At 51.0% G+C, this 56,958-nt stretch carries 62 protein-coding genes, 3 pseudogenes and 1 riboswitch (2 of these 66 cut by a window edge); of the genes and pseudogenes, 6 read left to right on the top strand and 59 right to left on the bottom strand.

The window, feature by feature from the left end:
• Positions 1-482: the 5' portion of a methylated-DNA--[protein]-cysteine S-methyltransferase gene (locus tag BN2684_RS19405; protein ID WP_058303764.1), read on the bottom strand. 22 nt of this gene lie to the left of the window's left edge; only the first 482 of its 504 coding nucleotides appear in the window; the start codon lies at positions 480-482; its stop codon lies beyond the left edge, outside the window.
• Positions 483-617: 135 nt separating this feature from the next.
• Between BN2684_RS19405 and BN2684_RS19400 the strand changes: the two genes are divergently transcribed.
• A complete protein-coding gene (locus tag BN2684_RS19400; protein WP_058304635.1) occupies positions 618-1,199 on the top strand; it encodes a bifunctional transcriptional activator/DNA repair enzyme AdaA in 582 nt (193 codons plus the stop codon).
• A 146-nt stretch (positions 1,200-1,345) separates the two neighbouring features.
• On the opposite strand, the gene BN2684_RS19395 is transcribed toward BN2684_RS19400, so the two are convergent.
• Positions 1,346-2,488 (bottom strand): M20/M25/M40 family metallo-hydrolase, encoded by a 1,143-nt coding sequence (locus tag BN2684_RS19395; protein WP_058303763.1) that lies wholly within the window; start codon positions 2,486-2,488, stop codon positions 1,346-1,348.
• 119 nt (positions 2,489-2,607) lie between these two features.
• Here BN2684_RS19395 and prli42 point away from each other — a divergent pair, with 119 nt between their 5' ends.
• On the top strand, positions 2,608-2,715 hold the full coding sequence (gene prli42, locus BN2684_RS24600; RefSeq protein ID WP_159065822.1) for a stressosome-associated protein Prli42: 108 nt from the start codon (positions 2,608-2,610) through the stop codon (positions 2,713-2,715).
• Positions 2,716-2,932: 217 nt separating this feature from the next.
• Here prli42 and BN2684_RS19390 read toward each other — a convergent pair whose 3' ends face one another.
• From BN2684_RS19390 to BN2684_RS19370, 5 genes are all read right to left on the bottom strand, one after another.
• Positions 2,933-4,366, bottom strand: a complete 1,434-nt coding sequence (locus BN2684_RS19390; protein WP_058303762.1) for a dihydrolipoamide acetyltransferase family protein — start codon at positions 4,364-4,366, stop codon at positions 2,933-2,935.
• Positions 4,367-4,457: 91 nt separating this feature from the next.
• Positions 4,458-5,438, bottom strand: a complete 981-nt coding sequence (locus BN2684_RS19385) for an alpha-ketoacid dehydrogenase subunit beta (RefSeq protein ID WP_058303761.1) — start codon at positions 5,436-5,438, stop codon at positions 4,458-4,460.
• Between the two features lie 2 nt (positions 5,439-5,440).
• Positions 5,441-6,451, bottom strand: coding sequence for a thiamine pyrophosphate-dependent dehydrogenase E1 component subunit alpha (locus BN2684_RS19380; protein WP_058303760.1), 1,011 nt, complete (start codon positions 6,449-6,451; stop codon positions 5,441-5,443).
• A 220-nt stretch (positions 6,452-6,671) separates the two neighbouring features.
• Positions 6,672-8,093, bottom strand: coding sequence for a dihydrolipoyl dehydrogenase (gene lpdA / locus BN2684_RS19375; RefSeq protein ID WP_058303759.1), 1,422 nt, complete (start codon positions 8,091-8,093; stop codon positions 6,672-6,674).
• A 145-nt stretch (positions 8,094-8,238) separates the two neighbouring features.
• Positions 8,239-9,066 carry a C40 family peptidase gene (locus tag BN2684_RS19370; RefSeq protein ID WP_058303758.1) on the bottom strand — a complete coding sequence of 276 codons (828 nt, stop codon included), beginning with the start codon at positions 9,064-9,066 and terminating at the stop codon, positions 8,239-8,241.
• A 25-nt stretch (positions 9,067-9,091) separates the two neighbouring features.
• Positions 9,092-9,345: riboswitch (cyclic di-AMP (ydaO/yuaA leader) on the bottom strand.
• Between the two features lie 326 nt (positions 9,346-9,671).
• Between BN2684_RS19370 and BN2684_RS19365 the strand changes: the two genes are divergently transcribed.
• Positions 9,672-9,878 carry a hypothetical protein gene (locus tag BN2684_RS19365; RefSeq protein WP_058303757.1) on the top strand — a complete coding sequence of 69 codons (207 nt, stop codon included), beginning with the start codon at positions 9,672-9,674 and terminating at the stop codon, positions 9,876-9,878.
• Between the two features lie 107 nt (positions 9,879-9,985).
• Here the strand turns inward: BN2684_RS19365 and BN2684_RS19360 are convergent, their stop codons facing one another.
• From BN2684_RS19360 to BN2684_RS19315, 12 genes and pseudogenes are all read right to left on the bottom strand, one after another.
• Positions 9,986-10,933, bottom strand: a complete 948-nt coding sequence (locus BN2684_RS19360) for a copper amine oxidase N-terminal domain-containing protein (protein WP_159065821.1) — start codon at positions 10,931-10,933, stop codon at positions 9,986-9,988.
• A gap of 120 nt (positions 10,934-11,053) precedes the next feature.
• A complete protein-coding gene (locus tag BN2684_RS19355; protein WP_058303755.1) occupies positions 11,054-11,869 on the bottom strand; it encodes a DUF2785 domain-containing protein in 816 nt (271 codons plus the stop codon).
• An 81-nt stretch (positions 11,870-11,950) separates the two neighbouring features.
• Positions 11,951-12,238 carry a MazG nucleotide pyrophosphohydrolase domain-containing protein gene (locus BN2684_RS19350; RefSeq protein WP_058303754.1) on the bottom strand — a complete coding sequence of 96 codons (288 nt, stop codon included), beginning with the start codon at positions 12,236-12,238 and terminating at the stop codon, positions 11,951-11,953.
• Between the two features lie 162 nt (positions 12,239-12,400).
• On the bottom strand, positions 12,401-12,772 hold the full coding sequence (locus BN2684_RS19345; protein WP_058303753.1) for a hypothetical protein: 372 nt from the start codon (positions 12,770-12,772) through the stop codon (positions 12,401-12,403).
• A 250-nt stretch (positions 12,773-13,022) separates the two neighbouring features.
• Positions 13,023-13,259 (bottom strand): annotated as a pseudogene (locus BN2684_RS24030) (sporulation initiation factor Spo0A C-terminal domain-containing protein); the annotation flags it as partial.
• Between the two features lie 294 nt (positions 13,260-13,553).
• On the bottom strand, positions 13,554-15,491 hold the full coding sequence (locus BN2684_RS24765) for a hypothetical protein (protein ID WP_199825329.1): 1,938 nt from the start codon (positions 15,489-15,491) through the stop codon (positions 13,554-13,556).
• Positions 15,492-16,312: 821 nt separating this feature from the next.
• Positions 16,313-16,402, bottom strand: a pseudogene (locus tag BN2684_RS25100) (hypothetical protein); the annotation flags it as partial.
• Between the two features lie 73 nt (positions 16,403-16,475).
• On the bottom strand, positions 16,476-16,721 hold the full coding sequence (locus BN2684_RS25095; RefSeq protein WP_234340278.1) for a recombinase family protein: 246 nt from the start codon (positions 16,719-16,721) through the stop codon (positions 16,476-16,478).
• Positions 16,657-17,268 (bottom strand): annotated as a pseudogene (locus BN2684_RS25090) (recombinase family protein). Before BN2684_RS25090 ends, BN2684_RS25095 begins: the two are co-directional and overlap by 65 nt.
• A gap of 79 nt (positions 17,269-17,347) precedes the next feature.
• Entirely contained in the window at positions 17,348-17,983 is a 636-nt protein-coding gene (locus tag BN2684_RS19320; protein ID WP_058303749.1) for a hypothetical protein, read from the bottom strand.
• A gap of 81 nt (positions 17,984-18,064) precedes the next feature.
• Positions 18,065-18,217: a recombinase family protein gene (locus BN2684_RS25425; RefSeq protein ID WP_392389021.1), complete on the bottom strand. Its 153-nt coding sequence runs from the start codon at positions 18,215-18,217 to the stop codon at positions 18,065-18,067.
• Between the two features lies 1 nt (position 18,218).
• On the bottom strand, positions 18,219-18,938 hold the full coding sequence (locus tag BN2684_RS19315; RefSeq protein WP_058303748.1) for a recombinase family protein: 720 nt from the start codon (positions 18,936-18,938) through the stop codon (positions 18,219-18,221).
• A gap of 386 nt (positions 18,939-19,324) precedes the next feature.
• On the opposite strand from BN2684_RS19315, the gene BN2684_RS19310 reads away from it, so the two are divergent.
• Positions 19,325-20,383 (top strand): phage/plasmid replication domain-containing protein, encoded by a 1,059-nt coding sequence (locus tag BN2684_RS19310; RefSeq protein WP_058303747.1) that lies wholly within the window; start codon positions 19,325-19,327, stop codon positions 20,381-20,383.
• Between the two features lie 54 nt (positions 20,384-20,437).
• On the opposite strand, the gene BN2684_RS19305 is transcribed toward BN2684_RS19310, so the two are convergent.
• The 8 genes from BN2684_RS19305 to BN2684_RS19270 all read right to left on the bottom strand — a co-directional run bounded on the left by BN2684_RS19305 (position 20,438) and on the right by BN2684_RS19270 (position 29,235).
• The gene (locus tag BN2684_RS19305) at positions 20,438-23,134 is read right to left on the bottom strand and encodes a hypothetical protein (RefSeq protein WP_058303746.1); all 2,697 of its coding nucleotides are present in this window, start codon (positions 23,132-23,134) and stop codon (positions 20,438-20,440) included.
• Between the two features lie 154 nt (positions 23,135-23,288).
• Positions 23,289-25,997 carry a hypothetical protein gene (locus BN2684_RS19300; RefSeq protein ID WP_148450026.1) on the bottom strand — a complete coding sequence of 903 codons (2,709 nt, stop codon included), beginning with the start codon at positions 25,995-25,997 and terminating at the stop codon, positions 23,289-23,291.
• A 133-nt stretch (positions 25,998-26,130) separates the two neighbouring features.
• Positions 26,131-26,970, bottom strand: coding sequence for a copper amine oxidase N-terminal domain-containing protein (locus tag BN2684_RS19295; protein WP_234340325.1), 840 nt, complete (start codon positions 26,968-26,970; stop codon positions 26,131-26,133).
• 166 nt (positions 26,971-27,136) lie between these two features.
• The gene (locus BN2684_RS19290; protein ID WP_148450024.1) at positions 27,137-27,550 is read right to left on the bottom strand and encodes a hypothetical protein; all 414 of its coding nucleotides are present in this window, start codon (positions 27,548-27,550) and stop codon (positions 27,137-27,139) included.
• A 25-nt stretch (positions 27,551-27,575) separates the two neighbouring features.
• Positions 27,576-27,908 (bottom strand): hypothetical protein, encoded by a 333-nt coding sequence (locus tag BN2684_RS19285; protein WP_058303742.1) that lies wholly within the window; start codon positions 27,906-27,908, stop codon positions 27,576-27,578.
• Positions 27,909-27,947: 39 nt separating this feature from the next.
• Complete coding sequence (locus BN2684_RS19280) at positions 27,948-28,457, bottom strand: hypothetical protein (protein WP_058303741.1); 510 nt, start codon at positions 28,455-28,457, stop codon at positions 27,948-27,950.
• Between the two features lie 25 nt (positions 28,458-28,482).
• Entirely contained in the window at positions 28,483-28,917 is a 435-nt protein-coding gene (locus BN2684_RS19275; RefSeq protein WP_058303740.1) for a tetratricopeptide repeat protein, read from the bottom strand.
• Positions 28,918-28,941: 24 nt separating this feature from the next.
• Positions 28,942-29,235 (bottom strand): toxin-antitoxin system YwqK family antitoxin, encoded by a 294-nt coding sequence (locus BN2684_RS19270; protein WP_058303739.1) that lies wholly within the window; start codon positions 29,233-29,235, stop codon positions 28,942-28,944.
• Between the two features lie 166 nt (positions 29,236-29,401).
• On the opposite strand from BN2684_RS19270, the gene BN2684_RS19265 reads away from it, so the two are divergent.
• Positions 29,402-29,728 carry a helix-turn-helix domain-containing protein gene (locus BN2684_RS19265; protein WP_058303738.1) on the top strand — a complete coding sequence of 109 codons (327 nt, stop codon included), beginning with the start codon at positions 29,402-29,404 and terminating at the stop codon, positions 29,726-29,728.
• 156 nt (positions 29,729-29,884) lie between these two features.
• On the opposite strand, the gene radC is transcribed toward BN2684_RS19265, so the two are convergent.
• The 14 genes from radC to BN2684_RS19195 form a co-directional block, all read right to left on the bottom strand.
• On the bottom strand, positions 29,885-30,493 hold the full coding sequence (gene radC / locus BN2684_RS19260) for a RadC family protein (RefSeq protein WP_058303737.1): 609 nt from the start codon (positions 30,491-30,493) through the stop codon (positions 29,885-29,887).
• A 108-nt stretch (positions 30,494-30,601) separates the two neighbouring features.
• Complete coding sequence (locus BN2684_RS24595) at positions 30,602-30,772, bottom strand: hypothetical protein (RefSeq protein WP_159065819.1); 171 nt, start codon at positions 30,770-30,772, stop codon at positions 30,602-30,604.
• 36 nt (positions 30,773-30,808) lie between these two features.
• Positions 30,809-31,027, bottom strand: a complete 219-nt coding sequence (locus BN2684_RS19255; RefSeq protein ID WP_058303736.1) for a hypothetical protein — start codon at positions 31,025-31,027, stop codon at positions 30,809-30,811.
• Positions 31,028-31,149: 122 nt separating this feature from the next.
• Entirely contained in the window at positions 31,150-31,359 is a 210-nt protein-coding gene (locus tag BN2684_RS24590; RefSeq protein WP_148450021.1) for a hypothetical protein, read from the bottom strand.
• A 182-nt stretch (positions 31,360-31,541) separates the two neighbouring features.
• Positions 31,542-32,039 carry an antirestriction protein ArdA gene (locus tag BN2684_RS19245; RefSeq protein ID WP_058303734.1) on the bottom strand — a complete coding sequence of 166 codons (498 nt, stop codon included), beginning with the start codon at positions 32,037-32,039 and terminating at the stop codon, positions 31,542-31,544.
• 947 nt (positions 32,040-32,986) lie between these two features.
• The gene (locus BN2684_RS19235; protein WP_058303732.1) at positions 32,987-33,961 is read right to left on the bottom strand and encodes a tyrosine-type recombinase/integrase; all 975 of its coding nucleotides are present in this window, start codon (positions 33,959-33,961) and stop codon (positions 32,987-32,989) included.
• 182 nt (positions 33,962-34,143) lie between these two features.
• Positions 34,144-34,941, bottom strand: coding sequence for a sporulation transcription factor Spo0A (gene spo0A / locus BN2684_RS19230; protein WP_058304633.1), 798 nt, complete (start codon positions 34,939-34,941; stop codon positions 34,144-34,146).
• Positions 34,942-35,186: 245 nt separating this feature from the next.
• Entirely contained in the window at positions 35,187-36,521 is a 1,335-nt protein-coding gene (gene spoIVB, locus BN2684_RS19225; RefSeq protein WP_058303731.1) for a SpoIVB peptidase, read from the bottom strand.
• Positions 36,522-36,667: 146 nt separating this feature from the next.
• Positions 36,668-38,389, bottom strand: a complete 1,722-nt coding sequence (gene recN / locus BN2684_RS19220; protein ID WP_058303730.1) for a DNA repair protein RecN — start codon at positions 38,387-38,389, stop codon at positions 36,668-36,670.
• Positions 38,390-38,393: 4 nt separating this feature from the next.
• Entirely contained in the window at positions 38,394-38,843 is a 450-nt protein-coding gene (gene ahrC, locus BN2684_RS19215) for a transcriptional regulator AhrC/ArgR (RefSeq protein WP_058303729.1), read from the bottom strand.
• Positions 38,844-38,867: 24 nt separating this feature from the next.
• Complete coding sequence (locus BN2684_RS19210; protein ID WP_058303728.1) at positions 38,868-39,335, bottom strand: hypothetical protein; 468 nt, start codon at positions 39,333-39,335, stop codon at positions 38,868-38,870.
• 121 nt (positions 39,336-39,456) lie between these two features.
• Positions 39,457-40,308: a TlyA family RNA methyltransferase gene (locus tag BN2684_RS19205; protein WP_234340277.1), complete on the bottom strand. Its 852-nt coding sequence runs from the start codon at positions 40,306-40,308 to the stop codon at positions 39,457-39,459.
• Positions 40,309-40,312: 4 nt separating this feature from the next.
• Positions 40,313-42,199 carry a 1-deoxy-D-xylulose-5-phosphate synthase gene (gene dxs / locus BN2684_RS19200; protein WP_058303727.1) on the bottom strand — a complete coding sequence of 629 codons (1,887 nt, stop codon included), beginning with the start codon at positions 42,197-42,199 and terminating at the stop codon, positions 40,313-40,315.
• A gap of 174 nt (positions 42,200-42,373) precedes the next feature.
• Positions 42,374-42,997, bottom strand: a complete 624-nt coding sequence (locus BN2684_RS19195) for an HD-GYP domain-containing protein (RefSeq protein WP_234340276.1) — start codon at positions 42,995-42,997, stop codon at positions 42,374-42,376.
• Between the two features lie 106 nt (positions 42,998-43,103).
• Between BN2684_RS19195 and BN2684_RS19190 the strand changes: the two genes are divergently transcribed.
• Positions 43,104-44,066, top strand: a complete 963-nt coding sequence (locus BN2684_RS19190) for a tyrosine-type recombinase/integrase (RefSeq protein WP_108722233.1) — start codon at positions 43,104-43,106, stop codon at positions 44,064-44,066.
• Between the two features lie 153 nt (positions 44,067-44,219).
• Here BN2684_RS19190 and BN2684_RS19185 read toward each other — a convergent pair whose 3' ends face one another.
• The 18 genes from BN2684_RS19185 to spoIIIAA form a co-directional block, all read right to left on the bottom strand.
• Entirely contained in the window at positions 44,220-45,131 is a 912-nt protein-coding gene (locus BN2684_RS19185) for a polyprenyl synthetase family protein (protein ID WP_058303725.1), read from the bottom strand.
• Positions 45,132-45,217: 86 nt separating this feature from the next.
• On the bottom strand, positions 45,218-45,505 hold the full coding sequence (gene xseB, locus BN2684_RS19180) for an exodeoxyribonuclease VII small subunit (protein ID WP_058303724.1): 288 nt from the start codon (positions 45,503-45,505) through the stop codon (positions 45,218-45,220).
• A gap of 42 nt (positions 45,506-45,547) precedes the next feature.
• Positions 45,548-46,942 (bottom strand): exodeoxyribonuclease VII large subunit, encoded by a 1,395-nt coding sequence (xseA, locus tag BN2684_RS19175; RefSeq protein WP_058303723.1) that lies wholly within the window; start codon positions 46,940-46,942, stop codon positions 45,548-45,550.
• Positions 46,926-47,792 carry a bifunctional methylenetetrahydrofolate dehydrogenase/methenyltetrahydrofolate cyclohydrolase FolD gene (folD, locus tag BN2684_RS19170; RefSeq protein WP_058303722.1) on the bottom strand — a complete coding sequence of 289 codons (867 nt, stop codon included), beginning with the start codon at positions 47,790-47,792 and terminating at the stop codon, positions 46,926-46,928. The genes xseA and folD overlap by 17 nt, the downstream gene beginning before the upstream one ends.
• Before the next feature lie 55 nt (positions 47,793-47,847).
• Positions 47,848-48,318 (bottom strand): transcription antitermination factor NusB, encoded by a 471-nt coding sequence (nusB, locus tag BN2684_RS19165; RefSeq protein WP_058303721.1) that lies wholly within the window; start codon positions 48,316-48,318, stop codon positions 47,848-47,850.
• A 52-nt stretch (positions 48,319-48,370) separates the two neighbouring features.
• Positions 48,371-48,598: a DUF2273 domain-containing protein gene (locus tag BN2684_RS19160; protein WP_058303720.1), complete on the bottom strand. Its 228-nt coding sequence runs from the start codon at positions 48,596-48,598 to the stop codon at positions 48,371-48,373.
• A gap of 15 nt (positions 48,599-48,613) precedes the next feature.
• Entirely contained in the window at positions 48,614-49,174 is a 561-nt protein-coding gene (amaP, locus tag BN2684_RS19155; protein ID WP_058303719.1) for an alkaline shock response membrane anchor protein AmaP, read from the bottom strand.
• Between the two features lie 99 nt (positions 49,175-49,273).
• Positions 49,274-49,684, bottom strand: a complete 411-nt coding sequence (locus BN2684_RS19150; RefSeq protein ID WP_058303718.1) for an Asp23/Gls24 family envelope stress response protein — start codon at positions 49,682-49,684, stop codon at positions 49,274-49,276.
• A 192-nt stretch (positions 49,685-49,876) separates the two neighbouring features.
• Positions 49,877-51,235 carry an acetyl-CoA carboxylase biotin carboxylase subunit gene (gene accC, locus BN2684_RS19145; protein ID WP_058303717.1) on the bottom strand — a complete coding sequence of 453 codons (1,359 nt, stop codon included), beginning with the start codon at positions 51,233-51,235 and terminating at the stop codon, positions 49,877-49,879.
• Between the two features lie 16 nt (positions 51,236-51,251).
• A complete protein-coding gene (accB, locus tag BN2684_RS19140) occupies positions 51,252-51,749 on the bottom strand; it encodes an acetyl-CoA carboxylase biotin carboxyl carrier protein (RefSeq protein ID WP_058303716.1) in 498 nt (165 codons plus the stop codon).
• Positions 51,750-52,008: 259 nt separating this feature from the next.
• Entirely contained in the window at positions 52,009-52,773 is a 765-nt protein-coding gene (locus BN2684_RS19135; RefSeq protein ID WP_058303715.1) for a SpoIIIAH-like family protein, read from the bottom strand.
• Between the two features lie 69 nt (positions 52,774-52,842).
• Positions 52,843-53,481 carry a stage III sporulation protein AG gene (gene spoIIIAG / locus BN2684_RS19130; RefSeq protein WP_058303714.1) on the bottom strand — a complete coding sequence of 213 codons (639 nt, stop codon included), beginning with the start codon at positions 53,479-53,481 and terminating at the stop codon, positions 52,843-52,845.
• Positions 53,482-53,490: 9 nt separating this feature from the next.
• Positions 53,491-54,219 carry a stage III sporulation protein AF gene (gene spoIIIAF, locus BN2684_RS19125; protein ID WP_058303713.1) on the bottom strand — a complete coding sequence of 243 codons (729 nt, stop codon included), beginning with the start codon at positions 54,217-54,219 and terminating at the stop codon, positions 53,491-53,493.
• Between the two features lie 15 nt (positions 54,220-54,234).
• Complete coding sequence (spoIIIAE, locus tag BN2684_RS19120) at positions 54,235-55,443, bottom strand: stage III sporulation protein AE (RefSeq protein WP_234340275.1); 1,209 nt, start codon at positions 55,441-55,443, stop codon at positions 54,235-54,237.
• A gap of 34 nt (positions 55,444-55,477) precedes the next feature.
• On the bottom strand, positions 55,478-55,867 hold the full coding sequence (spoIIIAD, locus tag BN2684_RS19115; RefSeq protein ID WP_058303711.1) for a stage III sporulation protein AD: 390 nt from the start codon (positions 55,865-55,867) through the stop codon (positions 55,478-55,480).
• A gap of 9 nt (positions 55,868-55,876) precedes the next feature.
• A complete protein-coding gene (gene spoIIIAC, locus BN2684_RS19110) occupies positions 55,877-56,080 on the bottom strand; it encodes a stage III sporulation protein AC (protein ID WP_058303710.1) in 204 nt (67 codons plus the stop codon).
• Between the two features lie 16 nt (positions 56,081-56,096).
• Positions 56,097-56,618: a stage III sporulation protein SpoIIIAB gene (gene spoIIIAB / locus BN2684_RS19105; RefSeq protein WP_058303709.1), complete on the bottom strand. Its 522-nt coding sequence runs from the start codon at positions 56,616-56,618 to the stop codon at positions 56,097-56,099.
• Positions 56,612-56,958, bottom strand: the 3' end of a protein-coding gene (gene spoIIIAA / locus BN2684_RS19100) for a stage III sporulation protein AA (protein ID WP_058303708.1). Its footprint extends 640 nt past the window's final position; 347 of the gene's 987 nt are visible here — the last part of the coding sequence; its start codon lies beyond the right edge, outside the window — the gene reads right to left on this strand; its stop codon occupies positions 56,612-56,614. The genes spoIIIAB and spoIIIAA overlap by 7 nt, the downstream gene beginning before the upstream one ends.

The following is a 56,958-nucleotide window of genomic DNA, read 5'->3' as shown; positions in this document are numbered from 1 at the left end:
AAACGCGTCTTCATGTCAAGTCCTCCGCGAAACCCCGTCAATGCACCATTCTTGCCGATCACCCGATGGCAAGGAACCGTGATCAGGATCGGATTCGCTCCAATCGCTGCTCCAACGGCTCTAACGGAGGATGGTTTACCAATCGCCGCAGCGATATCGGAGTAAGAGCGGGTCTCTCCATATGGGATTCGGCACAGAGCATCCCAGACGCGTTGTTGAAACAGCGTCCCCTTGAATACCCGTGAACCGGAAAAGCTCCGGCGTGTTCCATGCAAATACTCGTCCAGCTCGTTGGCGTACGGCTCCAACATCCGGTCGTCCTGCACCAACTCCGAACCGGGGAAACGGGATCTAGCCCACTCAGCCAACTCCTCAAACGGCCGATTGGCCGGGCTGACATAACAGAGCCCCTCTGCGGTCGCCGCAAGATGAAGGCTCCAATCCTTGTTCACAAGCAGCGACCAATAAAGCTTCGAATCCATATTTATCACAAGATCACCTCTTTTCTGAGTATATCCTTTTCTCACCGTCCTGTAAGGCTTGCGGAATAGAAGAGCAAGATAATGAAATCCATTACCCGCGATTGCGGTTATACTGAGGATGGAGGTGAATCGGATATGACAGAGCGTCACACCACGCCTACGGTTGAACAGTTGAATGCGATTCTAGCAAACGATGCGGCTTATGACGGAACATTCTTTTACGCGGTTAAAACAACGGGGATCTTTTGCCGACCGTCCTGCAAATCCAAGCCCCCGAAGCAGGAAAACATCGAGATTTACCCATCCTCCGAAGAAGCGCTTGCCGCTCGATATCGGCCCTGCAAACGCTGTAAGCCAACCGGAAAACGTCTTCCCGATGAGGAATGGATCACGGTGGTGACCGACTATATCGACACTCATTATGCGGAACCGCTATCGCTGGAACAACTCGCGGTCCTCTGCCACGGCACACCTTATCATTTGCACCGAACGTTTAAGAGGGTCATGGGTATAACGCCGCTCGCTTATATTCAACAGACGCGCTTGCACAATGCCAAGCGACTTCTAATCTCCACGAGCAACTCGATTGCCGGGATCGGCGAAGCGGTGGGCTTTCGCAACATCCCCTACTTCATCACGCTGTTCAAGAAGAGAACCGACTTCACACCGGAAGAGTATCGCCGAAGGCAACACCGTGATGAAACAGCCGAAAGATAAAGGAGAAGCTAGGGTACCCCCAGCCATGATCGCTTGTTATTGAACGGATGCAGCCCCCAATAAAGAAAGCCACGAATACCTATCCCGTTAAGGGAAAGGTCCTCGTGGCTCTTCATTTGCATGAGGCTGATTATGTTTCGTTAGCCTTAGCGGGTTTCTTTTCCGACTTCTTCAACGAGAGCGACGAAAACCGTAGCCAGCTTGACGATATCTTCGGCTTTGATCTGTTCCTTCTTGGTGTGGATATACTCGTAGCCGACAGCCAGGTTGACGGTGGGAACGCCGTGACCGTTGAAGACGTTGGCGTCGCTGCCGCCGCCGGAGTGAAAGGTCAGAGGATCCAACCCAACACGCGTAATGGCACGCTTGGCCAATTGAACAACCGGTGCTTCATCCGTGAACTTGAAGGAAGGGTACAGCAGATGGCTGCGGAATTCACAGGTCGCGCCCATTTCAGCCGCCGCATCCTCACAAGCCTTTTGCATCGAAGCGACCTGCTTGTTCAGCTTCTCTGTATCCAGACTGCGAGCTTCCGCTTCCAGCATCACCTTGTCGCAAACGATGTTGGTCGCTCCGACGATGCCGCCGGAGAAGCTGCCGATGTTGGCGGTCGTCTCTTTGTCGATGCGGCCGAGCGTCATCTTCGATACGGCTCTGCTGGCCACGGTGATCGCGCTGACGCCATCTTCCGGATTGACACCGGCATGTGCCGATTTGCCATAGAAGGTGATAAAGATCTTCTGCTGCGACGGCGCCGCAACTGCGATTCCACCGATCTCTCCGCTGGAATCAAGCGCATAACCAAAGTCGGCATCCAGCCACTTCGGGTCCATCGCCCGCGAGCCGTTCAAGCCGGATTCCTCACCAGCCGTGATGACGAATTGCAGCTGCGGATGCTCGGTCCCCTGCTCTTGAAGAACGCGGATGCCTTCCAGCAGCACGGCTAGCCCTGCTTTGTCGTCGCTGCCGAGAATCGTCGTACCGTCGCTGCGTATGTATCCATCGACTCCAAGCTCCGGCTTGATGCCTTTGCCCGGCGTTACCGTATCCATGTGGCAGGTAAACAGCAATTTGGGCGCGTCGACGCCTTTTCCTTTGGCCGGAAGGGTGCAGATCAGATTTCCTGCTCCGTGTCCAGTTTTCTCCTTGCTGTCATCCTCCTGCACGTGAAGACCGAGATCCGCGAATTTCTTCTTCAGAACTTCGGCGATCGCTTCCTCATGTTTCGTCTCGCTGTCAACTTGAACGAGCTCCATAAATTCACCGATAATCCGGTCATGCTGCACCATGGGTCTTCCCTCCATCGCTTCTATTAGGTAAACTAAGGTCATAGGACAAACGTTCCTGCGCGCTAGGCGCTTTCTTTATCTTACTCGTTTCCAAATCACCTGAAAAGGGGAGTCGCTTTTTGAAGTCTTCAAAGTTCTGGTTCCGTGTCGTTCTCTGGCTCATGATCGGCAGCATGCTGATCTCCACGCTCATGTATGTTCTCGAAGCCTTCGTTCAACCGTTCTGAGGCGAGCCTAGAACAGAAAGCCGTCATTCCCACAAGATATCCGGGAATGACGGCTTATTTGTTTGCCGGAGCCAATGCCTAAGCAAGAGATGGATCGCCGTCCGGTCCAGCCGGTCTCAGGATTGTCGGGAGGCTGGCAATCGGTCGGCTTCCCTCATCCTCCACGAGCAAGAGCGTATCTGATTCATTTCTTGAAGGATGGCCGATCTCTCCGTATTTAATACAACTGAGTGTCCGGTCCGTAGCTTTCGAGGTTCTCCTTGACTCGCTGCAAGAAGCGACCGCAGATTACCCCGTCCAGAATCCGATGGTCGAGCGACAAGCAGAGATTCACCATCGAGCGCACGGCGATCATATCGTTAATGACAACCGGCTTCTTCACGATGGATTCGAAGGTTAAAATCGCCGCCTGCGGATAGTTGATGATCGGGTAGGACAGCAGCGATCCGAACGAGCCCGTATTGTTCAAGGTAAACGTACCGCCCTGAAGATCATTCAAGGACAGCTTGCCGGAGCGCGCCTTGCGAGTGAGCTCATCCACTTCCCGGGCAAGGCCTGCGATGTTCTTCTGATCCGCTTTCTTGATAACGGGCGTAATGACGGAATCCTCGGTCCCTACGGCGAGGGAAATGTTGATATCCCGTTTGACGATGATCTTATCGACCGCCCAGACGGAATTCAAGATCGGATAGTCCTTAATGGCCCCGACGACCGCCTTCAGTACGAACGCCAAGTACGTCAGGTTGATGCCTTCCTTACGCATGAACTCGTCCTTCAGCTTCGTACGCAGCTGAACGAGATTGGTGACGTCCACCTCCACGATCGTCCAGGCGTGAGGGATTTCTGTCGCGCTCTGCCGCATGCGGCTGGCGATGGTGTCCCGCACCGGAGTCACATCGATGAAATATTCGCCGCGGCTCTCGACCCGATCGGCTTCGCTGAACGGCGTCGGCGGGTTGGAGGTCAGGTGCAGGCCGGTTGAACGTACCGGGCCTGCTGGCGCTTGCTGCGGCATCATCGGCGAGCGGTATTCGCTCTCAGCAGGCGCAGGCGGAGCAGACGGCGCGGCGTAAGAAGCATGCGCCGGAGCGCTCGGCTGCACGGCTGCCTGCGCGGGAGCGACCGGACGGCTTGCCGGACCGCGTTCCGCGTAGGCGAGCACGTCCTTGCGCGTGATCCGTCCGCCGAGACCGGTTCCCGGCACATCGGCGAGCTGAATGCCGCGCTCGGCGGCGAGCTTCAGCACGGCCGGCGAGAACCGCGCGCTGTGCTCGCCGCCTTGGGCCGCCACCGGAGCCGCCGCTTCGGCTGCGGATGAGGGAATCCCTCCTCCGCTGACGCCATGTCCAGCCGCCGAGTCGGACGGCGGAGCAGTGATTGCCGCTTCCGCATCTCCCTGCTCGCGAATGTAGCAGATCGGGTCACCGACCTGGGCAGTTTCCCCTTCGGCGACCACAAATTCGGTTAACGTTCCTTCTATCGGAGACGGCATTTCCACGACGACCTTCTCCGTAATGAGCTCGCAGAGCACTTCATATTGCACGACGTAATCCCCCGGCTGCTTCAGCCATTTGCCGACCGTTGCGGCGACCAGGCTCTCCGCCAGATGGGGAACAGGCACGGCTGTGCCTCGGCTGTCCTTGCCACTCATGGCTCAATCCCTCGTTTCCTTCAAAATTCCTTCGCTTTCACGTTCGAAAGCGGAGAAGATGGGTTGATCGCGATCCTCTCCGCCTGAGCAGTTAAATTTCGGCCAGCTTGCGCATGGCTGCGGCGATCTTTTCTGGGGTGAGCAGGAAAGCCTTCTCCTGCACCGGACTCATGCTGACTGCAGGAACGTCCGGCCCGCAAAGCCGCATGATCGGAGCGTCCAAATCATAGAACAGCTCCTCCGAGATGATGGCCGACACCTCGGCTCCTACACCGCCGGTCTTGTTGTCCTCGTGGACCACCAGTACCTTGCCCGTCTTGGCAGCAGCTTCAAGGATGGCTTCGTTATCGAGCGGCGCCAACGAACGGAGATCCAGCACATGGACGCTGATGCCCTCCTTCGCCAGCTCCTCCGCTGCTTTCAGCGTCAGGTTCACAGCCATCCCATAAGAAATGACCGTGATGTCCTCTCCTTCTCGCGCCACCCGCGCTTTGCCGATCGGCACGATATAATCGTCATCCGGTACTTCCCCGGTAATCGACAGGTAGCACTTCTTGTGCTCAAAGTAGAGCACCGGGTCTTCGCTGCGGATAGCTGCCTTCATCAACCCTTTGGCATCGTAGGGATTGGAAGGTGCCACCATTTGAAGTCCAGGCGTTCCGAAGAAGATGGACTCGGTGCATTGCGAATGGTAGAGGGCGCTGCCGCCTGTAGCGCCGAACGGAGCCCGGATGACGACCGGACAGTTCCAGTCGTTATTGGAACGATAGCGGATTTTGGCCGCTTCGCTGATGATCTGGTTGGTTGCCGGGAGGATGAAATCGGCAAACTGCATCTCTGCAATCGGCTTCATCCCGTACATGGCCGCCCCGATGGCGACGCCTGCGATGGCCGACTCGGCAAGCGGGGTATCGAGGCAGCGATCCTCGCCGAACCGATCTCGGAAGCCCTTGGTCGCATTGAACACGCCGCCCTTGCCGACGTCTTCTCCTAATACGAATACATTCTCATCCCGCTCCATCTCTTCCAGCATGGCGCTGCGGATTGCTTCCAGGTATGTGATAACCGCCATAGTCAGATCTCCTCCGTTTCGGCATACAGGTGGCGGTGCAGGTCTTCGGCCTTTGCATGAGGAGCGTCCTCGGCGAATTTCGCCGCTTCCCGTACCTCCCGGTCAACCGCCGCGAGCAGTTCCCGGTCCTGTTCTTCGCTCCATAGCCCGCATTCGATCAAGTAATCGCGATAACGCGGCACTCCGTCTTGCTTGCGGTTGGTCTCGACTTCTTCCTTGGTGCGATACAGAAGATCATTGTCCGAGGTGGAGTGCGGCGAAAGCCGATACATCATCGCTTCGATCAGCGTCGGACCTTCTCCGTGAATGGCGCGCGCGCGAGCTTCCTTCACCACTCGGTATACTTCTAACGGATCGTTGCCGTCCACGCGAATGCCCGGGAAACCGTAGCCCAGCGCTCGATCGCTCACCTGCCCACCTAATTGCCGGTGAGCCGGGATGGAGATGGCGTATTGATTGTTTTCGCAGAGAAAGATGACCGGAAGCTTATTCACTCCGGCAAAATTACAACCCTCGTGGAAATCCCCCTGATTGCTGGAGCCTTCCCCGAAGGTGACGTACGATACGAAATCCTGCTTCTTCATCTTCGCGGCAAGAGCAAAGCCGACTGCATGCGGCACTTGGGTCGTCACCGGACTCGATCCCGTGACGATGTGATGCTCTCTGTGGCTGAAATGACCGACCATCTGCCGGCCTCCGCTGGTGGGATCGTCACCCTTGCTGAATGCGGAGAGCATGAGCTCCTTCAAGGTCATACCCACGGACAGGACAAACCCGTAATCACGATAATACGGTAAAAAATAATCCTTATGCGGCTCTAAAGCCAAAGCAGCGGCAACCTGACAGGCCTCCTGCCCGATTCCCGATACGAAAAATGCCACTTTCCCCGTTCTCTGAAGCAGCATGACCATCTCATCGAATTTGCGCGCCTTTACCATCAGCTCATACATCTGTACGGCTTTTTCGTCCGATATCCCTAGGCTGCGATGCTTTGTCATTTGACCGATCGTCAAGGGAGCTTGCCTCCTTATTCCCCCGGTCTACCTTCTCTTGGGATCATCCGGAAGGAATGTGTTTTTTATTACCTGGTCCTAATACTTGACCCTATAAGATACTATAGCACAGTCCGACCTTTGGATGCACATTTTTTCGGAATATCCGCATGAAACCATCGTTTACGTACGGTTCTCATCACACCCGATGGAAAAAGCCCTGCGCACAGGGCTTCTCTTCTTACAAATTTAATGCTTTGCCGTCCACCGCCAGCATCGCTTCCGCCAGCGCCTCCGACAGAGTCGGGTGAGGATGGATGGCTTGTCCCGCTTCCCAGGCAGACGCATTCAGGAAGCCGGCGAGAGAGGCTTCGCCGATCAGCTCGGTCACATGACCGCCGATCATATGGACGCCGAGAATGTCGTCCGATTCTCTGTCGGCGACCACCTTGACGAAGCCGCCCGTCTCGCCTTGAACGAGCGCCTTGCCGAGCGCTTTGAAAGGAAACTTCCCGATCTTGACGCTCCGGCCGGCATCCTTCGCTTCCTGCTCGGAGATCCCCAGGCTCGCCACCTGCAACCGCGTATACACGCAGCGTGGCACCTCCTGCACGCGGAACGGATGCGCCGCCATTCCGGCAATCCGCTCGACCGCCGCGACAGCCTGGTGAGCGGCGGCGTGCGCCAGCTGCATCTTGCCGTTCACATCGCCGACGGCGTAGATATGATTCTCGGCCGTCTGCAAATAATCGTCGGTTCGAATGAAGCCCCGGTCGAGGACGATATCGGTGTTCTCAAGGCCGATGCCCTCGGTGTTGGCGATCCGGCCCACCGCTACGATGGCAATGTCAGCCGTCAGCTCCACCGTCCCGGAGGACTGCTCTGCATTAAGCCTGACCTCCCGCTCATCTGCGGATACCGTTTCCGGCAGGACGCGAGCTCCGGTCAACACGCGGATGCCATCTTTCTTGAATCGGCGGGCGAGCTCCGCCGAAATGTCCTTGTCTTCCATTGGTAGGAGTCGGTCGGCATATTCGACCATCGTGACCTCCGCTCCCATATCGGAGAGGAGTGAAGCGAATTCGCAGCCAATGACGCCGCCGCCGATGATGATGACCGAGCGGGGAATCTCCGGTAGCTCCAAGGCTTCGTCGCTGGTTAGAATTCGCTTGCCATCCGGAACGAGTCCCGGAAGCGAACGGGGACGCGAGCCCGTCGCCAGAATGAGATGCTCCGGCACCAGCGTCTCCGTCTCGCCGTCGGCCAGCTCGACCGCAACGCTGCCCGCGCGCGGCGAGAAGATCGAAGGCCCGATCAGCCGTCCCATTCCGGCGTAGACATCGATTTTATTTTTCTTCATCAGAAACTGCACACCCTTGTGCAGCTGTTCGACAATCCGGTTTTTCCGCTCTTGAACCTTGCCCATGTTCACGCGGAACGCTTCCGCTTCGATGCCGTAATCCTCGGCCTCGTGAAACTCCGCGTACACCTCGGCGCTGCGAAGCAGGGCCTTCGTCGGGATGCACCCCCGATGCAGGCAGGTGCCTCCGAGCTTCTCCTTCTCCACCAGCGCTACGCTCTTGCCGAGCTGAGCCGCGCGAATCGCGGCGGTATATCCCCCAACTCCACCGCCCAAGACGACGATCTCATAGGATTTGGACAATGCAATCCCCTCCATATCGGCTTACTACGCTCCCCATTGTACCCGTTTGTCCCGAAGAATTACAATCCAAATCGAAAAAGCGCTCCCGGAAGGAGCGCTCATCGAACGGAACCATTCAACCGCTAGCAATGGTTGATAAGTCCGCTCATGAAGAAAAGACGCGTTTGGCGGTGAAATAGCGGTTGCCCCAGTAGCCGGTCGTCAACGGATCGATATGAATGCCGTTCGAGTTGGTGGCGGAGATGAATTTGCCGCTGCCGATATAGATGCCGACATGATTGGCTGGAGCCTTTTGCGTGTTAGAGAAGAAAACCAGGTCTCCCGGCTGTGGCTGGAATACGCTTGTCCCGGTGTTGGCGCGCATTCCGTCCGCCGTGCGGGGAACGGTCACCTTCTGCTGATTGAGGAGATAGGCGACGAATCCGGAGCAGTCGAAGCCGCTTGGTGTCGAACCTCCCCACATGTAAGGAATCCCGAGATATTTCTTGGAGTTCGCAACAAGCAGGGCAGCCGAGCTCTCCGCCTTGATTGCGGGTGCATGGTCCTTTCCGTCTGCGTTAACGATAGCAAGCTGGGTCTTGGAATCCCAGTTCACCTCGGTCCCGAACGATTCGGAGATAAAGCGGAGCGGTACATAAGTACGGTTTTTGGAGATGAGTGCTTTCGTGTCGAGGCTGATCGTCTCTCCGTTGACGGTAGCGGTTTGTTCACCCGTTTTTAAAATGATGGTGCGATTTTTTCCCGAGATTGTAACCTTTACTTGCTTTCCCTCGTCTATAGAAGTAACCGAGTATCCCATTTTCTCCGAAACGACGCGAACCGGAATCTGGGTACGGCTATTGGAATCGACGAACGGCTGGGCATCAGGAAAGGAAACGATCGTGTCGTTGATCTGAACCTTGACGGGGGACGATGCGGCTTCACTCTGCTGGACAAACAGGAGTCCGGACGCAAAGACAGCAGACGACAGCAAAATGCTCTTGGTGACTTTATTCAGTTTCAGTTCCTCCTAGTGCCTCCGAGGTTAGTTGACGGATTCGGGAAGAGGTTCTCTCCCTAGCTCGCCGGGTTACCCCGCAAGCATTCACCCCCCTAACCAAGCTGTCCCATTCATGCGAAAACAATCAGAGCGCTTGGTTACGTCGTATGGCCTGCCAAACCTAGCGGATGTCTTCCGCTCTTCGTTTTGGCACACCCGACAAAAAAATCCCCCGTACCGGCGCGAATGAACCGGATTCGGCAAATGGTTTTCCTTACTTTACTAAGTTATCACGCAAAAAAAACATTAACAATAGCCAAATAGTGGTCATCCCGGTTTATAGGAAGAACCTCCTACCCGGGATTATTTTGTTTTATCCCTCTATGTAAACGTAAAAAAACCGCCGGATCCAACTTCCGGCGGTTAAATCGGAGAAAAAAAGGTTATGAAGCAAGCTATCGCTTGCCTGTTCAGTATATCATTCCGTATATACTTTATATATATGTAATACTTGGCATTTGGGAATAAGCCCGCGCATGTTTCATATTTCGTTCTTTCACCTCATACACTCTTATGGAGGAAGGAGGGGCCGGACAAGCATGGACAAATCGGATCCGATCTATCTGGAGGAAAAAGTAAGGCAGCAGGCTCGTCTGGATGTCCAGGACGACTGGGACGACAAGGAGAAGAAGAAGAAATTGCGAAAAAAACGAAAGTTCGTCGTGCTGACGATCATCGGCTATCTCTTGCTCCTCTTAGTTTTGTATTCCGCGGCCCGCACCTTTGCAGGCTTTCAACTATTCTGATCCCAAAAAAGGTCTCCCGCATCCGATCCATGACCGGAGCTGAAGACCTTTTTCTTTGGCTATTGAGGTTCGAGCAATACTTGCCTCATTTCACACTCGGGTAAGTCCTATTCACCAAACAGCCCTTTATCATCTGCATCCGAGATTGCGGCATAGACCGAGAACGGGATCGCCGTCAAATCGGGCTCTCCGTCTTTACCAACATAGGAGATAAGGACCGTCGATTCACTGACAGAGGAATCATAATCTCCCGTCTCCGGATTATAAACGGTGATGGTGTATTTGCTGTCCCAAAGTCCTTCTTTGATAGCCCCGTCAACCATGACGTCCACCGTGACTGGATCTCCCTCCTCCACATTGACCCGAGTGAGGAGATAAGCATAAAACGTCGTTGTCTTCTCGTCGCCGTATGCGATCGTACGCAGGTATACCTGCTCTTTATCCGTGGGGATCGGGTCCGGATGGGTATACGAATGCAGATCGTACCGTTGAATCAACTCTTCGGTGTTCGAATCCTGTTGGTACCAATATTCTTTCAATTGCGGTTTGTAAATGTTGATGCGGTTATTCTTGCCATCCCACTTTACGTGGCAGTCCAGCGCTTGTCCGACAAAAGCGAGCGGAACCATCGTGCTGCCCTTGATGGTCTGAGCCGGTACATCGAGAATAACATCCTTATCAATAGCATTCTCCGACCATTCCTTCGACGGTACGGCCTTCACATGCGCCTTCGTGGAACCGATCTTCAAGGTGACGGTCTTGTCTCCCATATAGGTATTGTAGGATGTATCCTTTTTGGTCGCGGTCACGGTTCCTGTCTTGGAATCGTATTGGATGCTGGCACCCAAAGCTTCAAAAATGGCCCGCATCGGGACGAGCGTTCTCCCCTTCAGCACCACAGGCTGTTGATTGGAAAAACCAAGCTGGGTTCCGTCGATAAAGACGGTCGGGCTTGCTTGTGCAGGCGCCGAGGCGGCCAACGCAGCCGGGGCGATTCCGGCAAACAGGGTTGTCGCGAGCGCGACGGTGAGGAGGCTTCTTACTCTCTTGTTCATCATTACCCTCTCTTCTTCGTATGTAGTGGATTATGCAGAAAAGTGCTGGACTAAATTCGACAAAGTAGATAGAAGTTCCTGCATATTCCATTGCAAAAGTCTCAAAATGGGTAATTAGAACTACTGCCGAAACCGATTGAAATCTTCTTCCAGCTCCAGCAGTTGCTCTGCTTGTGAACGGTATTCATCTGTTTGTAAACGCATGAACAAGCTTCGAATGAAGTGCTTCCCATTCGTCGTCCTATACCGATCCGAGAGCTCCTTCGAGGGTAATGTATTCAAGGCTTTTGCCCATTCGCATACCTGCGCCAAAGTAACGTTCCCGCTATGGATCATGGTAAAAACCGCCGTAGCAATCCGTTCATCCTCTTCCGCTTGATAGACCTGCGGTGCTCGGTCCAGCAGAGCGCGAAGCCCGGTCCAGATCCGTTCGCATTCTTCCATACCGGCATAACGGCTCGCTGCGCACTCATCAAGCGCATCTGCGCAATGGGCGGCCGCATGCGCCCAGCCCTTGACTTCCACATACCCGCGAAAGTCCCTCTCGCTCAAGCAGTAGCGAACCAAGGCGTCCAAGGTAAAGTCATAAGTTTCTCTCGCAAAGATCGCTTCCCGGTTATCACGTGCGAGCAGCAAAGCGATTAACAGAGAGGAAAACGTCCGTAAAAAGACGCTGTCCGTCCCCTCTTCTCCGATGCCGGAAAACAACATGTCCTCCGAAATCGCAAGCCTAAGCAGCTCTTCCAATTGCGGTCCTTGGAGAAGCTCATCAAGGAGCAGCCAATGGTAAAGTGCACCATAAGCAAGCTCGTCCCGAAGCTCAGGGTCAGGCGACGCCAGCAGGTCGATGACCTCGCGAATGACGGCATACGCCTCGCTTCCGTCGGGGATGGCGAATCCGTTCTTCGCGATCGCTCTCAACTCTTCCTTTTCCATTCCTTAAGACCTCCTCAGTTATCATCTACCAACCTATCATAAAAGTGGTGCGAGTCTTATCGGACAGGGCCTCTCTGTTAATTACCATGTTCTCTGTTCGTTGATCTCCAGCTTCTTCTTGAAGGCTTGATCAAGGTCAATCCCCAGCTTATTGGCGAGATCGAAGATATTCCACACCACATCGTACATTTCAAATCCCAGGTTCTCGCTCTTCTCCTCCTCAGGAGCAAAAGAAACGTTCAAGACCTCCTTCGCCAGCTCCCCCACTTCCGTCATTAAGTACAGCATCCTCTGCTCAATCGTACTCGTATCGAACCCTTTAAGCTTGCTGTATTCCTTCACATATTGCTGAAACTCCGATGTGTTCATGCTTGCGCTCCTTATGTATGTCAGTTCATTTTCTACCTCGTTAGGGAACTGTGTTTCGCTGGCATCGCCAGGCTAGGTTAGCCTATCATGCCTGTCCCTCCGCGTAAAGCTGTTCGGTTTCACAATTAGACATACCCCCGAATTGAAAATGCTGGAATCCCCTTATTCTATTGCAGTTATCCAATAACAGAGCGCTGTTATGAAGGAGAACGGACCCACAATCAACCTTTCTTTTTTACTTTTGGATAGAAGATTCATGATCACGTTTATCGTCAAATAGCCGGCAAAGAAGAAACAAATTCCTCTCGTGATGGGTAAGGAAAAAAGTAGTGGCAGGATTTTACCTGTTTGCAAAATGATCAGAACCGCAAAGAGTTGAATAAAGATCGAAAACCCACATAGCCATCTTAATTTCGTCGGCAACACTCTGTATTGCCCTCCAAAAGCGAACTCACCAAATGGAAAACCGAAAGCCAAGAGCAAATATATAATCACTGCAAAGCCAAACGTTATCGCGCCTAGGATCGCCATCATTTTGCTCACTCCCTTATCTGGTTATCGAAATGAAACCGGACACGTCCAGTATATCAAGGGATATCCCGATATTCTAGATTTTATATCATGACAAAAAAATCGCATAATTGTTTATCCAAATGGCCGAACTTTCAATGGGAGTTAGAATATGGATGAGATTGGGAGCTAAAAATTGAATGAGTGTGAGTTCATTTTACAAAAAATAAAACGCCACTCCTTGAAGGAATGGCGTTACAGAACAGCTAATGATTTACGACACCTTATGCTCGATCCGCAGCTTGTCTGCGACCATCGCGATGAACTCGCTGTTGGTCGGCTTCGACTTGCTGATGTTGATCGTGTAGCCGAAGATGAAGCTGATGCTGTCGATGTTGCCTCGGGTCCAGGCCACTTCAATGGCGTGGCGGATAGCCCGCTCGACGCGGCTCGGGGTCGTTTTGAATTTCTCCGCGATGGCCGGGTAAAGGGATTTGGTGATGGTTGCAAGGTACTTTCAAGAAGCTTAAATACAAGCAAAACCAGATATTTATCGGGTTTCATTGGTATTATTTATTGCTCAAATTGCCTTAGTCTGAGCATAGCTGAGGCTATGACATTTTGTCAATATTTAGGTCTAGTCTTCCATTGTGCAAACCACTATCCAAGAAACGCAACATAGACTTCTACGGGTGTAGTGACAGTTTTGATGTCACCTTAGTAACTCCCCGTCACCGGATTCCCTTCGGGTCAGCCTGATTGTCTTCTTCCGCTCATCCCAGGCGGAGACCAATCCCTTGTTGGTTCACAATATAGATTGTTCCTGATCTGCAATTTCTTCTAATACGTCTCGTAAACCTTGTATCATTTGATCAGTGCTTGGAAGATTAACCCGCTTGCGAGTCCGTACTTCATTCTCGATATGTGGCACTAGTAGATTCTGAGCGAACGTTTGTCTGTCGCTACTGGCAAACATATCTTTCAGTGAAGCCCCGGTCAGGTCTTCTTTTAGGGCATCGATAATACGTTCAGCCTCAGTTTTATTCAGTAAATAATCCTCAGCGAGCTGTATAAACGACTTCTCGATAATCTCAATCATTTGCTTAGCATCATCTTCAATAAACACACCAAGCAAAGAGTCCGAGGCTTTCCCTGCAAGACTTCCTCCAGCGAAAGCTCCTGCTAATCCGCCGACGAATCCGCCAATGGCTGTACCGATAATTGGAACAGCTGAGCCGATTGCAGCCCCAGCAGCTGCACCACCAACCCATCCGGCTGCCCCCCCCCCTACAGATGCTGCTGTATTTGTAATATTTTTAAAAAGCTGCGTTCCTGAGATTCTTCCTCTGAAAATATTGACCACATCAACAGACGACAACACGACAATAGACACACCCGCTGTAATCGCATTCGACCGTAAAAGCTTTGCAGCACTCTTCATCGCAGCAGCTCCGTATATATTCGTTCCGCTTCGTAAAGCGTTAACAAGCATAGCTGAAGCTTTCGGCCCCATCACATTAACAATGGCTTCGGAACTACCTACGAGCAAACTGTTCAAACCAGCTTTTGATAATTGGCTAGAGAGCACGGCGGTGACAAATGTCGTACCTCCTACCTTTAAACCTGAATACGAAGCCTTTTTAAGCGACTCGGTTAAGTCCTCATCATTCAATACTGAAACTGCAAAAGAAAGAACAGTGCTAATTCCAAATGCGTATGTAGATATGACAGCCCCGTTAACAGCATCATAAGTTATGGATTCAACTGTGCCAAACTTTGCAATATTTCTTGCTTGCTCGTATGTAAAATGACCTTTCCGAACAATGTTTTTAGCTTCAGCCGGATCGGTTACACCAGATACTTCTCCTTTAGTAATGCGGTTCTCCATTGCGGATATAGCAGCCTCATATTTATCTGATGGCACCTCAATTTGCATCGGTGATCCATCTGCATTGATATACTTCAGTCTGCCGTTCTCAAAACACTCCTGAATACACTTTGAACCGCTGTTGCAATATTTCGATTGGATATTAATACCTTTTACGACACGGTCTGCCCCATATTTGGCATTGTCGTCTCCAATAATTTTGGCATCCTTACCTGTCATCATATCAAAAAGATGATTTGCCCGTTCTGCCGCAAAACCGTGGCCTCTTGGTGTTCCAAACTTATCCTGGCCATAGAGCGTACTTGCGTTGCTGACATTGCCGTAGACAGTTCCAGCAGCAATATCCGCAAAAGATTCATGCACTTGCTTCGGCAATTCAATTTGTTTTAGACGCCTCCGGTCTTCATCATCAAATTCCATAATTCCAGACGCAACCTCCAGAAATATCTTGATGTTTCTTTTACTCCACATCGGAGTATCGATATAAAATACACTGTTGCTTCTTGTTGAAATTTTCAACTCTACGGAGGCAGAATCATAATTTATTTTTGCAATTTCGCTATAACAAACCCTGAAATTCTTACTTCTGTTCTTGGGAGATTTAACGTATAGAGCTTTGTCTGTAAATATGATTCCTTCCGCAACATTTTCCCAATCGCCCAGAATGCAGATTACATCAGAGCGTTTCTCTTTAACCAAGCCTGCTTTCATTAATGCGTCCATGTACTTAATACTTCTCGATTGATCATAGGAAAAGCCATGAGTTGGAGATGACCAAGCCTTAGAGGTTAAGAAAAAGGAACTGGCCTGATGAATCTCATAAATCACTTTCTCCAAGTACGCTTTGGAATGCATTTTATTTCCCCTTCTTTAATAGTATATATGTTATTAGTATAGGTACAACAAGAATAACATTATCGCCAGCTTTCACCTCCCAGGCCATGTTAATGAACACAATCGCGAGAGGTACCGAGCATGGCAATTTGATGATTGAGTTCAACAGGAAGATTATTATCTGTTATTACTGTTCTAATCACCCGTGACCCGTGAAGGTAGATCCCCACCTAATTACTGATACGAAATTTAGTCAACAAGACCTTCAAGATATTGGAATATGATAAACCAATACTCCCATACCGTGAACTCACTGTCAAAAGAATTATTAGCCGTTTCGTATGCAGTATAAAAACTACATTCCCGTTACAATAAGTTTCTCATACAATACCTCATCTGCATTCGCAAACCGTAATGTGATGTACATTTGCTTTTTCTTCCTCACCACTTGTATAAGCGATACAAACTTGCCGATCAATGGATGCAACATCTGAGGATTCTGCACCTCAGCATCCAGAAATCCAATCAATGTCTGGATGTCATACTTCACAGACGCAATGTATCAATCAATTCCGTCTGCATCTCATCAAGCATCTCCTGATGGAACGCCTTACTCTTACCCATCTGTATATCGTCTTTAATGGCATCCACACGTTTCTCCAAGAACGCAATCTCCGCCGCCAGCTCGATGCCTGAGCGATGACATGCTTGTTCTTCTCGTTGTGGTACATGCGGATTTCTTCTTCCAGATGATTATCCAGCGACAGCCGCAACAACGTTGTACGTAACTTGTTGGTGACAACTTCTTCAACCCTCTCCTTCCGCCAGCCCACATACGGGCAATATTCTTTACCCTTCCGCATGTATCCCCCGCATACATAGTATTTCTGACCACCATACTTCTTCGTGGAAGCTGTTGAGTTACCAACCATCTTAGGCCCACACTTGTCACAAGTGAAGATTTCACGCAGCCAGAATGGAGATGCGGGCTTGATCTGATAAGAATTATGAGTTACACCGCCGCCTGTATGCCTGCCTTCCGACCGTTTTTTGCAAAGGTAAATAACTCTTCATTAGTAATGGCGGATGAGCATTCTCCGTGATGACCCATTCCGACCGATCCCGCCACTTGACCCCTGTAGTCTGATAATCCTGCTTGTTCCATATTTTGCGGCCAATATATGATTCATTGTGAATGATGACCCGAAAAGTACTGGCTGAATATGAAACGGACGGTATCAATCTCTTCACGTGGACCAAGTAACCATACTGCTTTCGTCTTCTGGTTCCCAAGAGCAAGATGCTCCGTCCGATAGCCGTATGGCGGTGTGCCTCCATTGTTGTATCCTTGCTTGGCATTCTGGTTCATCCCCTTACGAACCTCGACAGCAAGGTTGGCAATGAAGAATTCCGAAATAACCTCCAACATTCCTTCCAGCAACATGTCCTGTGGTTTCTCCGCTTCGGTTTGCTCCGTAACAGACATCACCTTTACTCCATACTTTTGCAATAATGCCTTGTAAATCACATGATCATCTCGATTACGGGAGAAGCGGTCAAACTTATGAACTAGGATCGCCTAAAAGTTCTTACTGGTTCGTTTCGCCATCGCAATCATCCGTTGAAACTCAGGACGATTATCGGTCTTTACCGATTTCCCCTTCTCGATGAACTCCTGAGTAATGATCCACCCTTTATTATGACAACACTGCTGAATATCTTTGACCTGTGCTGGAATGGATAACTCCTTCTCAGCTTGACGATCTGACGACACACGGGCATAGATTGCAACTTTCATCTACAGACATCTCCTTCGTATAGTGGTTTTTGGGTAAAAAAACAGACACACCGTTTGGGCGTGCCTGTTAATGCATCTGCTATAGTTTTGAGTACCGTAATACGATATCAGCTGCTTGGAGTGAGACATTTACATCAGGACTATTAAGAGCATCCTCTAGCACTTGAAGAGCTTTGTCGATTAGGTGCCCGATGTTTGTATCAGGCTGGTGCTCAGTCTCAACTAGATTTGCATCACCTATTATCTCAGCAATTAGAGGCAGATGCTTTGAGAGTTCGGCAGTAGCTCCTGGGAAACGAAGAGACTTTAGCAATGCTTCAGGCAATTCATTTCGCATGACAGGCTGCTTATCGAAGAACCATCTTACCTCACGCTGATGCGGGAATCCAGTACCTTCTCGATTTTCGTCTAGATGTGGCTCGAAGATATAATCGCTTATGATTTCTGCAAGGTAGACATCCCGAGCATTTTCATCTGGAACAACAACGATGTCACCAGGTTTCATGAATCTAACTAACCTCACAACGTTACCTATACCGGACTCCCAGTTCTCATTATTGGGAGCGTTTCTAAGTCGTTCTCGGAGTTCATCGTGGCTGAGATTAGCCAAGGAGCCACCTACAGGGTAACCAACGGCTATCCTGTTGTTGTCCAAGAAGTACTGCATTTGGTTTGTACCGTGAGGCAATGGGCGAAGTAGCCATACTTTAATCATACAGGACACGCTCCTTTATGTGATTTAGACGTGTTCAGATCTGCTTCACATTTAAAATATAACACACCACAAATTCCTTTGTCAAATGTGTCTATTATGAGTGCAGAAGTAATTCTCATCCCTTCTTAATCCTAATAGTTCTTGGGCTATTTCCCATACTCTATTCTCAATAATCGCTGGATGGAAATCTATTGTGATAATCCATTCAGACTGTGGGTTCTTGCGGCCATTCACTTCAGAATTTCTTATTCCATATGCGATATCCGAGATAAGCTTCGTTACCAAGTATGGCTAAGATGGTTGAAGGGAGCCATTTGCAACCAGTAGGGATGTTCTGCTCGTTGAGTATACGGGAAATCTTCTTTCCACCCATTCCCTCGGTAGCCATTCTAAATATCTGCTTGATGATCTTCACCTCCTCATCTGGACCGAATTCATAATTCACTTTACTGCCTGACCTAACTAGACGATATCCAAATGGAGCTCTTCCCCCGCAATGAAAACCCTGAGTTACATTTTCTCTCATCACCTTCAATGTCTCGTGTTTCAAATTCACATTGTAGAACTCACTGATCACCTCCAGCATCCCTACTAACAGCATTCCATGTGGCGTGTCCGGCTCCGTTGGTTCCATTGCAGAGAAAACATTTATTCCGTGCTTCTTCAGAAGAGCCTTGTAAACCACATGATCCGCTCGGCTGCGGCTAAACCGGTCGAACTTATGGACGAGAATGCCGGTAAAATCCTTCTCAGCCTGCTGAGCTGCCGCTATCATTTTCTGAAACTCAGGGCGATCGGCAGTCTTGGCCGATTTTGCCTCATCAACATACTCCTTGACGATGTCCCAATTATGCTCGGAAGCGTATTGGTGCAATGCCTCTCTTTGTGCAGGAATGGACAACTCTTTATTCGCTTGCTGCTCACTCGATACTCTCAGGTAAATCACAATGTTCATATTGATCGGCTCCTGTCTGGAATGTTGGTCCTGCGTAAAACGCAAAAAAGCCAGAGGATCGCTCCCCTGGCCGAAACAGCACGTATGTGGTTTCTTCTCTCAACTCTTTGCTTTACTGCGATATCTATGTGAACAGCGATAACCGCTGGAACTTTCGTGATAAACGGGTCTAATCAAAAATGAGCAAATCAAAATTCACATAATGGACACAATCAAGATCATGTAGATGACTTCTTCGCAGCAGTAATAAAAATCTAAACAGCATCTACATGATCACGACATGTTCCCTGTACTCTGACTTTCCCTCAACCCTTGCTACATAAGGCTTCATGGCCTCATCAGCTTTTACCAAAGCCACTACAATGAACGAGAAAGAAGGACGTCCAATGCTCCATACCATGCTCCTGACAACGCCTGTATCCGATCCTCAATGCTTTAGAGCTATTGCAGAGCAACTTGAGTTACCAACCATCGCCGGAAAGCATACATGCACTTACTACAGCAGAATCGGCTTCCGGGAGATCAGTCTGGTCCATCACCACGGCGAGACTGGACGTACGTATAGAGGACTTGAGATTAGGCTGAATCCTCAGGTGCTGCTGAACCCGCACAATATCATTCAGTCCACGTTATGTACGGAAATAAGTCGAATTGCAGAGTCGTTCGATAATGAGATACACATCATCTTTGGCAGGACAGCTTCCCTTTTGCCTGGCTTTGATCACTGGACCTGCAAACGCATCGACTATTGCGTGGATATTAGCTCAGAGCACGTTGACGAATACATTCGGCTCTTTCAACGCTCAGCCGTGCCGAACCGATACTTCGAGGCTAAGAACAAGCTGTCCGGCAGTGCTTATGCCAAGTCAGGTTCCGTTACGATAAACTTCTACAACAAGCAGGATGAACTGGCCAAGCGAATGCAGCACCAGGATACACGCATTACTAAGGAGCACCTTGATACAGCTCAGAACCTGTTACGTTTGGAAATTCAATGTCTGCGGGATAAGACGAATTACATCAAGCAACGGGAGGGCTTTGAATCCAAAAAAGTCCAGCACTTCCTCAATCCTCTTCTGGCCGAGAAGCTGCTTGTGGGCTATTACGACAAAAGCATCGGCTGTGGGGACTTCTACAGTCTGTATGAAGCAAGAAAACGAATTAAAGAAACGGACTTGCAGGACCGAACCAAACAAACCATGTATGACATTCTGAATCTCGTTGCTCAAGCGAGGAACGTGGAAACTGCCCGAAAGCAGTATGAGCAAGGAATAAGCATCGAGGGGCGATTCATTCAAGGAAGTCGAACTTCGTTTCAACGCGGATTACAGAGACTTCGGAGTATTGGGATCAATCCGGTGACAATACCACGTAGCTGGAGAATTCATCATCTGCCAAGCTTGCGGGAGCAACTGGTTCGAGGATTTTGCTGTGAGACGGATTAAATGAGACAAGAAGCTGGAATCCTTCGATTGGACTCCAGCTTCTTGTCAATACGGTTATTTCTTGGATTGGTTATTCAAATAGGTAAGATCGAACACAGACGGAGGATAGTTGGAATAGATTCGAATCGGTGCTTTATTGGTTATGGGCCTTGCTCTTCCTACCGCCTGTACCAACTCACTCTCGACCATCCACATGTGAATCTTCCGAAACTTCTCGTTGTCCTTGTCCGTTCGAAAATGGAACTGGTATCTGCCGTTGTTGACTATCTGCCCTGTATAGGCCGGAATGTTCTGCAACCGGTGTTCAGGAAAAAGAACATTGACATAAAGGGCATAGATAGCCGAGTGTGCATTCGGAGTCCCGAATACCACAATACTCCTTCCTGCATACTCGTCGATCCCGGATACTTTCCCATAGTGCAGGGTAAGATCAAAGTCACGCCGTTTGAAATCATCCTCAAAAGTTTTGAACGTGATAATTAGAGGTTGATTCTTGCTTTGCCTCCGTACAAGCCCCTGTGAACGATCTAATTCATAATCACGAAGCAGTTGGGCATATTGGAGGAAGTCGTCCAGTTCACTGGCTTTCTCCTTAAACCACGTTCTAGAGAACGAATAATCATGCCTCATTGTTATAGCCGCCGCCACTATAGGCAGTTCAAATTCAACAAAGATGACCTTCTCTGGCTGAAATAACCGTTCATAAACCTCCCTATCTGCGGTTGCCGACATAATGAATGTCTTACATTGAAAAGGCAGCTCTCTTCGTACTACAAAACTGACCTTATTTGCCTCCTCCTCATCCTCTTCATTGACCCTTGCATGGGTGACGAACTCCGTAGCATTAAACAACAACTCCACGACTCGGCTTTGGAATAGCTCTTTTCTCTGTTGAGATACGGTGTGCAGTATGGCCGCTTTCAGGCTGTTATCGTTAAGCCTGGTCAAAGTATACAGCCTGTTGGGTACAGCGTTGATGATTTCATTTAGCCGGGTGATGATGGTCTGATGGTTCGCCTTCCGCGTTGAGTCATTCTGCAAAAGCTCCTCCAACTGCTTCAGGGAGGACAGCTCACTTTTCCCAACACTCTCCTGCTTTAGCAGGGACGGCGTAATATCTTCATCGATAATAACGATATCCGGCTGGATATGTACCAGAGAGAATAACCGCTCATGAGTTGTCAGTATGATTTTGCCCAACATTTGATCCTTGTCATGCAGACTGGAGGTTACTTGTAGATATTGCTCCAGTTCGCACTCTTCATCAGTTAGCTCATTGTGGTCCTTGGGAGCAATATTTGCCCTCCAATAGTCTTCGATGTATTTACGGGCTCCAGAACTGTTCCCAATCCGATAATAGCTTTTAACTTCTTCCTCGAAACTCTCGTTTACTTTGGGTAGGTCAGGCACATTCACAATTCTTTCCGAAATGACTTCCTGGTTAACGTGCTCAGCAAGTCTTCTCATTACATCGTTCTTGAGCTGATGAGTTGGTAAAGCAATAATGACCGTCACTTCATCTTGAATGAAGCTATTAATCCTCTCCAGATACATTTGTGTCTTACCGATTCCAACGAAGCACTTATACACGTAGGCCTTGTTCTCATCTGAATTCAAATCTCGGTCAAATTGCTCCCTCATTTCATTCCGAATCGTTTCAGGAGCTTTACGCTGTCTTCCGGATGATTTCATCGTAGCGATATGGTTTTGGCGTTGCTTCAGCAGATCAGAGACACAACAAAACACGATTTCTTGCCTTTGCCTACAATCCTCATGGTAAGGACAAAAGCTTTTGCAGCGAATCGCATTGTGCGGATAGCCAATTCTTCTGTAGCGTGACATTAGACGATCAATCACCGCGATTTGCAATTCTGAGTACATATCGGTTAGCCTCATCCACTGCTTCAACCTTGTTGCTGCCGCTTTAATGTTACATAGTGATTGGCACAGCCCGTTCAACTCACTCATAGTCAACTTCTGTTGTCGATCAAGAGCTTGCAGCAGGCGACATGCTGTTGATTCATTCGCTACTAAGGAATCAATTCGATCAGTATCATCCCAGGCAAGGCGTGAACGGGTACGATCTGTTTCTGGATCGCCATCAACCTGTTGATCCATTTGGCTATTAACAGCAAAATTGATTTTTACGAAATTGTGCCCGGTGTCTAATATATATAATAGGGGCCCACATGATTTCGTAATTTCAGCTTGCGGATTCATCGGTCTCCGAACAACCTCCAAATCAGCATCGTTCTTGTTCAGCCTCAATCCAATATCGTTTAAGAAGTCCTTAATGCTTTTGGCTCCATTGCCGCCGGATGATTCATGATTGATTTTACAACATGCCGTTTCGATCAGATATACCATGTCCAGCCTTCCAACCGGGACTTGATCCGAAATGGAAAGGTGCGTGGAAATCCGGTCGTGCTCGTTCTGGAACATCGCTAAACGTTTCTGGAGCTTCCGTCTATTGTAGCTACCATTGAGAAGCACCTGCAGGCAGGCAACAGCAACTTTCCTGACTCTCTGGTCCGTGACGCAGCCATTGATTCGGAAAACAGCATACTGCCTCTGCTCATCATCAGATATCGACATCAAGAATGTTGTTGCTGGGTGAATGTCCAACTCTTCGCACATCGACCTAAAGATATCTGCCTCATAGATCGCTATGCAAACAAGCTCGTCCAGATGTATTAAAGAATCCATCATTCTGCTCCTTAGTAGGTGATCGACTATTTGATTTTGATTCATACCTACTTACTTCTAACGGGAATGCCCATCATCCTTTCTCTTCACCTTTCATTTTGTTTCAATACAGTGTCGCACATGATGAATAGAGCGGCTTTTTCTATTAACAGCTAGAGAGGTCGCCATCGTATGACAGCGACCTCGTTAGTCAGGAATCTTATTTGGTTACCGCAAAAGCCTGCTCTCCAGAAACTACCTCCCCGTCAACCACTACAGCAAGCACAGCCTTGTACTTGCCCGCTACCAGCTTCGGCAGCTTCACAGCTTTGGGTAAGCCCATATCTCCGTCCAGCTCCGGCTTAACCTTTTGGGTGAATACCGTCTTCCCGTTACTGTTCACGACAGACACGGTATACTCCTGCTCAATGATCTCTGCGGCTCCCTTGCGAGAAACTGCCAATGGCAAGATTGCCCCGGGGTTGTCCATGCCATAAATCAAGCGGCTGGTTCCCTGAATCGGCAACGGCTTCACGAACAAGGTTTCTTTCGGCAGCTCCTGGAATAAAGCCGTACCTTTCAACCAATCCCCGGCTTTCTTCCCGTTAATCTTAGCGGGAACAAGAGCATCTATAAGCTTGTAGAACTCTTCTGCGGAAGCGGGAGTCTTCTTGGCCAAGGCGTTTTGCAGCTCCCGGAAGAACCCATAGTCTCCGTTGCGTTTATAGTAAGCATCCGCCAGCACCAACCAAGGGGTTGGGCCATACTCCAGTGTGAACACGTTCATGCCCATCATAAATTTAGAGCTTTCCTTCCATTGAGCACGCACATCGAGGTTCCCGCCACCGGCGTTGCCGTTTGTACGGCCCAGGTTCACCAGTATGCCCGGTCCCAGGTTCTCCAACACTTTGTTCAAGTTCAGATAATACGGTATAGAAGGCACACTGGTATCGCGGATGCCGTTCTGCTTCAGAACATGGGAGATCACGATCTTCATGGCTTGGCTGATGTTCTCCGTGTACCGTGCGTTTTCGATTGGGATCGTGGTGCCCTTATGGAACATGTGATAATACTCGATGAAGAAGAAAGCATCGAAGTTTGTATCCAGTTTGCTGCCTGCCTTCGGCAAATAGGTCAGATTCAATTGGGTCATGTCGCCGTTCATTCCGGCCAGTCCCTTTGGATCATACTTGATCAAAAGGTTGTTGTTGGCTTGTGGAGCTCCGGCAATCTGTCGAATGACCGGATCGAGCTCTTTGATCAGAAGATCGATATAGCCTTTGCTGGCGGCGGGAATCGATGCATCGTAGGTGACGGCTACTTTCGTGTTCCGACTGTCATCTGATCCGTTCAAGTTGAGCCAATAGCCATCCGTGCCGTCCGTTGAATAGACCACGAACGTCTGCGAGTCTTTCACGGTAGTTCCTTGGTAGGTAGTTTCCGCCGTCGCCGTATAGGTTCCCGGTGTCAATTTGTCTTGGGGAAGCTTAACGCCTATCTTTCCATCGTGGGAGAATCCACTCTTTACCGTTTGGTTCAGAATCACGCCACCCTTACTGCTCTTCACCGTAACCTTTACATCTGTATCGACAATTTCGCCAGGTGTACGGCTGATGACAAAGGGATAGATCATGTCGGGGTTATTGCGACCTGCCACATTGAAGAAATCTCCATCGGCTACAAGCAGGCTGATCGCAAGCTTGTCCTGAATGCTACCACGGAACAAGGCTTGTGTTGTCATCCATTCCGGAGTAGCCTTGCCATCTACCACTGCTACAAGTACCGTGATCATGCTTTCAAACCCTGTTCGATCCAGTGGCTTCTTCTGCACCAATTGCTCTTTCAACTGGTAAAAGAAATCCCAGGAACCGGATTCCAGATAACGAGCGTAGGCCAGCTTCAGCCATACAGACTTGGCATACTCGATGGTAAAAGCATTTAGCTTGTCATAAGCGTTGTTTGTAAGCAGGAAATTGCCGCTATTAAAAGCGGAAGCGGCATCGCTGGTGTTGCCCGTATTCAGCACAAGCTCGGGCTTAAGGCTCTGAAAAGCGGGATACGCCTCCAGGTAGTAGTTGATGCCGCGGAATGCCACGGCTCGGGTCCCCTTGGCGGTGATGGATTCTGCCACTAATTCCTTAATGGAATGTGCCAGGTTCTCCGTATAGCGGACACCGGGAATAGGAATATTGCCTCCGTCCAAATACTTATGAATGTAGTTCACCAGGAAGATTTCATCCCAATCCTTGTCGTTTTCCTTGGCCGTATTGGGCAACTTGCCAAAGGTCATGACGGCTTTGTCCTGACTGAGGGTCGTATGAGAGCCCGCTGCGTATTTCAGCATGAGGTTGCCGCTCTTGATCGGAGCACCGAGATAATTTCGCACGACGGGGTCAAGATCCACCGCCAACTTTTTTATGTAGGTCTGAATCGCCGCAGGAATAGAGTTGTCGAAGGATATGGTAACTGTCGTATCTCGGTTAGCCGCCGGAAGAGAAGGGGTCGTATTGACAACAATCGGCCTAAAACGAGAGCCGGACGAAACAGACGAATCCGATGACACCGAACCGGAATACCAGAGTTCTGTCCGATCCCCTTCTCCTGTTACGTAAAAGCCGTTCGTGGTGCCGCTGGTTGTACCTGCCGGCCGAAGCTCTACATCGTAATGCCCCAGCTTCAGGTTATCGAGGAAAACCGAGCCGTTCTTATCCGTGGTGCCAACATCCTTGCCGTCGATGTACAGATGAAGGTCAGGAACCGGCTGTTTGGTATCGGGGTTGACGATAACAATAGTGATGCTTCCTTGTTCGGACTGGGCGGAAGTGGAAGAAGCTGCTTCTACAGAAGGGGAGTTCAGTGTTGGGGAAACCCCAATACCAGTAATTGCCAAGATGAATACCATAAACAACTTTATGACTCTTTTATTCACGATTTGCTCTCCTTTTCAGATCAGTTTGAATAATGGCTGTTTTTGGATATACGAAAGGCTTTCGGTACATTTCGACCAAAAGCCTTCTATAGCTGGGACTATTCACGAATCTTTCATGATTTGTGGATTAACCTTATTTTATTGCAGCCTGCACAAGCTCCTTGAACTGCTTATCGGAGAAGGTGGTGATCTTTTCGCTCATATCCAACATATAGAGGATAGTCCCATCTTTGTCGGCGTAGACGGTTGTGATGTAATAGTAAGGATTCTTAGCTCCTACATAGCAAATATCAAAGCTGTAAAGAGATTTCCCATTCACGGTTTCTTCAAACCCATCATCCGAGATATTAGGCATTTTACCCGAATACTCGATGATCGGCTCAATCTTGGCCTGTACAAGCTCGAACACCTTTGCTCTGGTCAAGCTTTTGAAGGTTCCTGCCATATCGTAGGTGAACAGTTCGCCGCTATACTTATCGACCAAGTAGAGAAAATCATAAGTAACATAATTATCATTCGCCTTGAAGCTGTAAAAGCGAAGGAACTGAGTGCCGTTTGCTTTCAGGGTAACCCCGTTTCCTGCCTCTTTTTGCACAATGGCCTGGGCTTCCTGAACACTCAGCACCTTCTCCCCTGCCGTATGCTTGGCTTCAACAGCAACGACCTGGGCCGCCTCGTTCCATTCAACATCCGTATTCAATCCTTCCGAAATGAAGCGGATCGGAACATAAGTTGTGTCGCCAATAGCCTGAGCCGGTACATCAAGCTGGACGGTCTTCCCGTTGACATAGGCTTGCTTCTTCCCAAGCGTAAATTGCAGCGAGTTCTTGCCCAGCTTGATAACGATAGGCTGATTCGCAGCCTTGTACTGGACCGTTGCTTGAAGTCCTTCGCTTATCGCCCGGATTGGGACGAGAATCCGCCCATTCTTAGACACCGGCTGGGCATAGTTGATATACTTTCCGTTAAGCATCAAGCGAATCGGACGTCCATTGTCCGCAGAAGCGATACCAACAAAGCTCGTGGTAAGCAACAATAGACATAACAACATCATCCAGCACTTTGTTGTTCTTCTCAATCGTAACACCATCCTGATCTTAGTCGTTTGCGATATGTAAGCAGTTAAAATTCCTACGCATTCAGAAAGAGTTCATGTCAAATTGACATCCTGGACGATAAGCAAAACCAGTGCGAGCATTTTCAACGAGATATTCATATACCTGATCTGACTTGCTGCCGATCAAGTTGCAAATTGCGTTATAGTGCAACTGTTCCGCTTGGGATTTTGCATACTTTTCTCCCCAACGGATTGAAGATGTTCCAGGGTTGTTCCACCCCCAGTCGCTTATTTCCAGCAGATCACGAATAGGCGGATCATTGAGCACCTGCTTATCAAATTTCCCTCCAAACGCGGCTGTCAGCATGGCGATTTTATCATCACCAAATCGTTTTCCCCGCGATTCTGCTTCCAACACATAAGGAAGGACTTCATAGAAAATTTCCAATGGAGACTTTTGAGCCATAAACGTATAAGCTTCCTTAAAGCTTCGCATTTGTGTCACCTCGTTCATGAATAGCTTACATATACATTTTTTTGATAATACCCTCCACCAGGCTTGAGAGTTGCTGACTTTGTGCCACGGTCAACTTCATCTGCATGGATAATTCCGTTATGACATGGGCAAAGATGCGGGAGTCTTGCGAGCTTCCGTAACGACGAATGTGTTTCACAATATCATCGAGCAACTCATCGCCATCACCCTGATAAGCAAGATAGAAAAGAACTCCAGCATCTACGGAGCCGCTGGAGCACCCCAATCCTTGCAATGAGTCAAATACGCTGCTAATTGTGAAATAAACTTCTGCCGGGCTCAGTGATTCCAGACTCTTGACTTGATTAAGCGTGAGCATTTCCATCACTCCATTTGTCAGTTTGATTTTTTATTGATCTCAGTCCGGCAGCATCCGAAGTAGCTTGTCAAAATGTGCTTCGGTAGCAATCATTAGTGATTCCGAAAGCTCATTTTGTTGTATCAGATTCCATAAGGCCGCAGCAACCATATTAAATCGGTGAATGTGTCTGGAAAAAAGGTGGTGCATGATGGTTAATTCGGTTTTAGTGACCGGCCGCATGCCTCCATGCTGCATTGTCAACATTGTCTTCACTGCAAGGGTAGTTTCAGGAAATTCAGATAACTTGGCATGGCATACCTCGCATATAATCGTTGTCTCTCCACTCCACGGGCCGTGCCTGATCTTTCTGGAGGATGAGTACTGATAACCCGTTGTCCAAACCGCAAGATGCGGACATGGAGTCTCTGGAGGAATTCCTGCATGGCAGATCAAGCAATAAGCATCATCTCCACTGCGATTCTCCGGCTGATAATCGAACATGTCTCCTTTCAAAATCGGAAACCCGCATTTGCAGCAATATGAATCAAAGTAAGACGCCATCAACATGTACCAAACCCTCTTTCATGACGACTTATCTGAACATAGAGGCCGCAGTATTGATACAACGCCGATCGTAGTTTTCTTCAGCATCATATCCGATTCGGGTTTGTCTGTATTTCCGATTACCCGATTGCTCAAAGAAAGGGTCAATAGAACAGCGATAGTTCTCTGCCATAGCTTTCTCCTCCAAAGAGGATGCCTCGGGATCGCAAATGGCATGGCCCATGTGCATGAGCATGTTGATATCCGCATCTCCGGTTAACCGGACGCACTTCATGTAACTTTCCACGGCTTTCTGGTACTGCCCCAATATGTAATAGACCTTCCCCAAGCCTTTATACAGCTCCGGTTCGTTGCCCAGCACTTTCTCCGCCTGCAAATAGTTGGCGAGCGATGCCTGATAATTTCCCAATCGTTTGTATTGAACCGCTTGCTGTACCAGATTCACAGCATCCTGAACATTCATTGCTTATACCTCCCTGAATTAGAATTAGGCTGGTCGGCCATCCCGAAACATTCCCGAATGACACAGTCTGCCGTCGCTAAAATAAGATGTGCCTTGCCCGTTGAAGTCCCCGTTCCTGAACTCGCCTTCATACATCAGAAACCCATTGGCATCATGCGGCTTTGCAATGGTTCCGTCCATTCTACGGAGCGTAACTCCTTCAAACGTTTCCCAATAGAATTTGCCTTTCCCGTGGTAGACACCATTTTTGAAATCCCCTACGTACTTGACGCAGCCGCTGGGATAATACTCGGTGCCATGACCGTTCTGTACTGCCATCTTGCATCCCTCCGTTGTGATAAATGAAGATAAAACGCGTGATTCTTCACAAGCATACAAAAATCACCAAATGTCGTCAATGCTTATAGGAGTATATAAGAAGTCTTATAGTGAATTAATGAGTCGCCCCATTTCCTCTACAGTTTTGGTAAGAGGGGATGACTTAATGAACTATTATGAATTGGGAACAAGAATACGAGCTGAAAGACATAAGCTCGGTTTAACATTAGAAAAGCTTTCGGAAATAGTTGGGATCTCGGAACCTTATCTCGGACATATTGAAAGAGGTGAGCGTAAGCTATCAGTCGAAACGCTCATTAAACTGGCTTCAGGAGTGACAGTTGATTCTCTTGTGCAAGATTCCGTAAACATTGAACAGGATGTTGAGGAAAATCAGTTAATCCACCTTACAAAAAGACTTACACCCAAGCAGAAGCGAATGGTTGTCGACCTGGTTAGAGCTTTGCTTCCTCATCTCGAAAATGAAAGTTAATGATAGCAGGTAGCAACTCCAAAGCCCTTTATACGGAGGGGTCGCCATGATAGGCTGATGCCTTGGCGATGCTGGTTCATGGCATCGCCTTATCGCCTTGTATCATGGCGACAGAGGCTCCGTGTCAAGGGCGGCACTAACATAACTTGCTTGCTGTTACATATAGCCCTTCTCCTTCATGGAGCAGTAACTGTGGCTGCTGATTACCAAGTGATCCAATACATCAATCCCGATAATCTCCCCGGCATCAACCAAACGCTTGGTCAGAACGATATCTTCCTGGCTGGGGGTCGGATCGCCGCTGGGATGATTATGAACACAAATGATCGAGCAGGAGCTTTTTTTAATGGCTGACTTAAATACCTCCCTTGGGTGAACAATGGAGGCATTCAATGAGCCAACAGAGATGCCTTCCGTGCCAATGACCTGATTCTTGGTGTTCAGATAGATGCAGTGGAACTCTTCCCGTTGCAGATATCCGAGCTCCGGCGTCATGAGAAGAGCCGCATCCTTTGGACTGCGAATGACATAAGGCTCGCCTGTTGGCACGTTTAGAGCACGGGCCAGCTTCAAGGCCGACACGATCTGGCGTGCCTTCACCTTGCCAACCCCCTTGATCGCAAGCAGCTCCGGTTCGGAAGCGTTAAATAGCTCCGACAACGTGGAGAAACGGCAGAAAATCTCTTCAATAATGTAGCTGCTGGTCTTTTCGCACAGAGTATCCGCCAACAGGTTCTTGAGCGTGTTCATATGGTATGATTGCATGAGTCGTAACCTCCAATTAGGCATGATTGAAATGCAAACAGAGGAGACCGGAATGGCCTCCCCCGCTTGTAGCTGTTATGGAAATTTGGTAAGCTGACTACAGGTTATTTACTTGGTGTGCTCCTTTTGTGGGCCACCTTTTTTCTTTTCTTCAAGTTTCATTTGATGCAGAACGGAGAGGACAAGAGCCAGCATGTACTGACGGCCTTCGGATGAATTAAGCCGCGGAGTCCCTTTACGTTGATTCTTGCGTTGCGTAGCCTGTGTTAGATTGTTCATGTATTTCACCTCCCTTCTTAATAGTAAGAACACGGATCACGTCTTGATTGAGCGTTGCTTGTGTTTCTGAAGCTGTGAAGCATAATACTTCTGAAAATATCGCTGCATGTAGTACGCGGCACACTCTTCATCCAACTGCCAGCACCGAACGAAGTAGACATAGAGCACAGTTCCGGCTATACGAATGTGTCCATTCATAACAAGCTGCCGGAGCAGAACTGTCATGTCCTCTGGTAAGCCTCGTTTAACGACCATTGTTAACACCTCCTTTCATAGAATCTCACTCCCCAAATTTGGGGAATGTGCTTTACTCTCACTTAAATGCCATATCGAAAATTGATCACTGATCCCCAGAAATGGGGAACAGCTTCATAGCATCAAATGGAGCAATTCGGATTGATGTGACACTCCGCTCTTCGCTGGGCTTTCCAATCTTGAATCGCTGCATCAATCTCCGCCTGCTCCTTCAGGTTCTTTTCCAAGTTGGCTGCATTCATTGACTGCCGCATGTCTGTAGTCCGTAACACACGCTCCCATATCAACAATTCCGAGAGCCGGTATTGCAACTGATTCCAGTTCATGTCCATATGGCTCATCTCCCTTCTTGGAAGCTTCTCATCTTCCGCGTAGTCACTGTCTTGCAAGAAAAAGCGGCAAAACAAAAAAGGCCCGTATCCACGCACTACAGCGTAGACACAGGCCATTCGTTGTCACATTCCCAGCAAGTATCCCATTCCTCCACATTGAATTCATCAGCAACCAACGAACGTCAAGGCAGCGGCAAAATAGCCGTATTGACCTCATTTTGCATATGCCAACCCTTGTTCACCAAATCCTGAACCAGCTTGTCCATGTCAATGTACCGCCAGATAGCCGTCGGAACGGTGCCATAACACCCTGATTGCATCAGCCGCTCGGCTACATCCTGAAGGTTCTGCACATCGTAATGCACGTAGTAAAGGCCTGTCGTTAGCACCGTGAGCAACATATCCAGATTCTCCAAGCAGCCGCACAGAGCGTATACAAGTCGCTTGTCATACCCCGCAATCGCGTAAGCAGCTTCATTGATCCAGTACACATCTTCAACGGGTTCAATCCAGAACGGTGCTTCCCAATCCGTAATGATCCAATCAGCCGGAGTGCCGTCAATTCGTCTTAGCTTCTTATCTAGCTCGTTGACTGGCATTGGCAAGGACAACCATTCCCCCCCGTGGAGCTTTTCATTGCTCCCATCAGTTCTTCTTGCTACACAAATCCGAATCTGCATTCCCATCTACTCCTCTGAATGGTGTAGAGCCCTCTCACGCTCCTTGTCTTCGCTGTTAAGCCGGAAAGCAAAAAGGCCTGCCTCCACGCAGAATCGCGTAGACACAGGTCGATGACAAAGAAAAATAGCATACTTCTCGTCCCAGTGAACACCAATCCAAACTGAACCCCCTGGGGCTCGAATTCAAATCTCAAAAAAGGACTACAAAAACCTATTTCTTCTCGGAGATATTGCATTTTTTGAAATACCAATAGGGATTCATCCAGGTCCATCCGGAGAAAAGGACGCAAAATCGCCGTTTTCGTCAAAACGGAAGAACATTGCATTTTTTTAGTTTTCTCTCGTCAAAAAGCCTTTAGCAGCAGCATTCTTCAGCAAATCCTTCAAACAAGCAGCTAAGCATTGTGTAAAGGCGATTTCTAATACGTAATAATCCCTTTAAGGGCACCTCTCGGCCGACCTGTATTTTCTCAATACCGCTTAACCGAGCGTTATGGCTACGAGTTCTGGTTCAACACGTCAGTCAATAAGCTGATCCGGGAAATCCAGTTGTGGGAGATTGAAACGAAGTTGATTCAGGCCTTTGGCCGGGCCAAAGTCATTCATATGTTCGTTGCTGGTCTTGTCCAACTATCCGATTCCCATAACCACAATCAAGGAGCTGGGAGAGTAACGATGGACAATGTTCCATGGCCGCCGCGAGAGGGCTTCTGATGGATTCGGCAGGCATGGAAGGAGAACACCGACAAATGATATCTCCGAAGGGGGAAATAGCAAGGGAGCTCCACGTTCGGAAGCTCCCTGATGTTTTATTTGTTCCTTTTTCGTGTTTTTAATTAATTCGCCAACGAGAGCTTGCAATGTCTTCTAACGGTCAGGCAGGAGCTTTTCAGCCACAATAGATCATCCCCCACAGCAGCATGCTTCTTTCTTCATCTCGGTCATGCTTATATCTCTAAATAAGTAAGAGGGCTATGCTTTTGGTATTTTCTGGCAATTTCCTCATCAGAGAAATCCAGATATGCTTTTTGAGTGACCTCGACGGAGGAATGCCCCAGAATTCGGCATAGACTAAACCAGTCCCCGTTATTCAAGATGTAATACTTCGCAAAGTTGTTTCGCAACTGGTGAGGATGGATGGCTATGCCCACTCTCTCTCCTGCTTCCTTCAATGCCCTCTCATAGTTGCGGATCTCCAACTGGGTTCCCCTTGTTGTTGGGAAGAGAAACGGGCTATCCGAATACCGATCTTTGTACCGTATCCATTGCTTGATTTCATTGAATGATTTGAATGAGAAGTAAACGAAACGTTCCTGATTGTTCTTCGGATTACGGATATGGATACTTTTATGCTTGAAATCAAAGTCCTCCGGTTGTAAGGTGAGACATTCACCAATTCTCATTCCTGTGTCCAGTAATATTCTGCTGATGGTGTAATTGCGGTATCCATGAAAAGTCGATGTATCAAATTGCCCGAATACCTTTTTCAGTTCTTCAGCTGTAAGTGTTTTTTTCATCTTCCGTTCTACTTTGGGATTCTCAATGTTGTCTACCGGGTTCTTGGATATCTCTTTTTCCACATCATATAAGTAATTGAAGAAAACCTTGATATTCCGTACATAATTGGCAATGGTCGTCATAGAGACTTCCTTCTTGAAATCACTGCGGTTCTCAGGATGATTAACATTCTTACTTTGTTCTTTATTTACAACCGTGTACTTGCCTCTCTCCTTCAAATATTTGATGTACTGCCGCAAATGGCCAGATTGCACCTTTTTTACATCCTCAATCTGAAACTGCTCAGACAGGTACTTCCCAAACAACTTCAGTGTTTGCTCATAGCTGGCCAATGTCTTTCTGGACAAGTTCTTTGACGAGCAGTAAAGCATAAAATTGTCCAACTGAAATTCAAAATCCGTCATAGAAAAACCACTCCTTCATTAGTGTATGGAACACCAATAAATAAGTGGTCTTGGTTGATTTGAGCTTTGAAAGTCTATCGGGTTGAAACAGGCATTCTCGGATATTAGTAGCCAAAATTGCACTGGCTGGATGCCGTTTCCAAAACCCGAAATCCCTTGCTGTCCCTCTATTACTCGTCCGTTCAGCTCACCTTATGCTCAATCCGCAGCTTGTCTGCGACCATCGCGATGAACTCGCTGTTGGTCGGCTTCGACTTGCTGATGTTGATCGTGTAGCCGAAGATGAAGCTGATGCTGTCGATGTTGCCGCGCGTCCAGGCCACTTCGATGGCATGGCGGATGGCGCGTTCGACGCGGCTTGGCGTCGTCTTGTAGCGCTCAGCGATCGCCGGGTACAGCGTCTTCGTGATGGCACCGAGGATTTCGATGTTGTTGTACACCATCGTGATCGCTTCACGCAGGTATTGATAGCCCTTGATATGGGCCGGAACACCGATTTCGTGAATGATGCTCGTAATATTGGCATCCAGGTTCTTGCCCTTGTTCATCGGGACGACGTTGGTCTTGGAGGAAATGGAGCTGGTGACCGATGACGGCGAAGTGCCGACCAGCTGGCGGATGCGATTCGTGAGAACATCCATATCGAATGGCTTCAGGATGTAATACGAGGCGCCGAGCTGCACCGCTTTCTGCGTGATGTTTTCTTGGCCAAAGGCCGTGAGCATAATGATCTTGGGCATCGGATGAAGATTCATTTCCCGAAGCTGTTCAAGTACGCCCAGACCGTCCAAGTGCGGCATGATGATGTCAAGAATAAGCACATCGGGAAGTTTCTTCGCTTGTTCCATCAAGCGAATGACTTCATTCCCGTTATAGGCTACCCCAACAACAGACATATCATCCTGATCGTTGATGAATTCCGATAACAAAGAAGTAAATTCTCGGTTGTCATCTGCCAAAAGCACATCGATTTTCTGCAAGATCATATCCTCCTCTTTCCTCTTTTCGCCCCTTCCAGTAAATGTATTCGACATAACAACGAGGATTCCTTCTGTCGAAACATTTTTTTATTTCATTTTTTTTGATTATTGAGTATACTGAATTATTTTAGACCCGTTCTGATTTTTTTCGACAAATGAAGGAGAACGGAGATGCTGCAAAAATAAACTCCTGATGCCTGCCCCCACATTTGGGGTGCCTGACATCAGGAGTACTCGGATTCCGCTCAGCTTGCCTGTTTGCCTTCCTCCTGGGCCGAACGATCATCCAGAAGGCCCGCATCCCTCAGCATCCACTCAATAAAGCAGCCATATCCGTTGGTCGGATTATTGACGAAGACATGAGTGACGGCTCCGACCATTTTCCCGTTTTGAATGATGGGACTGCCGCTCATCCCCTGAACGATTCCTCCGGTTCTCTCCAACAACCGCTTATCGGTGATCTTTAGGACGAGCCCTTTTGTTGCCGGAAAGTCTTGTCGAGACACATGGGTGATTTCAATATCGAATTTCTCCACCTTCTGCCCACTCACGACCGTATAGATCTGTGCTGGACCTGGCTTAACCTCATGGGCAAAGGCGACAGGAATGGCCGACTCTGCGACTCCATGATCGGGAGAGGCATTCATTTTTCCGAAGATCCCAAAGGAAGTGTTCTTCTCGATGTTGCCGAGCGTCTTGCCCTCCCGGAAGAAGTGGGCGATCTTCTCACCCGGATCACCATTTTGGCTCTTGGCAATGGACGTCACATTCGAATGGACGATTTCTCCGCCGCCGACAGCAATGGGCATCTGCGTGTCCATGTCCGTGATCACATGACCTAAAGCTCCGTAGGTGTTGCGTGATGGTGCGTAGAAGGTAAGCGTCCCAACTCCTGCGGCAGAGTCCCTGATGTACAAGCCAAGCCGGTAAGAGCGGTCCAGAATGTCGTACGCCGGCATCAGCTTGACCGTCAGCTTCTCTCCCCTTCGCATAACACCAAGCTCGAGTGGCTTGCCGCTTTTGCCTGCTTCTTCGGTAAATGCACCGACCTTCTCGACTTCTTTGATCGGAACCCCATTGATGCTGATGATCATATCCCCGAGCTGCAAGCGGGCTTCCTCGCCAGGAGACACCTTGCGATTGCCGGAAGCTGTGACTTGGTGGTGACCTACCACAAGGATTCCTGCTGACTTCAGCTTAACACCAATGGTCTGTCCGCCGGGAATGACCTTGAGCTCGGGAATCACCTGGACATGAACCGTACGAATCGGGATTTTGCCAAACAGCTTCAGCTGCATGTCGGTATGGCCGGTTCCCGCCGAAGCGACGCGGATGGGATCTTTTAAGCTGACTTGGGAAAAATAACGAAAGAGGCCGTTGATATGAAGGACGTCCGGATTCTCAACGGACACCTGGGCCGATACCGGCACCGAGAGGGAGAGCCGGGCTTCCTGGCCGTTGAACATGCGGTAATGGGAAGGAAAGGAGGCCAGGCTTTGGAAGGGCGTGGAGAAACCCAAGAGGAGGATGGCCAGGGAGAGGATGTACCCCACCCATCTGTACCGTTTGCCGGGGTTCAAGCGGATCACGCTCCTTATCGTCTGTTCTGCCCGATGTACGATGGACCTCGTCATCAGCGTAACTATAAGGTAACCCCGGCTCTTCGGTTTTATGAATCAAAATGTTACCGGGAAACCCGCGTCATTCCTCGGCTTTTCCCATCTTGTCAAGGAGATTTCTGGCGGCTCGCCATGGAGATCATTTCCTCGGCGTGACGCTTCGTTGTCTCCGTAACCTCGACGCCTCCAAGCATGCGGGCCAGTTCCATGACCCGACCTTCGTGATCCAAGCGGAAGACGCGGGTATAGGTTCGTTCTCCCTCGATTCCCTTCTGGATGAGGTAATGCTCGTCCGCCATACAAGCGACTTGCGGCAAATGCGTGATGGAGAACACTTGACAGTCCGCAGACAAGCGGGACAGCTTCTCGGCGATCGCCTGAGCCGCTCTTCCGCTCACGCCGGTATCCACTTCGTCGAAGACAAGGACGGGAATCCGATCGACCTTGGCAAAGATCGTCTTCATGGCCAGCATGATCCGAGACAGCTCGCCACCGGAAGCAATTCGGCTGATGCTGCGAAGCGGTTCACCCGGATTAGCCGAGATCAAGAACTCCACATCGTCCATCCCGCTTGCGGTCAGACGAATCCGCCGACCTTCGAGCTCCGGACCGTTCGCATCCTCCATCGTTTCGATCCGCACCGCAAAGCGGGTGCGCTGCATCTGCAGGTCCTGCAGCTCTTGTTCAATGGCTCCAGCCAGCTCGTCCGCAGCCTTCCTGCGCAGGGCGGACAAGGAAGCCGCCGCATCCAGCAGTACCTGCTGCTCAGCCTCCAGCTCCGTTTGGAGCCTGCGAATATGCTCGTCTTTATTATCGAGGAGAGACAGCTCCCGTTGGATGGATTCGTAGTACTGCAGGATTTCCTCCACCGTATCTCCGTATTTGCGTCTCAGGGTCGATAAGACATCCAGCCGCCGCTCAATCTGATCGATCCGCGCTGGATTGAATTCAATCTGATCGCGGTAATCGCGAAGCTGAAACGAAGCATCCTCTAATTGATAATAAGCCGATTGGATCTGCTCCAATAGCGGCTGCAGCACCGAGGAGTCGAGTCCGGCAATGTCCTGCAGTTTCTGCATCGCTTTGCCGGCAGCCTGCAAGCCTTTCCCAGAGGCAAGCGCCTCATAGGAATCATTGATGCTGGAAAACAGCTTTTCCGCATTCGCCAGCTTGCGTTTCTCCTCCAGCAGCTTCTCTTCTTCTCCCGGCTTAAGCTTGGCGGAAGCAATCTCCTCCACCTGAAACCGGTACAGGTCCTGCATCTGGAGCGCCTGCTTGCCGCTATCCTGCAGTTCCCTCAATTGGCGCAGCAATCCCGAATACCGCTCATACGACTCGCGGTAACGAGCCGAGGCTTCCGCAACCGCAGATCCTCCAAACAGATCAAGCCAGCCGATGTGACCCTCCGGCCGTAAGAGCGATTGATGCTCGTGTTGACCGTGAATATTTACAAGCCACTCCCCGATCTCCCTCAGCATGCTCTGGTTGACCATCTGGCCGTTGATTCGGCTCGTGCTTTTGCCAGCTACCGTTACCTCACGTCGAATCATCAGGGGTTCCGAGCGGTCGACCGCTATGCCGATCCGTTCCAAAGCCTGCCAAACCGGGTGATCCGCATCCATATCGAACAAGGCTTCCATCTCCGCCTTATCCTGCCCGTAGCGCACGAGATCGGCCGATGCGCGTCCTCCGGCGATCAAGCCAAGCGCATCGATGATGATGGATTTCCCTGCTCCGGTCTCCCCGGTCAGAACCTGGAAGCCCGCGTCAAAGGTCAATTGCACCGATTCAATAACGGCCAAGTTACGGATCGTTAGTTCCCTCAGCATCGTATCACCCCAACAAGCTCATGATTTCATTGACAAATTCCTCGCTGCGTTCCTTCGTTCGGCAGATCACGAGGATGGTATCGTCTCCGCAGATCGTCCCCATCATGCCTTCCCAATCCATCACGTCAAGTATCGCCCCAAGTGCATTCGCCGTGCCAGGAGTACATTTCATGACGACCAGGTTCTCGGTGTAATCGATTCCCACAAATTGATCCATAAGCGCCCGCTTCAGCCGCTGCTCGGGATTGAAGCGCTGCTCGGCGGGAACCGCATATTTGTAACGACCGTCCGCAGTCGGGGTCTTGATCAGATGCATTTCCTTGATATCGCGGGATACGGTTGCTTGCGTCACATTAAAGCCCGCCTCGCGAAGAGCATCCACCAGGTCCTCCTGCGTTTCGATTTCGAAGGAATTGAGGATTTCCTTGATTTTCAGGTGTCGTTTTCCTTTCATACCGATAACCTCTCTTTTCGCATCTTAGCGATCTATTTCAAACTCGACCTTGCGTATCCGCCCGGTCAGCGGATTGACCACTACAATTCCAGCGGCATCCTCATACAACAGAGCATAAGGGAGAAGCCGATCCCGGAGACCGCTGCCTGTCCATTCGTAAGGCTGCCGTTCCCGTTCCACCTTGATCAAATAAAGCTCATCGTCGCATCTCGCCCAGTGATCGATAAACAGACGGCTTTCCATATCCTCGCCACCGGCATCCGTCCCTCCATCCACCCGAATGTAGAGCGGGATTCGCCGCTTCAGCGTCATGACTTCATAACCGGCATTCTCGAGAAGCGCCACCGCCTCCGTCACCGGAATTTCCTCGTCCGCTTCTATGGCCATTTTACGGTCAGGCAAGGAATTCCACCAGCGCTTCAGCAGAAACCAGCCCCATATCGCAAACACGATAAGCAGGAGAAGAAGGACAAATCCATCGCCATTTTTCATCGAATCACCCGAATATATATTCGCCTTTTTTGGTGAAACTCCTGCCAGCTAGCTTGACGATTCGCCTTTTTCAAAAAAAGACCCATCCAGAGATGAGTCTTGATCGAATTTCCTATGCTTCTCATGATGTAAAGGTGCCTGCTGCGGTGCTGACGGTCTCCGCAATCAGCCGGTCGATATCGACGGGAAGCGTTTGAGCTTCCCCGATCCACTCCCACAAGGCGAGGAATTCGATATTGCCCTCTCCGCCTGTGATCGGTGAAAAGGTTAACCCCTTCAGCTGGAATCCGGTTTCCGCTGCAAATCCAAGAACCGTCTGCAAAACCTCACGATGGACGGAGCTGTCGCGGATGACGCCGGACTTTCCTACCTTTTCTTTACCCGCTTCGAACTGTGGCTTAATCAAGGCCACCACTTGCCCGTTCGGCTCAAGAATGCCGCCAAGCGGTGGCAAGATCAATTTCAAGGAGATAAACGACACATCGATGGTCGCAAAATCAGGTGTCTCCGCCGGCAGGTCCGCGCGCGTCAAATAGCGAAAATTCGTTCGTTCCATCACCGTGACCCGGGAATCATTGCGAAGCGACCAATCGAGCTGATTGTAGCCGACATCGACCGCATAGACATGGCGGGCTCCATTTTGCAGTGCGCAGTCGGTGAATCCGCCTGTGGAGGCTCCGATGTCGAGCATGATAGCACCGCTGATCTGAAGGTCGAAGTGCTTGAGAGCTTTCTCCAGCTTCAAGCCCCCTCGGCTGACATAGGGATGCAGAGCCCCCTTCACTTTCAGCACCGAGGTCCTTGGAATTTTCGTTCCCGCCTTCTCAATGGGCTCGTCATCCGCCAGCACAAGTCCTGCCATGAGCGCGGCCTTCGCCTTTTCCCGGCTCTCGTAGAAGCCCTGCTCGACTAGCAGGACGTCAATTCGTTCTTTATCGTTCAGAGTGTTCGTCTCCTTCTCTACAGTAAACAAGCGGTCATGCCCGCTGCCGGTTTGTTCGGGGAAGCATGGCCTGCACCTGTGCGGCCAAATTTTCGGCCGTCAGGCCGACTTCCTTGCGTTGTTCTTTAATGGACCCGTGTTCGACGAAATAATCCGGAACCGCGAGGCATTTGATCGAAATGCCGTGAAGCCCGTGATCGGCATAAAATTCCTGGACGGCACTTCCAAATCCGCCGAGACGAACGCCTTCCTCGATCGTAATGATCTGGAAGCGATTCTTCGCCAATTGGAGCAGCATCGCTTCATCAAGCGGCTTGATGAATCTCGCGTTGACGATATGAAGCTGAATGCCGAGCGGACGAAGCATGTCAGCGGCCTCTTCGGCTAGTTGAACCATCGGGCCTACCGCGAGGACCGCCATGCGTTCCCCGGCTCTTACCGTCTCCCATGTTCCGATGGGGATCGGCTCGACAATCGATTCCGGCTTCACTCCGGTCCCGTTCACCCGGGGATACCGGTAAGCGATGGGGCCGTCTGAATACTGTTGGGCCGTCACCATCATACGTCGGAGCTCATTCTCATCCTTCGGCATCATCAGCACCATATGGGGCAGGCTGCGTAAGAATGCGATATCGTATATCCCTTGATGGGTCTCCCCATCCGGTCCGACGAATCCTGCGCGGTCGATCGCGAAGGTGACATTCAATTTGGGACGGCAAATGTCATGGACAACCTGATCGTACGCCCTCTGCAGGAAGGTGGAATAAACGGCGAATACCGGCTTCATCCCTTCCTGGGCAAGCGCAGCACACAGGGTTGCCGCGTGCTGCTCGGCAATGCCCACATCGATCATCCGACCTGGGAACCGTTCGGCGAATTTCATCAGCCCCGATCCTCCCGGCATAGCGGGCGTCACCGCCACGATTCGTTCATCCTGAGCGGCTAGCTCCATCAGCATGTTGCCGAATACTTCCGTATACATCGGAGCACCGACGGCTTTGATCATCTGTCCGGATTCGATCTTGTAAGCGCTGGCACCATGCCAGGCGTGCGAGTCTGCCTCGGCATGGGTGTAACCTTTGCCTTTCAAGGTCAGAACATGAACGAAGACGGGACCCTTCACTTTTTCCGCTTGACGGAACGTATCGAGAAGCTGCGAGACGTTATGCCCGTCTACTGGGCCAAAATAGGTGAAGCCCAATTCCTCGAAGAGAATGCCGGGGACAAGCAAATATTTCATTCCGTCCTTGAGTCGTTCGGCAGTCTTGGCCAACGTCTCGCCGACAGCGGGGATTCGCTTCAGCAAGCCTTCGATTTCTTCTTTGGCTTTCTTATAGTGTCTTCCGGCGCGGATCTTCATCAAGTAGTTGTGCATGGCGCCGACATTGGGCGCGATGGACATCTCATTATCGTTCAGGATGACCATCAGCTTTTTCTGTTCATGACCGATGTGGTTAAGCGCTTCAAAGGCCATTCCGCCGGTCAGGGCTCCATCGCCGATCAGGGCAATCACCTGATTGTCCTTGCCTTGGAAATCCCGTGCCATGGCCATGCCCATCGCAGCGGACAACGAGGTGCTGCTGTGTCCGGCTTCCCATACATCGTGCTCGCTCTCGGAGCGTTTGATGAACCCGCACATCCCGTGATACTTGCGAAGAGTATCAAATTCATCCTTGCGACCGGTTAATATTTTGTGAACATAGGATTGATGGCCGACATCAAATATGAGTTTATCGTTTGGGCTGTTAAAATAATAGTGCAGGGCAATAGTCAATTCAACAATCCCCAGATTGGAGGACAAGTGCCCGCCGGTAACCGAAAGCTTCTCAATCAAGAACTGGCGAATTTCATGGGCCAAGGCTTCCAATTCTTCAATCGAGAGCGCTTTAAGGTCCTGAGGCTCTTGAATTCGTTCGAGCACGTAAGGTTCCCCCGTTTCCCGTTGTCATCATTCTTTGGTCGTCAAACGAAAGCTGATATAAAAATACTCCTTGCGGAGTCAATGAATGGCAATATGGCAACTTTCATTATAGCACAAAAAGAAGCCGGTTCTCAATGGAACCGACTTCATACTTCTTCTCGTCAGGCATAAGGTCTAGTGGGAGGTGTCCATATAAATCCCTAGCATGGAATTGGGTAGCTGTAAAAAAGCTTGTACGATGGTCTCGTCAAACTGGGTGGAGCTGCAGCGAACCAATTCTTCCTTCGCTTCATCCAACGATTTCATCTCGGCATACGGATGCTCGGAAACCATGGAGTCAAACGCATCCAACACCGCGCATATCCTCGCTAAATAAGGAATCTCTTCTCCCTTTAAGCCACTTGGATACCCTGTTCCATCCCAATGCTCGTGATGATGCCGGATGATGCCCAAGATATCGGGGTTAAGCTCGGAGCTCGTTCGAATTAGATCTGCCCCTGCATTCGGATGAAGCTTGAGGGTATCCCATTGCTCTGGCGATAACGAGGCTTGCTGATTCCATAGCTCAGTCGGCAACAATCCTTTACCTACATCATGCAAAAAACATCCGATCACGAGCTTCTTCTTCTCCTCTTCACCGATAGCCATACCATCAGCCAGCTTCTCGGCCAAGATCGCGACTCTTACGCAGTGCCGATAGGTCGCCGGGTACTTTCTCGACAAAAACTCCATCCATTCCATCGCATTCTGCTTAGGAGCTTGCCGATATAAATCGTTATAGTGATGTAGTTCGTCCAAGATTTCCGTTTCCCCTTTGCCTGACGAATATTGTCCTCCCGTTTCCAGGATGTCGTACAATATCACTTATCCGACACAAATCAACCAGAGGGAGAGAAAATGAATCATGACCAACGAGAATTCAAACCAGTGGCTGTCCGAAACTCCCCGCAAAGGAAAGGCGTTTACGGATGATCAAATCATTCAAATGTTCCTCTCGGTCTGCTGTTCCTCAAGCAACACCAAACGTAATTACAGCCGAGCGATAAAACGCTTTCGTGATTTTGTGCCGCACATGACCTTGTCTCAAATTACTTGGAGAGAAGTCGAAGCATTTAAGCTTTCGCTTCAACATGGCATAGAACCGGATAGAAAATTTGCCCCCGCAAGCGTAGCTGCCTTTTTAGCACCGCTTAAATCACTGTACCGGTGGGGAAGCGATCCGAACATCGGCCTTTTCCGGCAAAACCCAACGCTATCCGTCCGAATCCCTACGATCACCATAACAAGCCGCAACCACTATTTAACAAAAAAAGAAGTGGGGAAGCTTCTTGAAGCACTCAAAAAGAGCGGATTGCGCAATTATTTGATCGGATTGTCCTTGCTGCTTCTCGGATTGCGTGTATCCGAATTGGCGAATATCCGCTGGGGGGACTTCCAGGCCGATCTGCTTGAATCGTCCGTTTTTCTAAGTGTAAAAAAGGCGAAAGGCGGGAAAACGCGCGATGTAAAAGTGCCCGCTTTCTTATGGAATAGCTTTCGAGAATATGCGGAGTCGCTCTCAAACGAAAACGCTTCCTCCGCACCTCAGGACGACCTTATCCTTTTCCCTATCTCGGTTAGACAAATCGAGCGGATCATCAAGTATGCGGCTCGCGCATGCTCCATTGAGAAAAAGGTAACGCCTCACTGGCTGCGACATACAAACGCCACACTTGCTCTTTTGCAGGGAGCTTCTCTCCAGCAGGTTCAGGAATCGTTAGGTCATTCGCACATCAACACGACCCAGAGATATTTACATACCGTTGAACAATTAAAAAAGGGAGCGCCCGATTTCGTGCATGACAGCCTTCAAGAGTATATAATGTAAAAGTCGTATAATATGGGAAATTAATAGTGGATTTGCTGAGGAATCATGTTGAGAATTGTCGGATAAGTGATATTGTACGACACATTCGTTCTTGTATGCGGGATCGAAAATAAAAAAACCACCAAGTTGATTCACTCGGCGGTTTGGGGACCGTTAATGGTCCCGATTCATTAAGTAGTCCGCTAATTCCAACAGGCGCTCCGGGCTCGGAAACCCGGCATCGCATACCGCCTGTTTGGCAGTTTCGGTTAACTCCACGACTCTTTGGCGGGAAGCCTCCAATCCCAACAGATAAGGGTACGTCACCTTATGCTGTCTCTCATCGCTCTTCACCGGCTTGCCCAGCTTCGCTTCATCTCCGGTCAAATCCAGAATATCATCCTGAATCTGAAAAGCGAGTCCGATCGAATATCCGTACGTACGGAGCGCCTCCAACTGACGTTCATCAGCCCCCGCGCACCGGGCTCCAGCCAGCAGGGAAAAAACAATGAGATCGCCGGTTTTGTGCGTATGAATCGCCTGCAGCTGCCGCGCATCCGTAATCCCCTGAACGCCCTCCATATCGGCTGCCTGACCGCCCACCATTCCGAGCGGACCGGCTAATCGCGATAAATCGGATACGATGGCTAGGCAAGCCTCTGCGGGCACCCCAAACCGAGCCGTATCGGCGACAAGATAGAAGGCATGAGTCAGCAACCCGTCGCCAGCCAAGATGGCCATAGCGTCGCCATAAACTTTGTGATTCGTCAGACGCCCCCGCCGATAGTCATCGTTATCCATGGCCGGAAGATCGTCATGAATTAACGAATAGGTATGGACAAGCTCCACAGCGCATGCAGCCGGCAGAGCAGCTTCCAGCCGGCCTCCCAATGCCTCAGCAGCGGTGAGGGCCAGGATCGGCCGCATCCGCTTTCCCCCGGCGAGAAGAGAATACTTCATCGATTCTTCCAAATTGGCGGGAATCTCCCAATCGGTCGGCCATACCGCAGCCAGCTCCGTTTCCACGCGGCTTACCCGATCAGCCAAATATTCTCGGAACGCTATCGACTTCTCCGTCATCGTCATCACAGTCCTCCATCACTGATCTATGGGGACAGGCTAATCCCGTCCAAATGGCCTCCTCGCCTTTACCTCAAGGAAGGCCGCCTGATTTACAGCCTGTCGTCGCCTTCTACAGGAAACGGCCGTTTGACCAGTGAGCCGTTCTCCGCCACCAGCATTTCGATCTTTCGTTCCACCTGCTCCAGCTTCTGCCCGCACAGCTGAGACAGCTTCATCCCTTCCTGGAACCACTCGATCGCTTGCTCAAGCGGAACATCTCCGGATTCGAGTCGCGTGACGATCCCCTCAAGCCGTTCCATCGCTTCTTCAAACGTCAAGGCTTGTTCTTCCGCCGATTGTCCAGATTTGGCCGAATCTGCATTCGGTTGTGAGCTCATCCGTATTCCCTCCCCTTATGGTTCTCGTTCGCTGCGATTTCCCTATCCTTCTTCCGCCTCGCCGTTTGGCTCAATAGCCCATACGGATGCGGCGAGCTTCCCGTCTCCGAGACGGACGCGCAGGAGATCGCCTGGCTGAACCTGCTTAACCGATCGAACCAGTTTCTTCTCTCCCTCTTCATACACAAGGCTGTATCCGCGAGCCATCACCTTCAGTGGGCTCAGAGCGTCGAGCTGCCGAATGGTCGACTCCCATTCCCGGCTCTTATTCTTTCGAATCCCCACCATCGCTTGGAGCAGCAGCTTATGGGCCGTATTCGCGCGCGACCGGGCGAGACTGGCCTGCTCCTTCGGACTGCGTGCCGTAAGCCGACGCTCCAACCGCAGATTCATCTGATGAGCGGATGCCACTGCGTTACGCATGCGAAACAGGAGCTGCTCACGAAGGCGGTCGTTTCGCTCCGTCGGTTGAAGCAGAATCCGCTGAGGATTCGTCAACGCCTGCGAACGGCGCACCTTGGCGAGCCGGTCCCGCTGCCTGTCCAGCTTCGTGAGCAGCGCCCGCTGCATCTGTGCGGTCTGCGCAGCGATCTGCTGCTTCAGCTCGAGGTGATGGGGAACCGTCAGCTCCGCCGCCGCAGTCGGGGTGGCCGCCCTCAAATCTGCGACAAAATCGCAGATGGTAAAATCCGTCTCATGACCGACCGCCGAAACGATCGGAATCCGGGAAGCAAACACGCTTCGTGCGACAACTTCTTCGTTGAACGCCCACAGCTCCTCTAGGGAACCGCCGCCGCGACCCACGATCAGAACGTCCGCCTCGTCCATCCGGTTCATCTGGTCGATAGCGGCCGCAATAGAGGAGGCGGAGCCCTTCCCTTGAACAAGAACCGGATAAAGAAGAATGTTTACCGAAGGGCTGCGCCGTTTCAGCGTGATCAGAATATCCCGTACCGCCGCTCCTGTTGGCGAAGTGATGACCCCGATCGTGTGCGGGTACTTGGGGAGCGGTTTTTTGCGTTCAGAGGCAAACAAGCCCTCCTGCTCCAGCTTCTTTTTCAGCTGCTCATAAGCAAGATACAGGCTTCCAATGCCGTCCGGCTGCATCTGGGTGACGTAAAACTGATATTGGCCGTCCCGTTCGTAGACGGATATGCTGCCCCGGGCGAGCACCCGCGTTCCCTCCCTCGGAAGGAAAGGAAGCCGAGAGTTGTACGAAGCGAACATGATGCTTTTTAAACGGCTGTCTGCGTCCTTCAAGGTGAAATACATATGGCCGCTGGAATGATGGGTGAAGTTTGAGATTTCACCCCGAATCCAAATGTCCTGAAGAAGGGCTTCCCCCTCCAGCTTGCGCTTGATCAGCCGATTCAGGTCGCGAATGGACAGGATAGCTTGTCCGTTCTCCTCCGGCATGCCGTTAGCTATGAGATCCATAGGCTCCTGCCTGCTTGGCGGCTGCCACGGTATTTTTGAGCAGCATGGTGATGGTCATCGGCCCGACGCAGCCAGGAACGGGAGTGATCATTCCCGCCGTTTCCAACACATCATCCAAGTCGACGTCTCCACAGAGCTTGCCGTGCTCGTCCCGATTCATTCCAACGTCGATGACGACCGCGCCTTCCTTCACGTGCTCCCTCTTGATCATCTTCGCGCGGCCTACGGCTGCAACGAGGACATCCGCTTGCTTGGTAATCTCCGCTAAATCCTTCGTGCGGGAATGACAGATCGTGACCGTCGCATGCTCCTGGAGCAAAAGCAGTGCCATTGGTTTGCCTACAATGTTACTACGGCCGATAACAACCGCATGTTTGCCGGCAAGCGGAACCTCCATACGGTGCAAGATCTCGATGACCCCCGATGGCGTACAAGGAAGCATACCCGGCTTGCCGATGACGAGGTTGCCAACGTTCACGGGATGGAAGCAATCGACATCCTTGTGCACGGAGATGCTATCGATGACGATGTCCTCGTCAATATGCTTCGGAAGGGGCAGTTGGACAAGAATGCCGTGAATCTTCTCGTCTTTGTTCAATTGACCGATGAGCGTGAGCAGTTCAAGCTCCGTCGTCTCGGCTGGGAGCTTGTGCACCTCGGAATAGATGCCCACTTCTTCACAGGCCTTCGCTTTGTTCCGGACGTATACGGAGGAAGCGGGATCCTCTCCCACAAGCACGACGGCCAAGCCCGGTTGTGTACCCTCATGGGCCATCTCTTGTACTTCCTGCTTAATCTCTTCGCGGATGGATCGAACCAGTTCTTTTCCATTGATGATCTGTGCGGTCATTGGACTCTCCCCTTCCTCAAGTTCGGACACATCAGTCCGTTGCTTTCCGCCACTCCTATTCGGGAGTCTTTGTACCGGCGTATTTCGCCTTCAGGGCGTCGAGCTCCAAGATCATTTTGCCGAGAACGCCGTTGACGAACTTGCCGGATTCCTCGGTTCCGAAATGCTTGGCCAGCTCAATGGCTTCATTGACGACAACCTTAGGAGGCGCATCATCGCGATAGACCATTTCATAAGCGGCGAGACGAAGGACCTCCCGGTCGATCTTCGACAGCCGGTCCATTTTCCAGCCCTTCAAATAATCGTTCAGCATCTCATCGATCGGCGTGATCCGATCCGTCGTGCCCTGCACAAGCTCCTGGATGAACTCGATGGCGATGCTTTCCCCTTCCACCTTCAGCTCCGCTTCGTTATCATGCTCGGCTTCCGTCACGGCTGCCACGATGGCATCATGGGAATTCACTTCATTCATCTGCATCTGGTACAAGCTCTGGATTGCGATCTCTCTCGCAACTCTTCGTTTCATTATCCATACCCTCCAAAAAAAGAACAGCCCGAAATAGGCCGTCCCTTTGTCATCATCTGAACATTCGCCATCTCTCCGTCAGCCACTGAAGAAGCTCTTCCCGTTCAAACAGCGGCTCACGCCGGTCCAGCTTTCTTCCCACATAATAACCGATAAACACGAGGAAAGCAAAGATCAGCATATCCCAAAATCCGGCTATAAGATAGACGATTCCGAGAATCAGTCCGCTGGCGGTGCCGATGAGCTTGCCGCTGTGCTTTTCCCACAATTCCCGCCACATGACGCAGCATCCCTCCTATTCCACCCGGCTCTTAAAGGCGGGTGCGCTTTGGACGACGTTGGCCACGTAAACGGATACCCGGGCGACCGGAATACCGGTAATGTCTTCAATGTAGCTCTTGATCGCGGTTTGGACCTCTTCCGTTATGGCCGGAATGGACGTTTCCCCGTCGACTACCGTGCGAAGCTCAATCTCCAGCCCCGCTTGATCCACCTTGATTCTCGCTTTCAAATCCTTCAAGCCTCGGGTGCGGGAAGCCGCCTTCAAGGCCAGATTCTCCACCGTATCGAGCGAGATGCGGATATCGCCGAACTCCGTACGCTGATCGATGGACGGAACATTCGGAGTTGAAGTTCTCACCGATAGGTAGAACAATCGCACCGCCACAATCAACAGGATGCAGCAGCCTGCGATGAGGAATGCCGCCGTCCTCGTATCGAAATACACATCATGCAGAAACGTTCTCGAATCCTCGAAGGAGATTACGCCGAAAGAACATAGCAATAGGATAACCAAGGCGAAGATGACAACCAGACTGAAGATGAAGAGCAAAAAGCGGTCAATGATTTTGGCCACGATGGTTTGTCCCTCCTGAACTAAAGGACCCCCCCGCTCCAGGATGCACCTGATAGCAGAGGGGGTTCATTCAAATCAATTGGTGTGCCTAACGGTCGATTACTTGACGCGGTTAACAGCGGTATCCTCTTCCGGAACCTTCTCTTGACCTTTGAATTGAACGTCATGGATGTGCACATTCACTTCGACGACATCAAGGCCGGTCATGGATTCGATGGCCTTCTTGACGTTGTCTTGAATCTTGCCGGCGACTTCAGGGATTTTGAAGCCATATTCGATTACGATGGAAACGTCAACTGCCGCTTCCCGCTGTCCAACCTCGACCTTGACTCCTTTGGCAAGGTTTTTACGGCCGAGTAATTCTGCCACGCCGCTGGCAAATCCGCCGCTCATTCCGGCAACGCCTTCCACTTCGACAGCCGCAAGCCCGGCAATCACTTCAATAACCTCGGGAGCAATCTGAATATTGCCCATATCCGTTTTCTCGTAATCGGGGATAATTGTGCTCATGTCTCCTCTTAACCTCCACGTGAAGCGATGCAAACCTCCTGCGTGACTGGGAAGCAATCCGAAGCTTTCGCCATCCGGGATACCTCCACCCATACGTGAACAGGCAAAGTTTGTCTTATTACATTACTATAGCATTTCGGGCCGGATATGACAAACCCGAGAATCTTTTGCTGGCCTCGTCTGAAACGGAGCTCAGGAGCGCGGATCGTTGACATCATGCTCTTCCAGGAACTTGATATCAAAGTCTCCGTTCAAAAAGCGTTCATGCTCCAGCAGCTTCATGTGGAAAGGAATGGTGGTCGCCACTCCCTCGATCGCAAATTCCATAAGAGCGCGTTTCATCCGGTTGATGGCTTCCTCTCGCGTCTGGCCCCACACGATCAGCTTGGCAATCATGGAGTCATAGTGCGGCGGAATCGTATAACCGGGATAAGCTGCGCTGTCCACGCGAACCCCGAGTCCTCCCGGCGGAAGGTAAAACTGGATTTGGCCCGGTGAAGGCATGAAATTCCTCTCCGGGTCTTCCGCATTGATGCGGCACTCAATCGCCCAGCCGTTCCAGCGGATATCTTCCTGGCGGAACGACAAAGCTTCGCCTTCCGCAACCCGGATCATTTCCTTGATCAGATCGACCCCAGTTACGTATTCCGTAACCGGATGTTCCACCTGAATGCGCGTGTTCATCTCCATGAAATAGAACTTGCCGTCCGGGCTAAGGAGAAATTCCAAAGTGCCCGCGCCCGTATACCCGACAGCTTCCGCTGCCCGCACAGCCGCTTGTCCCATCGCGCTTCTCAGCTCGGGAGTGAGGATGGAGCAAGGAGCTTCCTCCACGAGCTTCTGTCTGCGCCGCTGAACCGAGCAATCCCGTTCGCCTAGGTGAACCACATTGCCGAAGCTGTCGGCGATGATCTGAATCTCGACATGCTTCATTCCGGTCAAATATTTCTCGAGATAAACTCCGGCGTTGCCGAAGGCTTTCTGTGCTTCCTGCTGGGCCATCGAGATCTGCTGAACGAGTGTCTCCTCGTCCTCTGCAATGCGAATGCCCTTGCCGCCTCCGCCCGCCGTCGCTTTGATGATGACGGGATAGCCGATTTCACGGGCGATGCGCACCGCTTCCTCCACGTCCTCAATAAGTCCGTCCGAACCCGGAATGACAGGGACCTTCGCTTCCTTCATCGTCTGCTTCGCGACCGCTTTATCCCCCATACGGTTGATTGCATCCGGAGAGGGACCGATGAATACGATGCCGCAGCGTGCGCAGATTTCCGCGAAATCCGCATTCTCGGCGAGGAACCCGTAGCCCGGATGAATCGCATCCGTTTCGGTCAGGGTAGCGACGCTCATGATATTCGTCAAGTTCAGGTAGCTGTCTTTGGACAAGACGGGTCCGATGCAATACGCTTCATCCGCAAGTCGGACATGCAGAGAGTCCCTGTCGGCTTCGGAGTAGACGGCAACGGTGTAAATGCCCATTTCTCGGCAAGCCCGAATGATCCGGACGGCGATTTCACCGCGATTGGCGACCAGTATTTTATGAAATTTCATTGATAGTCCTCCTGAGTCACTGCTTCTTCATCAGGAAAAGGGGCTGTCCGTATTCAACCAGCTGTCCGTTGTCCACGAGTACCTCCACGATTTCCCCTTTCGCTTCCGCTTCGATCTCGTTCATCAGCTTCATCGCTTCGATGATGCACACCACGGTTTTCTCGGTCACTTTGCTGCCTGGACCTACAAAGGAGGGAGTATCAGGTGAAGGCGAGCTGTAAAAGGTTCCTACCATCGGAGAAACGACCGTATGTATATCGGCCGACGACGGGGTAGCGGCAGGCGCTTCGGACGAGCCTGCAGAGCTGCGTTCGACTTGCGGCTCGGCGGAAGTTGGGGTTGGGATGGGAGCGCCGTATCCCGGTACAAGCGGCGCAGTAGATACAAGAACCGATTCGGTCTTGCCGGGTTTGCGTAAAAAGAGCTTAAAGCCCTCGTTTTGGATCTCCAATTCCTGCAGAGACGATTGATCGACAAGCTTGATCAATTCTTTGATTTCATTCAGCTTGAACAAGGACTTTCACTCCTTTTAAGTGCTGCCTGCCGGCTAAATGCTTACATCCGGAACGTCCGGAGGACCGGTGGCCATCCATAACGCTCGTATTATACCACATATCCTACCCGTGTATAATTATTAGTTGCTATTAAGAGCTGACCTAAATAAATAAGAGAGGATTTACACAGCTAAAAACGATATTGAGGCGCTTGTAAGGAATAACCCACCCCGGGATTCCCCCGGAGTGGGCCGTTTCACTCGATTTCGAGCATTCGGATTATTTGTGGTACTGAATAGCTACTTTGTCCGGGCCTACGTTCAAGACTTCGGTGACAAGATCGACGATGCTGACCGCCTGGCTCTTCTCCAGCTTGCTGGACTGCACGATAATCTTCCATTTACCGCTGTCCTGCTGGACGATAGCGTTGGAGTAACCATCCTTTTGCAGCTGTTCGACGATGCTCGTCATCTTCGCCTGCTGTTTCTCCAGCATATCGTATTCTTCATTCGCCTTCGCTTGCGCTTCATAGCCCTTTGTGGAATCCGTCATGATATCCTGGAGCTTGACCAGCTTCTGCGACAGCTGATCTTCTTGTGTCATCTGATTGAAGACGAAGTAATCTTCTTCGGACGAACCCTGATTGGCTACTTTATTCAGAATCTCCTCATTGGTCTGCTTGGCTTTGTCTGCTGCGGTGCCTGTGGCTGCATCAGAATGCTGCTGCGCGTTAGCCGGCAGATCTCCTCCGGCAGCTTGATCGGCAGTGCTCTGATCTGCGGGAGCCTGATCTGCAGCGGCTTGATCTTGAGCGGCTTGATCCTGGGCTGTTGGATCGGCTACCGTTTGATCGGCGGCAGCTTTGCCCGTATTCGCCGCCGCTGCATCCGTCTGATCGTGATTGACCGAGACCTGTTCCGTTTGAGCCGGGTCCGCCGTATTCTTCAGCTTGTCGACATCCTCGGTGAAGAGATAGTAAGCGGACAAGACGACCATCAAGCTGAGCATGGAGACAAGCCAAATGGTTTGACGTTTGGAATTCATTGCGGGATTCCTCCTTAGTATTGGGTTCCGCTGCGTGCGGATCGTACCTTATTCAAATCGTTCACGAGCTTATTGCTTTCGCGGAATGATGGAGACGCGGCTAACCGGAACGTCCAAGCCTCGTGAGACGGCTTCGAGGAGAAGCTTCTTGACGGTTACATTCTCCGCTCCAACCGCCACCACAACGACTCCGCGGATCTTTGGCTTGATGGTTTTGGTGATCAGCGGGGTTTGATTCCCGGAGACCTGATAGAGGACGACTTCGCCGCTGCTCGTGACGTCCGTGATGTGCCGGGTTGCTCCGGCCTGATCCTTTTCGTTCGTCGTCTGTTGGGTCTGCTTCATCGATTTCTCGACAACTGCCTCTTCGGTAGAATCGATGGTCACCATGACCTCCACTTCTCCGACACCGACGATGTTCTCCATGATGTCTTTGAGGCGGGTTTCATAGGCTTGTTCATAATCCTTGAAGGGTGATTGGCCCTTGCTTTCCGTCCCCCATGCGGGAGCTGTCGATTCGTTCGCTTCCGGCGGAGAAGCTCTGCCGGTCGCACCGGGGTCCACCTCCTTCACGCGGATCTGGCTCAAAACCATCAGCAGGGCTCCGACCAATCCGATCAAGATCAGGAAGCGAAGCAGCTTCGGCCGATTCTCTCCTTTGGCCCCTCCCCCCAGTAAATCTTCCAACCGCTTTCTCCAGTTGCTCACGCTCGATGTTCACCTCCGATTCGATCCTTCTTCCGCCTCAGGGCGGACAATTTCGATATTCTCCGGTTCTACCTGCCAGGTTGACGCAAGGTATTGTGTAACGGCATCTGGATTCTTTACGCGGTCTATTTCCTTCGAATCCTTCGTATCGACACTTGTCGAAGCGGTGATGGCTCTCTCGGCTGTCCCGCCAAGGACGATGGGAGCCATCGATGAGATCGGCTGGATCGGTTGGACATTTGACCAAGCGGGTAAGGTGCGCCCGGGCGCTTCCAAAACAACTTTCATCGAGGCCACATGAAGCGACCCGGCGGAGTCCAAGACCGTCAAGACTTTGACCTCCGAAGCTCTATCGCCGAAGCGACTTTCCACTTCCTCCTTCACGGATTCGGCCACCCGTTCCTCTACGAGCTTCATCGCGGCGGCATTGTCCTGCGCTTTCAGCCGCGCCGCCTCCTGTTGGATCGCTTCCAGAGAAGCGGAGGCCGCACTTTGCCCGAAGGCAGGCTGCACGAGGTTGAGTGTGCTCTGCTGCTGAATGGAACGAAGCAGTTGATCGGTGTTCCAATCCATCCGGAACAAGCGGAGAACCGGGGAGAGCAGGATCATCAGAAGGAACAGCCCGATCACGGTCTTCACATACCGCTGCATCGATTTGTTCGGGAGCAGCATATCGGCAAACGAAGCGATGAGAACGACCACGATGATTTCCTTGATCCAAGCGCTCAGCCAAGCCATTCGGTTCTCCTCCTTCTATCGCATCATGAGCGAGACGTTCCCTGCCGCGATCATGATCGTGATGGCGAGGAAGAACATCAGGCCGACCGCCGCCAGCGCCGCGAAGACATACATCATGTTTTTGCCGATGGTCTGCAGGCAGCCGATGATCGGACTGTCCCCGAGCGGCTGGATGATGGCGGCCGCGATCTGATAGATAAAAGCGAGAGCCATGATCTTCAAAGCCGGAAAGGCGCAGATCAGGATCACGATGAGCACTCCGGCGAGTCCGATCGTATTCTTGACCAGGAGAGAAGCCCCGATAACCGTATCCGATGCATCGGTGAACATTCGTCCGACAACCGGGATGAAGTTGCCGGCCACATATTTCGCTGCCCGGAGCGTCACGCCATCGGTGACGGCGCTCGTCGCTCCTTGAACGGACAGGACGCCGAGAAAGACGGTCACCGCAAGCCCGAGTATGCCGACTCCTACATTTCGGAGGAGCTTGGCGAGTTGGGTGACCTTGAACCGCTCGCTGATCGAGCTGACGATGCTGAGCAGCGTCGAGAAGAACAGAAGCGGAAACACGAAGACGTAGATCAGCGTACTGACCGCGTGAATCATAAAGATGATGAACGGATGCAAGACGGTGACCGACGCTACATTCCCCATGGAGCCGACCAACGAGAGAAGCAGCGGCACGAGGGCCATCATGAAGTTCACCATGCCCGCAATGGCCGCTTTGGCATACCCGATCCCCAAGTTGAAGCTGTTTACAGCAAGCACCATCAGCACCAGGTAACAGATGGAGTAAGCGATCTTGCTCACCGACTGCTTCTCGAAAGCGGTCTGGAGCGTCTCCAGAATCATGCTGAACACTGCGAGAGCGACGATGGTGGCGAGCAGTCGTCCGCCGACGATCACCTCGTGAAAGAAATAGTTCAAGAGACCGCTCAGCACACGCTTCAAGCTAAAGCCGTGGGATGCGATCAGTTCCTTGAACGTCGGCATCCGGCTATCCGGAAAATACCCTCCGTAATCGCGCATCAGTTGGTTCCAATAGGCTTCAACTCCATCGGTCGGCACATTCTGCCCTTGCTGTTGGTTCAACGTGTTAGGTGAACCAACAGCAAGTACTTGTTGCTGGACCGGATTGCCGGATGATTCGGCAGCGAGGGCCTGCCCGCCTGCGACGAGAAGGAAGAGCATCGCCATGAGCAAGAACGTTTTTTTGTAGCGCACTTCAGCACCCCTCCGGTGAATCGGCGTTGCTCCATCAAGCGGGAATCAAGCGGATCACCGTCTCGACGATGACCGTGATGATCGGGATCGCCATCACCATGATCAGGATTTTCCCGGCGAGCTCGATCTTCGATGCAATCGCCTCTTGTCCCGCATCTCGTACGATCTGACCGCCGAATTCGGCGATATAGGCGATGCCGATGATTTTGAGGATCGTCTTGAAGAAAACCGGCTTCACCTGGGATTTGGTGGCCAAATCCTCCAGCACTTGAATCACGGATGAGATTTTGCCGAGCAGGAACAGGAAGATCAGGATGCCCGTGAACATGGCCAGGAGGAAGGCGAACATCGGCTTCTGCTCTTTCACGATCAGAATGAGCACGGTGGCGATGATGGCGATGCCGACGAGCTGGACGATTTCCACGGTGTCCTCCTATTGGAACAAAAAGATGGTTTTGATTTCCTTGAAGAGAGTGCTCAGCATATTGACGACCATGAACAGCACCACCACGAAGCCGATCAGCGTCACCCAGCTGGCCATATCCTCCTTGCCCATCTGCTTCAGCACGGTATGAATCATCGCGATGATGATCCCGATGCCGGCTATTTGAAATATCGCATTGACATCGATATTCATAGGACACCCCAGTCTTTTAAAACATGATCACGACGACGAGCGCCGCCCCAAGCACTCCCAAGCTCTTCCACATCTTGCCGTACCGCTTCTCCTCGTCGGACGCATTGCTCTCCTCCACCGACAGATGGCTCACGGCGAGACGAAGATGCTTCAGTTGATCCCGGGTATCCGATATGCCGAGCGTTGCTCCAAGCTGCAGGAGCGCTTCCCGTTCCGGTTCCTTCATCGCGGTTCTCCGGAAGCCTACAAGAACTGCCTTCTCCCAGCTTTCGGCCGCCGTACGGCCGCTTCCCGACTCCGCCATCCGTTCGGCAGCGTCCAGGAAGATCGCGGCAAGGGGCGGAGATAGCGAGACGGCGCAAGCTCTTAACGCATCCGGCAAGGGAGTGGAGCCGTAGCCGATTTCCGTTTCCAGCCGCTGCAAAGCGAGAACCAGCTGGCGGATTTGCTTCGGCCTGCGGCTGAGGGTTTGCGACTGGTACAGCCCGAGAAGCAATCCCGCGACGAGCAGCAGGAGTGCTCCGAATGTCTTCAGCATGGCCTCGCCTCCCGTTCATCAGGCGCCCGGGCCTGCCTCAGTCTTTGTCCGGCCAGCTCGCGCACCTTGGTTTCAAAACGCTCCCCCTGGCGGGTTAACTGGACCAGCCGGGTAAAAATCCCTTCCTGCAGCAGCCGCTTGAGAGCCGGGCGGCTGCTTCCCTCTGCAAGGTCGCGTCCATGCGCCGTAGCGATGACCCGGATGCCCGCATTCATCGCTTCCCACACGGCCTCCGCATCCTCAGCAGTTCCGATCTCGTCCACCACGAGAATCTCCGGCGACATGGAGCGGATCATCATCATCATGCCTTCCGCCTTCGGACAGCCATCCAGCACATCGG

This window comes from Gorillibacterium timonense, from assembly GCF_001457415.1.
Lineage (GTDB): Bacteria > Bacillota > Bacilli > Paenibacillales > NBRC-103111 > Gorillibacterium > Gorillibacterium timonense.
This window is presented reverse-complemented; position numbering and strand designations above follow the sequence as displayed.

Excerpts from the sequence above, each read along its gene's own strand:
- accC (WP_058303717.1), bottom strand. The coding sequence starts at position 51,235 with ATGAAATTTCATAAAATACTGGTCGCCAATCGCGGTGAAATCGCCGTC.
- BN2684_RS19350 (WP_058303754.1), bottom strand. The coding sequence starts at position 12,238 with ATGAACACATCGGAGTTTCAGCAATATGTGAAGGAATACAGCAAGCTT.
- BN2684_RS19135 (WP_058303715.1), bottom strand. The coding sequence starts at position 52,773 with ATGAATTCCAAACGTCAAACCATTTGGCTTGTCTCCATGCTCAGCTTG.
- BN2684_RS19385 (WP_058303761.1), bottom strand. The coding sequence starts at position 5,438 with ATGGCGGTTATCACATACCTGGAAGCAATCCGCAGCGCCATGCTGGAA.
- BN2684_RS19190 (WP_108722233.1), top strand. The coding sequence starts at position 43,104 with ATGACCAACGAGAATTCAAACCAGTGGCTGTCCGAAACTCCCCGCAAA.
- BN2684_RS19305 (WP_058303746.1), bottom strand. The coding sequence starts at position 23,134 with ATGAATCAAAATCAAATAGTCGATCACCTACTAAGGAGCAGAATGATG.
- BN2684_RS19360 (WP_159065821.1), bottom strand. The coding sequence starts at position 10,933 with ATGAACAAGAGAGTAAGAAGCCTCCTCACCGTCGCGCTCGCGACAACC.
- BN2684_RS19270 (WP_058303739.1), bottom strand. The coding sequence starts at position 29,235 with ATGGCAGTACAGAACGGTCATGGCACCGAGTATTATCCCAGCGGCTGC.
- BN2684_RS19310 (WP_058303747.1), top strand. The coding sequence starts at position 19,325 with ATGCTCCATACCATGCTCCTGACAACGCCTGTATCCGATCCTCAATGC.
- BN2684_RS19265 (WP_058303738.1), top strand. The coding sequence starts at position 29,402 with ATGAACTATTATGAATTGGGAACAAGAATACGAGCTGAAAGACATAAG.
- BN2684_RS19390 (WP_058303762.1), bottom strand. The coding sequence starts at position 4,366 with ATGAGTGGCAAGGACAGCCGAGGCACAGCCGTGCCTGTTCCCCATCTG.
- spoIIIAF (WP_058303713.1), bottom strand. The coding sequence starts at position 54,219 with ATGGCTTGGCTGAGCGCTTGGATCAAGGAAATCATCGTGGTCGTTCTC.
- BN2684_RS19275 (WP_058303740.1), bottom strand. The coding sequence starts at position 28,917 with ATGAATGTTCAGGATGCTGTGAATCTGGTACAGCAAGCGGTTCAATAC.
- xseA (WP_058303723.1), bottom strand. The coding sequence starts at position 46,942 with ATGGATCTCATAGCTAACGGCATGCCGGAGGAGAACGGACAAGCTATC.
- BN2684_RS19355 (WP_058303755.1), bottom strand. The coding sequence starts at position 11,869 with ATGGAAAAGGAAGAGTTGAGAGCGATCGCGAAGAACGGATTCGCCATC.
- BN2684_RS19365 (WP_058303757.1), top strand. The coding sequence starts at position 9,672 with ATGGACAAATCGGATCCGATCTATCTGGAGGAAAAAGTAAGGCAGCAG.
- BN2684_RS19395 (WP_058303763.1), bottom strand. The coding sequence starts at position 2,488 with ATGGTGCAGCATGACCGGATTATCGGTGAATTTATGGAGCTCGTTCAA.
- BN2684_RS19185 (WP_058303725.1), bottom strand. The coding sequence starts at position 45,131 with ATGACGATGACGGAGAAGTCGATAGCGTTCCGAGAATATTTGGCTGAT.
- BN2684_RS19150 (WP_058303718.1), bottom strand. The coding sequence starts at position 49,684 with ATGAGCACAATTATCCCCGATTACGAGAAAACGGATATGGGCAATATT.
- BN2684_RS19295 (WP_234340325.1), bottom strand. The coding sequence starts at position 26,970 with ATGCTTAACGGAAAGTATATCAACTATGCCCAGCCGGTGTCTAAGAAT.
- BN2684_RS24590 (WP_148450021.1), bottom strand. The coding sequence starts at position 31,359 with ATGGACATGAACTGGAATCAGTTGCAATACCGGCTCTCGGAATTGTTG.
- spoIIIAB (WP_058303709.1), bottom strand. The coding sequence starts at position 56,618 with ATGCTGAAGACATTCGGAGCACTCCTGCTGCTCGTCGCGGGATTGCTT.
- BN2684_RS19160 (WP_058303720.1), bottom strand. The coding sequence starts at position 48,598 with ATGTGGCGGGAATTGTGGGAAAAGCACAGCGGCAAGCTCATCGGCACC.
- recN (WP_058303730.1), bottom strand. The coding sequence starts at position 38,389 with ATGCTGAGGGAACTAACGATCCGTAACTTGGCCGTTATTGAATCGGTG.
- radC (WP_058303737.1), bottom strand. The coding sequence starts at position 30,493 with ATGCAATCATACCATATGAACACGCTCAAGAACCTGTTGGCGGATACT.
- BN2684_RS19245 (WP_058303734.1), bottom strand. The coding sequence starts at position 32,039 with ATGCAGATTCGGATTTGTGTAGCAAGAAGAACTGATGGGAGCAATGAA.
- xseB (WP_058303724.1), bottom strand. The coding sequence starts at position 45,505 with ATGAGCTCACAACCGAATGCAGATTCGGCCAAATCTGGACAATCGGCG.
- BN2684_RS19210 (WP_058303728.1), bottom strand. The coding sequence starts at position 39,335 with ATGAAAAATGGCGATGGATTTGTCCTTCTTCTCCTGCTTATCGTGTTT.
- BN2684_RS19400 (WP_058304635.1), top strand. The coding sequence starts at position 618 with ATGACAGAGCGTCACACCACGCCTACGGTTGAACAGTTGAATGCGATT.
- ahrC (WP_058303729.1), bottom strand. The coding sequence starts at position 38,843 with ATGAAAGGAAAACGACACCTGAAAATCAAGGAAATCCTCAATTCCTTC.
- BN2684_RS19235 (WP_058303732.1), bottom strand. The coding sequence starts at position 33,961 with ATGACGGATTTTGAATTTCAGTTGGACAATTTTATGCTTTACTGCTCG.
- spoIIIAC (WP_058303710.1), bottom strand. The coding sequence starts at position 56,080 with ATGAATATCGATGTCAATGCGATATTTCAAATAGCCGGCATCGGGATC.
- BN2684_RS19315 (WP_058303748.1), bottom strand. The coding sequence starts at position 18,938 with ATGAACATTGTGATTTACCTGAGAGTATCGAGTGAGCAGCAAGCGAAT.
- BN2684_RS19290 (WP_148450024.1), bottom strand. The coding sequence starts at position 27,550 with ATGCGAAGCTTTAAGGAAGCTTATACGTTTATGGCTCAAAAGTCTCCA.
- BN2684_RS19280 (WP_058303741.1), bottom strand. The coding sequence starts at position 28,457 with ATGTTGATGGCGTCTTACTTTGATTCATATTGCTGCAAATGCGGGTTT.
- nusB (WP_058303721.1), bottom strand. The coding sequence starts at position 48,318 with ATGAAACGAAGAGTTGCGAGAGAGATCGCAATCCAGAGCTTGTACCAG.
- BN2684_RS19285 (WP_058303742.1), bottom strand. The coding sequence starts at position 27,908 with ATGCTCACGCTTAATCAAGTCAAGAGTCTGGAATCACTGAGCCCGGCA.
- BN2684_RS19345 (WP_058303753.1), bottom strand. The coding sequence starts at position 12,772 with ATGATGGCGATCCTAGGCGCGATAACGTTTGGCTTTGCAGTGATTATA.
- BN2684_RS19255 (WP_058303736.1), bottom strand. The coding sequence starts at position 31,027 with ATGGTCGTTAAACGAGGCTTACCAGAGGACATGACAGTTCTGCTCCGG.
- BN2684_RS24765 (WP_199825329.1), bottom strand. The coding sequence starts at position 15,491 with ATGCATTCCAAAGCGTACTTGGAGAAAGTGATTTATGAGATTCATCAG.
- BN2684_RS19320 (WP_058303749.1), bottom strand. The coding sequence starts at position 17,983 with ATGATTAAAGTATGGCTACTTCGCCCATTGCCTCACGGTACAAACCAA.
- folD (WP_058303722.1), bottom strand. The coding sequence starts at position 47,792 with ATGACCGCACAGATCATCAATGGAAAAGAACTGGTTCGATCCATCCGC.
- BN2684_RS24595 (WP_159065819.1), bottom strand. The coding sequence starts at position 30,772 with ATGAACAATCTAACACAGGCTACGCAACGCAAGAATCAACGTAAAGGG.